This window comes from Afipia broomeae ATCC 49717 (genome assembly GCF_000314675.2).
GTDB classification, from domain to species: Bacteria; Pseudomonadota; Alphaproteobacteria; order Rhizobiales; family Xanthobacteraceae; genus Afipia; species Afipia broomeae.
The window spans coordinates 652,268-709,938 of the sequence record NZ_KB375282.1; the positions used below are offsets into that span (position 1 = coordinate 652,268).

The window sequence follows — 57,671 nt, forward strand, 5'->3', positions numbered from 1 at the left end:
GGCACGGTGATCACGGCCTGCGTCACCTTGCTGCCGAGATTGGCTTCTGCGGTCTCCTTCATCTTGGTGAGGATAAAGGCGCTGATCTGACTTGGGCTGTATTTCTTGCCCTTGACCTCGACCCAGGCGTCACCATTGTCGCCGGACACGATGTGGTACGGTACCATCGCCTTGTCTTTTTCGGTGATCGGGTCGTCATAGCGCCGTCCGATCAGCCGCTTGATGGCGTAGATCGTGTTTTCCGGATTGGTGATGCTCTGGCGCTTGGACGGCTGCCCGACCAGCACTTCGCCATCGTCGGTGAAGGCGACCATCGATGGCGTTGTGCGGGCGCCCTCGGCATTTTCAATGACCCTGGCCTTGCTTCCTTCCATCACGGCAACGCAAGAGTTGGTGGTTCCGAGGTCGATGCCAATTGCTTTCGCCATGATCATGTTCCTTCGGTTATCTCGATGCTGGGGATGATGGACTGTACGCCGCCCGGGCTGATGCCTTGCGCGAATTCGCTGAATAAGCGGTCAATCTCCCGGTGCAGGCCGAACAATCCAAAGTCCGGCCGCATTAGCGCGCCGCCTTCATGGAACGGAACCAGCGATCGTAACCTCATGGGATTCTCCTTTGTCTTGGATGAGACTATCTCTCCCGAACGCTGCGGCTTGCCGTGCTACGGACTGACTACGATCCGATCTTCGACGTGGGTAATGCCCGGCGCCGACCACGCGACGCGCTCTGCTTCCTCGCGTTCGATCCAAGAGCGAACGGTACCCTTCAGGATCACCTTGCCGCCGTTAGCTTCGACAGTGATTCGATTGGCGTCCACCTCGGCGTTGCGCTTGAACGCTTCCTGGATCTTGCGCTGGATATCGGTGGGTTCGACCTTGGGCTTGACCGTAATGACGTTGGTCACGCCCTTGACGCCTTTCACCTTTCGCAGGGCGGTCTCGGCAGCGGTCTTCTGATATTGCCACTCCGCCGCCCCCTCCAGAGTGATCCAGCCGTCTTTCACAATGATCTTGATCTTGTCGTGCGAAATCGGCAGTTCCGATTTCAGAGCGGCAACCGCATCCCTCGCGATGTCCGGATCGGGGCGCTGATCGATCGCTGGTAGACGGACCTCGATATCATTGGCGACCGCGTGAACGCCGGCGACGCGCTTCACGGCGAGTTCGGCCTCCAGCCGGTCGCTATAGCTGTGGGTGAAGCCCGCCAGCGTAACGACGCCGTTCTTGACGGAAACGGCGATGTCTTCAGCATCGAGTTCGGGATGCCATTTCAACTCTTCACGGACATCGCTCTCGATTTCACTATCGGATTTCATGCTCGACTCCTGGTGTGCGATTTGTGCGCTCGGTGCGATGACGTTACCGATCGTGATCGATCCTATGAGTGATCGCGCGCGCAGCCATGACGATGGTCAACTTCCGCCCCAACTTTATCGCGGTTGACCGCCGGCCTGAGGTGCTATGGACACCCATGGTGCTGACCGGGCTTATCGCGGCCCGCATAAACCTCAGTCGCCGGGGAGCCGCGGATGTCGCCGAGCTCTCGGCAGGCGATAAGGTTCGCGCTGGACCCGCCAGCGACGGCATCCTGGATGCAGGTCGCGCTAGGGCTGTCCCAGCCGTTCGTCACCGAGCCATGGATCCGGGCGTAGCGAATGGAGCGGAAGATCGTCCGTTCGTCGCACCAACTCGATTTCATGGACGCGGACGGCATCGCCGCCATGCCGCACCAGGATCTCCTGAGCCAGCGCTTCCTTCTCCGGCGAGTTGACCCGTATCCAGATCAGTATGCCGTCCCATTCGGACAACTTATCCAAGCCTCGCCTCCGCTCCTGGTCGAATCGGCGCCGTACCACGAGCACCGAGATGCCGGCCACAACAAGCCCGCACAGCATTGACAGAATTCCGATGACGAGGGGCCTCACATCTTTCATCACGAGAAAGTACCCTGTTGCCACCGCAGTAGCGCACCCGGAAATGCTGCCGACGACGGCCATCGTGACGGCCATATCATCGCCGCCGATGAAAGGCCGCCTCGGCGCGATCGGGATATCGGCGATGTCAACTGCCGGAATCGACGCGTAGTTCAAGCGCTGTTGCAGTTCGTCGGCAGGAGCGCTGACATCGATGTCGGCGCGATCGAATCCCGCAACAAGCAGTTCCTCAGCGGCGGCGACGAGCGCCTTCCGTGCGTGGAAGACGCCCGTCACTTCGCGGGTGCGCATCCGGTCCAAGGTATCGTCTGGTGACGCGCGCATGGATGTATTTCCGAGCACCGGTAGCGATCACGCCGGATAGTTGAATGCCGAGAGCTTCTTCAGTTCGTCCTTGGACGCGCCGGGCAGGGTGATCTTCTGGCCGGCCTCATCGATGACAAGGCTGTCATACGGTACGACGACAAGATGCCGGCCGAGCCCAAGGAAGCCGCCGACCTGGAGCACCGCGAAACTAAGCTCTTTCTTGTCCTTGTCCGCGACCACATCGTCGAGGGTGCCGATCTTTTCGTTCTTGTCGTTGATCACGGTGGTGCCGATCAGCTTGCTCATCCGATAGCCCTTCGCCACGATCGAAAGATCGACCTTGATGAATTGCACTCCTGCCTGCGGCAATGCCGGACCGGCGGCAAGGACGACCGCAAGCGCGGTCCAGATTATCCGGCCTGAATTGCGTCGCGCGATACGCCTCGGGCTCTGCGGCAACGGAGACGCGTCAGCATGCGATTGGCACAGCGTCTGAAATCCTGCGAAGGCAACCATGGCTCTCTCCTGAGCTTTTGAGCAGGGTTACAGGAATATTCCGGAAGCCTTGATCCGGCACTGATCATCATCAATTCCATGAAAGACTTTTTGAATCACAAATCGTCACCAATCGCGCCTGCGGCCGCTATGCGCTCGTGTCAGCGGCGAGGCGCATCTGGATTCCTGCCACCAGGGAGGCATAATCGTAACCGCCGTCATGCCGCACGCCATTGATGAAGAAGGTCGGCGTACCGTTCACGCCGCTGCGGAGTCCACCCATGAAATCGCTGCGCACCTTGTTTCTGTATTGCCCCGTTTCCAGAGCGTCCCGCAGTGCTATTTCGGACAGTCCGAGTTGTTCGGCGATTACGAAGATCGTTGGCAGGCTCAAACTGCTCTGGTTCGCAAATAAGGCGTCGTGCATATCCCAGAATGGCCCCATGGCGCCTGCGAATTCAGCGCTTTCGGCGGCTATCCCGGCGTGCGGATGAATTTCGGTCAATGGGAAGTGGCGGAACACGAATCGCATGCGCCTGCCGAAATGTAGCTGCACCCGGTCGACGGTTGGATGGGCCAGCGCGCAATGCGGGCATTCATAGTCGCCGTATTCCACAAACGTGATCGGCGCCGATTCTTGTCCGCGAACATGATCACTTGTCGTGATGGGCGTTTTCAAGGTTGCCATGGCCAGTGTCCTGATCTGTGAGTTTTTCAAGGGCGTCGAGAATGCCATCGGCGCCGGGATTGACAGCGATCGGAGAGCAATAACTCCACGCAATGATCCCCTGCCGATCGAGCACGAACAGCGCGCGTTCGCAGACTCCTTCCTGGGCACGATAGGCGCCGTATTTGCGCGCCACGTCACCTTTGGGTTCAAAATCGGCCAGCAAGGGAAAGTGCAGGCGGCGGTCGCGGGCAAAGGCGGCATGGCACCAGGCGCCGTCGACCGAGATACCCAGCAACTCGGCCTTGTGCTTGTGGAACTCCGGAAGGATCTCGTTGTACAGCGTCACCTGGTCGCCACAAACCGGGCTCCAGTCGGCCGGGTAGAAGGCCAGTATTACGGGCCTTCCTCGAAGGTTCGAAAGCGTGAGGTTTTGATCGGGGGTGACCCGCAACGTGAAATCCGGCGCAGCGGTCCCGGCAGCGAGAACAGATGACATTTCTTGCCTCACGCGTCGAGAGGATGGGGCGTTTGCAACTGCAACGCTACAATTGGCGCGCCTTCGCGGCGTTGACTGCAGTCAATTTCCTGGACCTTCATCTTCCGGCCATCCGTTGCTGCATCGCTGTGACACACGCAGCCGAGTTACGTATTTTTACGATACGCACTTTTGCCGAATTCATTCGAACGTTCCTGCGGTGCGATAGTTCGTTCTGCGTTCGGCTTGCCAACAATGAAGGGTGCGACCATGAAAAAAGAAATCCACCCAGCCGACTACTATCGGCGGATGCTTGCGATGCAGCCCCATGCACTGAAACGCCTCGAAGCGTTTGCCAAGATCATGGCCTGCAACCGCGGCCAGGAAATACCAAATAGCCCTGGACCTGCAGGGCACTGGTACTACGTCATCATCGGCGCTGTCCGGCGATGCGCCATGCGTTCGGACGGAAGGCGACAAATCGTAGATCTTATGCTGCCGCGGGATTTCTTCTTTGTTTCGGACCGTCAGAATGAGGCAACGATCGAAGCGATCGCTGACGAGACGGTGCTTGCGAGCTTTCCCGGCCGGCGGGTTGAATTGGTCGCGGAAAGCGATGTCGAGTTTGCACGCGAGCTTCGGGATGTCGCGTTCCAGTCTCTCACCCGCTCACAGGCCCAGCTTCTGATCATTGGCCGGTTCACCGCGCTGGAGAAGGTCGGCTCCTTCCTGCTCTCCCTTGACGCGCGCGTATCCAATGCAAGCGGCCAGGTTGTGCTGCCGGTCTCGCGATATGACATTGCCGATTATCTCGCGGTTTCGGTCGAAACGGTTTGTCGCGCGCTGACCCATCTCAAGCAGCGGGGTGTCATTCGTCTGGCGGGCAAACGGACCATCAAGATCCTAAACCGGAGAGCACTGGAAGACCGCATTGGCGAAAGTTCGACGGTGGCGAGCGTTTGAGCTGCCATTATTTGCTTGATGGTATACTCAGCTTCGCCGTCTCCCCAAGGCGGATGAATTCCGCGCGCTGGCGTGTTCTCGCTGCCGCCTCAAGCGGCAGTCCCGACGGGCGTGGGGCCGGCGCTCTGATGCTGACGTGACCGAAGCCGGAACGAGAAGATGACCAGCGCGATGCCAAAGGCGAGGGCATAGGCGCCCATCCACCAGGTCAGCACGATCGCACCGATCAGGGGCGTAAGAATCAGCAGCGCGCCGTACGCGAGCGACAGCACCCCGCCCAGCACCAGCCACCATCGGCCATGCTCTATGTTCAGGCGGAAAGCCGCAGCTGTCATCGACACGCCTGTGACAATTGCCCAGGAAGCAACAAGCAACACGAACGCAAGCACGGTAAGGCCCGGCCAGAAAAAAGCACCGATGCCCACGGCGATATTGAGCAGGCCTGCGAAGATTAGAAATCCCCAGCGGGTCTTTCGATGTATCGCCCGCACGGCAGAGATGATCTCCGCGATTCCGTCGACCAGCATGTAGGCGGAGAATAGCAGCACCAGCGACAGCATCGTTGGCCCGGGAAAGGCCAGGGCGAGACATCCGAAGATAATTGCAAAAAGGCCTCGCAACGTGAACAGCCACCAGTTCTGGGCGAGCGTCGCTGTCGCAGAATCGGTTTGAATGTCGGAGGCGTTGTTAAAGGTGGTGCTGGCCATGAGATGCTCCGCAGCCGATAGTCGGTTGACGCCTATGTTTAGCGCGTGCGGGACGGTACGCATTGACGCCCGTCAAAACGTTTGCAGATCATGAGCGGCAGACTGATATTTTTGAGCATTATGGACGAGATCGGCGATCACGCCGGCGTGCCGCAAATCGAGCCGCCTCGGAATCGTGCGACCTTGTCGGCCGGAACGAGATTACCGGCCGCGGCCCTGACGTCGGTTAATCTTGCGGATCAAATGCGTCGGACGGGTGGTTAACGCCGTCGGCTATCCGGATCGCGCTGCGCGTTTTTCCGTCGTGGCCGTGTGCGTCGCATGAGAAAGGCCAGGCTCGCTGAAGTTCGGTGGATTGAGTGCGGCCGCAATCGCGTCGTCGACGCGCTCAAGCCAGACGAAACGAATCCGGTCGCGGGCGTTTTCTGGTATGTCCTCGATGTCCTTGCGGTTGCGCGCCGGAAGCATGACGGTGGTGATCCCGGCCTGGATCGCGGCCAGCACCTTTTCCTTCACGCCTCCGATCGGAAGCACCAGTCCGCGCAGCGAGATTTCGCCAGTCATGGCGGTATCGCTGCGTATCGTGCGCCCGGTGAAAAGAGAGGTCAGCGCCAGGAACATCGCAACTCCTGCGCTCGGACCGTCCTTGGGGATGGCCCCGGCCGGGACATGGACATGGACGTCCGACTTCTGCGATTCGGCTGGGTCGATGCCGAATTCGGCGGCGCGCGACTTGACCAGCGTAAGTGCGGCTTGCGCGCTTTCCTTCATTACGTCGCCCAACTGGCCGGTGAGGATCAGCTTGCCTCGGCCGGGAATGCTGGTCGCCTCGACGAATAGAATGTCGCCGCCCGCAGGCGTCCAGGCGAGACCGGTCGCAACGCCCGGCACGCTGGTGCGCATGGCGATCTCCTGCTCGAAGAGCTTCGGGCCCAGTATGGTCTGAAGGTCCGTCACCGTGATGATGACGCGCGTCGCGTTGCCCTCGGCGATCCGCATCGCGGCGTGGCGGCAAATCGCTCCGATCCGGCGTTCGAGATTTCTGACCCCGGCTTCACGGGTGTAATCGCGGATGATGGCGCGCAGGACCTCGTCACTGGTCTGGCATTGCTGCTCGGTTAACCCTGCCGCTGCCAACTGTCGCTTGACCAGATACCGCCGGGCGATCGCGAGCTTCTCATCCTCGATGTAGCCGGGCATCTCAATCATTTCCATCCGGTCGCGAACCGCAACCGGGATATTATCGATGACGTTTGCGGTACCGATGAACAGGACTTTTGTGAGATCGAAGGGAACGGCGACGTAATTGTCGCGGAACGTGGCATTTTGTTCGGGATCGAGAACCTCCAGCAACGCTGCCGCGGGATCGCCGTGAAATCCGGCACCCAGCTTGTCCATCTCGTCCAGCATCATCACGGGATTGCGGGTGCCGGCCTTGTGGATCGACTGGATGATATTGCCGGGGAGCGCGCCGATGTAGGTCCGCCGGTGTCCACGGATCTCGCTCTCGTCGTGGACGCCGCCGAGACTCAGCCGGACGAATTTTCGACCGGTCGCGCGCGCGATACTTTGGCCAAGCGAGGTTTTGCCGACGCCGGGCGGGCCGACGAAGCAGAGGATCGGGCTCTTGCCATCGGGGTTGAGCTTGCGGACCGCAAGATATTCGACAATCCGGCGCTTTACTTTCTCGAGGCCATAGTGATCCTCATCAAGGATGCGCCGCGCTTCGGCGATATCGATGCGCTCCGGATCGAGATTCGACCATGGCAGTTCGACGAGCCAGTCGAGATAGCTCCGCACCATCCCGTATTCGGCCGCCGTTTCCGGCAGGCGCTCAAGCCGTCGTAGTTCGCGCCTGGCCTGTTCCTCGGCATCCTTGGGCATGCCGGCTTTATCGATCTTTTCAGCAAGTTCCTTCAGCTCAGTGGACTTGACGTCGTCGTCCCCAAGCTCCTTCTGGATCTGACGGAGCTGTTCGCGAAGGATGTGCTCGCGCTGCTGCGACGATAAGGTTTGCTGCGTCTGTTCGCCGATTTCCTTCGAGAGTTGCAGCACCTGGATCCGCTTAGCGAGCAATCCTAGCAACTTGTCGAGCAGCAGCGTGACGTCAAACGTCTCGAGCAAATCCTGCTTTTCGCTTGCCGGAACATCGATAATTCCGGCAATGAAGTCGGCAAGCATCGTCGGCGAGTCCAGGCTATCGATGGCGGGCCCGATCTCCGCGGGTGCGCTTGGCAGCAGCCCGATCGCGTCGCGTGCACGCATCTTGAGCAGATGCACCCGCGCCTCGATGTCGGGCGTCATCACTTCAGATACGCCGATCTCGGTGATGCGCGCGACGAGATAGGGAAAGCCGGTGAGAAATTCGTCGATCCGGAAGCGCCGCACCCCCCGGCAAATAACGTAATGAGTTTCCCCCGAGGTCACATAGCGCAGTACTTCGGCAATGGTGCCGACGCGGCGCAGATGCTCGGGTCCTGGCTGTTCTATGGCGGGATCGTCCTGCAACAACAGGCCGATCTTGCGGCCGCCTCGGGTCGCCTCCTGGGCCGCTGCGATCGAGGCCGGCGGGCCGATCGTCAATGGCAGTACCATGCCCGGAAACAACAACGTGTTTCGAACCGGCAGGATGATCGTCGCATCCGAAGGAATGGGGGGATGGCTTTTATCGGGTAGTGTGCCCGGATTGTCAGCCGCATCAGACATTGATCTGCTCTTCGGTGAAAGGCTGTTTGGTGAATTTCAGCATCAGGCAGCCGTCGGCAAATTCTGCCTGCGCTAGCTCGAGACTGCTTGCCGGGAAGGTGATCCGGCGTTCGAATCTTCCGTATGGAATCTCCAGCCGATGAATCCGACTGCTGCGCGGGAGCGTGTTAGTCCGGCGGAAGCCGGTCACCATGACTGTGCCGTTCTCGACAGTCACTTTCACCGCGTTGCTGTCGACGCCGGGGAGCGCGACACTGATCAAGAAATCCGAGTCGGTTTCGATAACGTCGACTGGTGGTTCCCAGCAGAGGTCGCGGACCGGCACAGCCCTCGGCTGGAAGAACTGCCGGTGCAATCTCTCGGCGCGATCAATCAACTCGCAAGCCCTGGCCCACATGAGCGTTCCTGGATCGATCGCGGCCATGAGACAAGTCCCCGAGCTGGTGCGAAAACACTGAACGAGCCTATGATGCGACGCATGGCGTCGCCTTGACGACTGTCAATCACCGGGCAGGGGATCCAGAGAACCGCAATCAGTGCGCGATGAGCAGGGGGACCGGTGAACGACGCAGTATCCGGCTGGTCGTCGATCCCGGAAGCAAATCGTGCAGTTGAGAGTGGCCGTAGCTGCCCATCACCAGAAGGCTTGCGCCGAGGCTGCGGCACTCCGCGATCAGCACGTCGGCCGTCTCGTCCTCCTTGCCGAAAGCACGGTATTTGACGGCGTTGATGCCGTGATGGCGAAGGTGCAGAATGGCATCGTTGGCCTTCAGATTATCGTTCTTGTTCTGGTGCTCTCTTTCTACGACGAGAACACCAACCTTGCTCGCCTGATGCAGGAAGGGGAGGGATTCGGCGAGCGCGCGTGCCGATTCCCGGCTCCCGTTCCACGCCACGACAATGTTGTCCAGGGGCGTGAAACCTATCCAGTCATCGGGAACCAGAAACAGATGCCGACCAGTGCCGAACAGCAGGTCTCTAATCAGCTCTTCCGGTTCGTTCAACCGATCATTCGGCCGGAGCGCGACGAAGGTGTCGGCGGTGCGCACGACAGGTAGCGCGGTCTCGGCAATATCGAGAACGCCGGCCACGTCGAACCGCCGCAGATTGGTCGGCTGATGTAACCGGGTCAGCCGCTGAAACAGCAATGTCTCAACAGCGTCTCCGGCGTCCGGAGCCCGGGCGGCTTGATTGACGTTGGCGCCACTGAATTCGTCAGGCACAACATTGAAGAACAGTCCGGTAATATGGCTCTGGAAAATCTCGGCGATCTGTGTTGCGGCGGCCAAACGCGCGTCGTCTCCGGAGCCTCCATCGAGCCGAACCATCACGTCCTTGATCATGGTGGCCTTCATACCTTGATTTGTATTTCAAACAATTTGATCAAGGCCATGGACAGCACGACCGGATCGACTGTGACAACGCGAAACGTGTGGAGCTTCCGGTCCTGCCCGGTTATCGAGACGTATTCACCCGGCCAGAAGGCATGCGATTCAAATCTGTAGCCTGCCTCATCGTCGCCATCCTCGTCGTCACGGTAGTCGAAGACCCAACGCGCGCGGTTGGCGCCGCCAGGTCTGTGGACGAGGCGGCCGACCTCGTCGTCTTCGCCATCCCAAAATCTGCGAACGCGGCAATAGTCTCGATACTTCTTCCACAACACCGGATCGATATGGCCTTGAGCATCCAGCGGGGCGATGAAATCATATCCATGCCGGGAGGAGCCATCGGGGAATTCCCTGGAGCGGGCAAGATGAAGCAGGATGCGATTGAGGTCGGAGAGTTTAGCCAACTCGGACAAGGTTTCCATGGTGCGATCCAAGATGTGTCTGACGCAGCGAAGCCGAAGGGGCAGGACAACACCATGACGATTGTCAAATCGGTTCTGGGTTAATTGCAGGGCCAGACGCGTAACGTGCGACAATCCCGTAAGTTGATGGTCATCACGTGTGGGCGATGCGCGACGCATCCTGTGAATGGATCGGCGTCGGTAACTGACATTGGTGCGCCTGCGTCCTGCCGCTCCGCGCTTCTGCGGTCGAAAAAAATGGACCGCGCGGCTTGCGCCGGCGGTCCAAGTCTGGGGAGGAACCCCTGGGGGAGGGGAGCGACATGGGAGTATTACAGCCTCTATCTCGCATTTCGAAAAACCGCCCGCATTGACGAAGCTCAATTTTCAGTCTCGGAATTTTGCAGCAGGCCGCGTCTCGTTCATGGGCCGGGTCGACGCGCACTGACAATCGTCAAGGTATTGATCGTTCGTCTGATGCATCAATGGGAACCGGGGCGACGCAGACGTCATGCAATGGCGGCTTGGGGTTCTGGTTCGGGAGCCCTCAAACCGGGCGCCGCGTTGGTAACCTCCCGGCGTTCGCCCAGGAGGATCGGGAAATCTTCCGGATCCGATTAGGCACGCGGCAAGCAAAGCGCGCCGGCCGCTGCTGATCCGCGCCGATCGCCCGGCAAGGAAGCACCGGAGGCTCTGATGTCGATCAAGCAAGAGTTTAGCGAGACGAGGGAAAAATTCAGGATATTGTCGCTTTATCAGCGCTTCGAATACTTCGTCGTCTTGTTCCTCTCCGCGTTGATCGCGGTGATCGTCGTGGCCGCGCTGTGGACCCTGACGCTGAAAATATTGTTCGGCCTGGTGCTCTCCGGAGGTCTTGACCCATCCGATTACTCGGCGTTTCAGGCCGTATTCGGCATGATCCTTACCGTTATCATTGCGCTCGAATTCAAGAAATCGCTTCTGGTGGGGGCCGAGGGCCGCAACATCGTGGTCCAGATTCGATCGGTTGTGATGATCGCATTGCTGGCAATCTGCCGCAAGGTCATCATCCTCGATCTCACGGAAACCGATGCGCTGCACATTCTGGCGCTGGCAGCCGCGATCCTCGCGCTCGGCCTCGTCTACTGGTTGACCGGTGTGCGCGACTGGAAAGGCGACAAGGCGTGACGTGTGCGGCGCTATCGATTGTTGTTGACAAAAACCGGCAGTTTCTCGAGCACGCTACGGCTGGCTCCGGGCAGCACGACGTAGCCGGACGGATCGTCCAGCCTGAGGTTGCGGAAAGGGACCGCAATCAGGTGGCCGCCAAGGCCGGTGAGATTGCCGACAGCGAGGATGGCGTAGATGCTGCCGTCCTTGCCGAAGACGAAATCGTTGATGCGCCCGATCGTCTCGTTTTTTTCGTTGACGACAGTTTTCAGCTTGATGATTTCGGCGCGGTAGCCTCTTGCGACCTCGTTCGTTTCAAGGGGCGTCAGGGCGATTTCCTGTGCCGCGGCGCGATCCGTCCACGAAATAGGAGTGATGATTGCAACAACGACCGCGGTTGACCACGATAGGCGGAACCTGTTCATGATATTGCCTTGCCGATCTGAACCAATTGCGCTGCCTGGGCGACGCATCGCGCCAGCCGTGTGGCTTACTGGCCTTGATAGACATTGTGGGACGCGACGGCATTGACCGCGGTCAAGATGGCGCAGAGTTAAATCGGCTGCATGAACATGCGGAGTGGCGGGCGACGATGTTGGGCGTCATCGCCGTGCCGAGACAATGATGCCTTCAAGGCGGCGACAACATTTGATCTTCGCGCGGGTTCGATAAGTTGACGCCAGTCAAGGTGATCGCTGCCCCGGCAGGTCATCCTGTAGGGACTGAGCTTGCCGGGAGGCCACATGACCAGTCCGCTGCACATCGTCTGCCCGCACTGCGACTCCGTCAACCGCGTGCCGCGCGAGCGATTGCGTGATCGTGCCAAGTGCGGGTCGTGCCATCGTCCGCTTTACGAGGGGCGGCCGGCAGCGCTCGACAATGCCGCTCGCTTCGACAAGCATGCCGGACACAGCGACATCCCGCTGCTCGTTGACTTCTGGGCCACGTGGTGTGGTCCGTGCCGGGTGATGGCGCCGGTCTTCGAGCGGGCAGCAGCGGAACTTGAGCCCGAAGTACGGCTGATCAAGGTGGACAGCGATGCGGTGCCGGAACTGCTGCAGCGTTACGGTATACAGAGCATACCGACCTTGATGCTGGTGCATCACGGCCGGGAGATCGCCCGCCAATCCGGCGCCATGCCGCTGCAGCGGTTACTAGCATGGACCCGTGAGCATGCTCAGGGCGTGAAGGTGTGACGAGAAATCTCGGGAGAATCTGACGACCGTCAATGGGAGCCAATGCCAAGCGCGACAACATAGTGCCACGGATACTAATCGTATGGCGGACATAGCCGTCTTCGCCTGAACGGGCGGCTGCTGGCAGGGTGACCTGCAGCCTCATGCATGAAGCATCTGTACCGCTGCGATAGAAACATGCATCGCCACATAGCCGATGAAGCGAGGCCTGAGATGTCGACGATCGATAGCCGCCGCGAGCAGATTTTCCCCACGCTTACGCCGCAGGAAATCGATCGCATTCGTCGATTTGGGAGAATTCGTCGCTACGCCGCTGGTGAAGCGCTATTCACCACCGGAGAAATCGCTCCCGGAATGTATGTGCTGATCAAAGGCGCCGTGCGCGTTGTAAGGTGCGATCCGCTGGGGCACAAAGCTCCGATCATGGAGCAGGGGCCCGGCGAGTTCGTCGCAGAAGTCGGACAGTTGTCAGGCCAGCCGGCCTTCGTTGATGTTCACGCCATCAGTGAGGTGGAAGCGCTATTGATCCCGCCGGAGAAGCTTCGCGCCTTGATGATCGAGGAACCTGAACTCGGCGAACGGATCATGCATGCGCTCATCTTGCGCCGCGTCGTGCTGATCGAGGCCGGTAGCGGTGGTCCGGTCCTGATCGGCCCCGAGTCAAGTCCGGATGTGGTGCGCCTGCAGGGCTTTCTTGCCCGCAACGCCTATCCGCACCAATTGCTCGACCCGGCAAAGGACGACGATGCGGCGAAGCTGGTCCAGCAGTATGCCCCCGCTCCGGCGGACCTGCCGCTGGCCGTGTGTCCGAAAGGCACCGTCCTGAAAAACCCGAGCGAGGCCGAACTGGCCTCCGCCCTCGGCATGGTGCCGGTCGACGAAGCGAACCAGACCTATGATGTCGCGATCGTCGGGGCAGGACCGGCGGGCCTCTCGACCGCGGTCTACGCAGCATCGGAAGGCCTGTCGGTTATCGTTCTCGACGCGCGCGCGTTCGGCGGTCAGGCCGGCGCAAGCGCGCGCATCGAGAATTATCTCGGCTTCCCGGCCGGCATTTCAGGCCAGGCGCTCACGGGTCGGGCCTATGTTCAGGCGCAGAAGTTCGGAGCCCGAATGCTGATACCCGCCAGTGTGTCGCGTCTCGATTCGACTGAAACATCGGTCACGCTTCAACTGGAGGATCGCCGGCGAGTGAAGGCCGCGACAGTGGTCGTCGCGACGGGTGCCCGTTACCGGCGGCTCAACGTTCCGAACCTTGCTGATTTCGAGGGACGCGGCGTCTGGTACTGGGCTTCGCCGATCGAGGCGCGGCTGTGCCGGAACGAGGAGATCGTTCTGGTCGGAGGTGGCAACTCTGCGGGTCAGGCGGCTGTGTTCCTGCGCAACTTCGCCGCAAAGATCTGGATGCTGGTGCGCGGGCCCAGTCTCGAAGAGAGCATGTCCCGCTATCTCATCGATCGCATCGCGGGTATCGAGAATATCGAGGTGCTGACCCAGACCGAAGTTGTTGCGCTCTACGGCAGCCGGGAAGGGCAACTCGAACGCGTAAGCTGGCACAACAATGTGACCGGCGCAAAGACCGAGAAGCCGATCCGTCACGTCTTTCTTTTCATTGGCGCCGAGCCGGCAACGACTTGGCTTAACGGCAGCGGGATCGTGCTCGACGAAAAGAACTTCATTCTGACGGGATCGGACGTCGTTTCCGACGGCCACGGCTCAAACAACGGGGCCACTCGCCCGCTGCGGCTGGAAACCAGCGTTCGCGGCGTTTTCGCCGCCGGCGACGTGAGGTCGGGATCAGTCAAGCGCGTCGGCGCCGCGATCGGCGAGGGGGCTGCGGTTGGGGCAGAGCTTCATGTTGTTCTTGCGAATGGCAGGGCTGGCTTTGCGCGCGAGGCACGAAGCTCAGGAGAATTCAGCGCCCCCAAACAGCTATCCGCGGGAAAGCGCCTTTAGCCCATCACGACTGGCGTGTACCAATTCAACGTCCTACGCGCCCGCGCAGTTCGGGATTGATCTCAGCACGAACCGTCGTAACGACATTTGCGGCCGCGTCCTGGGAGAAACCGCAAACGAGGAGGACCTGATCGGCCAGCGCCAAGCCCGCCGCGACATTCTCCGGAAATACGGTGCCAGCTCCGGCCCGCACAAACGATACGATTTCCTGATCGTCTGCGACACTCACAATCGAGGATACGGCTGGATCGTGCCCACGGGCAAAGTGAAAAATACGCTCGACCGCATGGCGTCGATCAAACGTTAGTACCACAAGGCGTGCACGGGTGAAGCCAGCGGCTTCCAAGACCCGTTTCCGGCCTGCGTCACCAAACACCACCTTGTGTCCCGATTGTTTTGCTCTTCGAAAGCGTATCAGATCGGACTCGACCGCAATGTAAGGCACGTTTGCGGCCTCCAGCACGAGGGACACCAGCCGACCCACGCGTCCGCAACCGCACAGGATTACGTGACCCCCGAGATTTTGACTTTCCGCGCGGATGGCGGCTTCCTCGGCGTCCTCCTTGGCGCGATGTGATGCGCCGTTAATGAATTCCGCAAATCGCGCACTCCGCAGAATCAGTATTGGGCCGAGCGCCATGGTTGCGGCCAACGCCAAAAGAGCAGGCTGCCCAACGTTCGGCTCTACGGCGCCCACGTTCATCGCCAGTGTGAGCAGCAGCAAACCGCTTTCTCCGCCGTGTGCCAGAATCAGAGCCGCTCGCGTACTAACCGGGGCAGGCCAACGCATAATCGCGCCGACCAGCAACACGACAAGGGCCTTTCCCGCCAGGCACGCAATAATCCAGGCGAGGACGGCCATGGGTGCTGCAAGGAGGGTGGATGGATCAACCTCCATGCCGGTTGTAACGAAGAACACGCCTAACAGGACGTCGCGAAAGGGTCTTATGTCATCCTCTACCTGATGACGGAAATCGCTTTCGCCCACCACCATACCGGCAAGAAAAGCTCCGATCGGCGCGGAAAGGCCGGCCAGGTGTCCGGCGAATGCCGTACCTAGCGCAAGCAACAGAACAGTGAGCAGAAAGAGATCTGCCGAGTTTGTCCTGGCGACCCAGGTGAGCCACATGCGAAAAACCGGCTTGCAGACGAAAGCGGCGATGCCGAGTGCGCCCGCCGCTATTCCAAGCTGACGGAGTGCTTCCAACTGATCGGGTCCGCCGCTCTGCTTCCAGCCGCCGAGTACAACGAGAAATGGAAGGGTCGCAAGGTCCTGGAACAGCAGGATTGCCAGCACGAGACGGCCTTGCTGACTATCGACGTCGCCTTGGTCGACCAATTGCTTGAGCGTGATGGCGGTCGACGACATGGCAACCGCACCGCCGAGCAGCACGGCGGTGGGTAACCCAACGCCCCACAGCGTGGCAATTCCTGCGACGATCAAAACGGTCAAGCCGACTTGCAGGCTGCCGGCGACAAAAACATCGCGGCGTGCGGCAATCATTGCTGGTAGGGAAAACTCAAGACCGACCATGAACATGAGAAAAATGATGCCGAGTTCCGCCAGGAATCTCGTTTCATCGCTCGTGACGATGAGGTTTAGCCCATGCGGGCCGATGATCAAGCCAGCCAATAGGTAACCGCCAGCCGCTGGAAGCCGCGCGCGCGCGACCAGGCTGATGCAGCCGGCGGAGGCAAGGATAACGACTAGCGTCTTGATCAACGGGACGTCGGCCATGCGCAGCTCCGGAGCGCCTCGCGCTTACCGTCTCATGCCAATTCATCATCGCGCTGATGAGTGTCAAATTCCGCATCGATAATTGCTGGGAATCGCCGCGTCACGTAGGACAAACCGCTCAAATTCGGGCTTGGATTGGTCTCGCCGGCCGACCGCGCGCAACGAGGGTTCTGTTGTTGCCGCGACCATTGGCGCGAACCGACAGAGGTCGTGCGTTCACACGTTCGGACAAGACTTCGCGCGCTGCGATTGTGTAGCGTCGCGCGTCAACTTCATCGCCGCCGGCGTAGCGAGCTTGAGCGTGAACTCGATGAAGATGAGACCTCTCCCTTGGCTCCGCCAGCACGGAGGTCGCGACAGTCGGGCCCTTCAAGGTTCGATTCGAGCACCGGGCACTGAAAGTTGGACCTGGTATCCTTCCCGAACGGCCAATGAAGCAGCAGTAACAGCTGCCTCGAAAGCGGCTTCCTTGGTTTGGTATCTGCCTATCGGTTCACCGTCGTGCTTGAGACGCCAGGTACCGCCCGAACCAACAACTTCGTAGCTGGCTATACTCACGATGCATCTCCGATTTTCCCCGCTCTCCAAGAAGGGAGAGGAAGACGCATGACCAATTCAGTTCAACTTGCGCTTCGGCACCGGCGTTTCGAACTGTGCGATCTCGGCGGTCTGGGCGGGCTTGCCGTTGAAGGTCAGCACATTGCCGTTGACCGAGATCTTGACCTTGTCGCCGTCGGAGACTTCGCCGGCCAGGATCATTTCGGCGAGCGGATCCTGCACGCTGCGCTGGATCACCCGCTTCAGCGGGCGCGCGCCATAGGCGGGGTCCCAGCCCTTATCGGCCAGCCAGTCGCGTGCGGCGGCATCGAGCGTCAGCGCGATCTTGCGCTCTTCGAGCAGCTTTTGCAGCCGCGTGAACTGGATCTCGACGATCCGGCCCATCTCGCTCTTCTGCAGGCGATGGAACAGGATGATCTCGTCGATGCGATTGAGGAATTCGGGACGAAAGTGCGCCCGCACCAATCCCATCACCTGTTCCCGCACGGCTGAGGTATCCTCACCTTCCGGCTGGTTCACCAGGAATTCCGAACCGAGGTTGGAGGTCATGATGATCAGCGTGTTGCGGAAATCGACAGTGCGGCCCTGACCATCGGTCAGGCGGCCGTCATCGAGCACCTGCAACAGCACGTTGAACACATCGGGATGCGCCTTCTCGATCTCGTCGAATAGCACGACCTGATAGGGCCGCCGCCGCACGGCTTCGGTGAGCGCACCGCCCTCGTCATAGCCGACATAGCCCGGAGGCGCGCCGATCAGACGGGAGACCGAGTGCTTCTCCATGTATTCGGACATATCGAGGCGGACCATCGCGGTCTCGTCGTTGAACAGGTATTCCGCGAGCGCCTTGGTCAGCTCGGTCTTGCCGACACCGGTGGGGCCGAGGAACATGAACGAGCCGATCGGCCGGTTCGGATCCTGCAGGCCGGCGCGCGAACGTCGCACGGCGGTTGCGACCGCCCGCACGGCTTCGGCCTGGCCGACGACGCGCTTGCCGAGCGCCTCCTCCATCTTGAGGAGCTTGTCCTTTTCGCCTTCCAGCATCTTGTCGACGGGAACGCCGGTCCAGCGCGACACCACTTGCGCGATGTGGTTGGCGGTGACCGCCTCCTCCATCATTTCGCCGGGGGCCTCGTTTTCTTCGATGGAGGCGAGCTTCTTTTCCAGTTCGGGAATCCTGCCATAGGCGAGCTCGCCCGCGCGCTGGAATTCACCGCGGCGCTGCGCGTTGGCAAGTTCGATGCGCAGGGCGTCGAGCTCGCTCTTCAGCTTGGCGGCGTCGGATAGCTTATTCTTTTCCTTGCTCCAGCGCGCAGTAAGTGCGGCAGACTTCTCCTCGAGATCGGCAAGTTCCTTTTCCAGCGCCTGTAGCCGGCTCTTCGAGCCCGGATCGCTCTCCTTCTTCAGCGCTTCCTGCTCGATCTTCAAGCGAATGATGTCGCGGTCCAGCAGATCGAGTTCTTCCGGCTTGGAATCAACCTGCATCTTCAGCCGCGCCGCGGCCTCGTCCATCAGGTCGATGGCCTTGTCGGGCAGGAAGCGGTCGGTGATGTAGCGGTTCGACAGCGTGGTCGCAGCCACCAATGCGGAATCGGTGATGCGCACGCCGTGATGTTGCTCGTACTTGTCCTTCAGGCCGCGCAGGATCGAGATGGTATCCTCGACCGTGGGTTCGCCGACATAGATCGGTTGGAAACGCCGAGCCAGCGCCGGATCCTTTTCGACATGCTTCTGGTACTCGTCGAGGGTGGTCGCGCCGATACAGTGCAACTCGCCGCGAGCCAGCGCAGGTTTGAGCAGGTTGGACGCGTCCATCGCGCCATCGGCTTTGCCGGCCCCGATCAGCGTGTGCATCTCGTCGATGAACAGAATGATGCCACCCTCTGCGGAAGTGACCTCCTGCAGCACGGCCTTCAGCCGCTCCTCGAACTCGCCGCGGTATTTCGCGCCGGCAATCAGCGCGCCCATGTCGAGCGACAGCAGCTTCTTGTCCTTCAGGCTCTCCGGCACGTCGCCATTGACGATGCGCAGCGCAAGGCCCTCGACGATGGCGGTCTTGCCGACGCCAGGCTCGCCGATCAGCAGGGGATTGTTCTTGGTGCGGCGGGAGAGCACCTGGATGGTGCGGCGGATTTCTTCGTCGCGGCCGATCACCGGATCGAGCTTGCCGTCGTGCGCGGCCTGGGTCAGGTCTCGGGCATATTTCTTCAGCGCGTCATAGGCGTTCTCGGCTGTCGCGGAATCCGCGGTGCGACCCTTGCGCAGCGCTTCGATCGCGGCGTTGAGATTTTGCGCGGTCACGCCGCCCTTGCTCAGGATGGCGCCGGCCTCGCCGTTCGTGTCCATCGCAAGACCAAGGAGCAGACGCTCGACGGTAACGAAGCTGTCGCCGGCTTTTTCGGCCGCCTTTTCGGCAGCATCAAACGCACGCGCCAGTTCCGGCGCGAGATAAACCTGCCCCGCCCCGCCGCCCGATACTTTCGGAAGCTTGTTCAGCGCGTCCTCGGTCGCCTTCAGGATAGCGCGGGAGTTTCCGCCAGCACGATCGATCAGACTGCCGGCCAGCCCCTCGCTGTCATCCAGCAGAACTTTCAAAAGGTGCAACGGCGAGAACTGCTGGTGTCCATCGCGCATGGCAAGCGACTGCGCCGACTGGATAAAGCCGCGCGCCCGCTCGGTGTATTTTTCAATATTCATTGTTTGCTTCCCTCAGCCGGCCGTTCCGCCCCCAAAGGCACGGATGCAGCATCTTCATTGGGTCCGCTGGCTGCATTGACATTCGTCAACCGGAGCATCGACAACGTTTGTACCGGCTTGAGGATCTTGGCGGTTTCCTGATCGTATCTCGAGGAACCGGGAGGTGGAGTGGGAATGGGAACTCGGCCAGCCGTGCTGGCTGCTCACTTCGCGCGAATCCTGAATATTGCTGTGCTAACGCGCCGATCCCTTGCACTTCAGGGGAAGCATCAGATGCTGATGCTCTCACGCTCCACACGCGCCGTGCTTCTCCAAGCTCGCGGCGAGCATAGTCAGGTTAGTAATTATCTCGCGGCACATTCGCGAATGGTTTCGCAGTTTGCATCTGGAAATTGACACTGCGAAGATGAGCACACAATTCTTGCCGCAGATACAGATCCCGGTTCTATCGCATCATACGTTGCCACGCAGATTTTGAATTTCGAGCCAGGACAGCCGTTGCAGAACGTGGTCGGTCACCAGCGCTGATTACTGCGTAATTGAGAAGGGCTTGGGCAGCAGCCTTACTTTGACGCTCTAACCTTCTGACGCGGGCTTATAAGCCGTGCTGGAGAAAATCCTCTGCTCGCTTTCCGGCAAGAAGCCGAACCGGCCGTGCAGGCCGCGCGCCAACGTGATTAGTATATTTCGGATCAAAGTCACTCGAGAGTCCTTTCGATCACAGGGATGATCGAATGTGCGCGGGACGAGCCATAAAGGACAGTTTCAAATAAGTGCATAGGGTGCGCAGTTATTAGGCAATTGCCTTCGGACAGGGCCGGCCAGCACAGATCACGACGTGCCTGTTCGGGAAATCCATTGTGTTTCAATGAATCTTCGTTTGGCACGCCTTCTGCATCCATCCGGTTGAGTTGGTTGCTAGGGTTCCGGCTTTGCGCAATGCAGGGCGCTGGTCCGAGAGCGGCCGCTTGTGGGGGAGACATCCCCACAGGTGCACGGCGGGACAAAAGCCCGGGAGACCTCGTCGGCCAAGGGATTGGCGGAGCGATGGTCTGTCGCCATTCCCTTTTTGTAATTTTTTACAAGAGGGATCTGCAATGAACAAACTCACATCCTTTCTCCGATCTGTCGCTGTCGCTTCCGCATTGACGGCAGCGCTCGCGTCGGCTGCCTACGCGGCACCAAAGAAAGACTTCAAGATTGCCTGGTCGATCTATGTCGGCTGGATGCCGTGGGGTTATGCGGCGGATACCGGCATCGTCAAGAAATGGGCGGACAAATACGGCATTACGATCGAAGTGAAGCAGTTCAACGACTATGTTGAGTCGATCAACCAGTACACTGCTGGCGCATACGATGCGGTGACCATCACCAATATGGACGCATTGTCGATTCCGGCTGCGGGCGGGGTAGATACGACGGCTGTCATTATGGGTGACTTCTCCAACGGCAATGACGCGATCATCCTGAAGGGGAAGTCCGATCTTGCTGCGATCAAGGGCCAGAAGATCAATCTGGTCGAATTCTCGGTCTCGCATTATCTGCTGGCGCGTGCGCTTGAGACAAAGAAGCTCGCCGAGAAAGACGTCAAGGTTGTCAACACTTCGGACGCCGATCTCGCTGCGGCTTACAAAACACCGGAAGTAACTGCGGTGGTGACCTGGAATCCGATTGTATCGGAAATTCTCGGCGCAAAGGATGCGAAGAAGGTATTCGATTCCTCGCAGATTCCGGGCGAGATCATGGATCTGATGGTCGCCAACACCGCCGTGGTGAAGGAGAATCCGGACTTCGCGAAGGCCTTGGTCGGTATCTGGTATGAGACGATCGCCAAAATGAACGCGGCGGGTGCTGATGGCAAAGCGGCGAAGGAAGCCATGGCCAAGGCATCGGGCACCGATCTCGCCGGCTTCGACAGCCAACTCGCATCGACAAAACTTTTCGACAAGCCTGCGGACGCGGAAGCCTTCACCAAGAGCAAGACTGTTGGAACGACGATGGACCGCGTGCGCAAGTTCCTCTTCGAAAAGGAGTTGCTGGGCAAGGGCGCGAAGTCCGTTGATGCCGTCGGGATCGAGCTCGGCGACAAGTCTGTGCTTGGCGATAAAGCCAATGTGAAGTTGCGCTTCGATGCGACCTACATGGACGCCGCAGCCAAGGGCAAGCTCTGAACGGAGCGTTGATGCAGCGTCGATAGGAGTCCGGCCATGCGACTCGTCAACATCCGGCCCGGCCGGCAGGTGCGGTTCTATCTCGCCGCACTGCCGTTCGTATTGCTGGCGGTCGCATACTTCCTTGGGTCGAATGCGCGGCTTGCGGAAAATCCGAATGACAAGCTGTTGCCTGCGCTATCGAGTATGGCGCAGGCGGTGAAGCAGATGGCCTTTCAGGCCGATACACGGACCGGCGCATATCTCATGCTTTCGGATACCCTCGCGAGTCTCGGCCGGCTGATCTCTGCGCTGTCAATTTCAACCGTCGCCGCGCTTGTTCTGGGAATTGTCATCGGATTGTTGCCGGGCGCGAATGCGTTGCTGGGTCCATTTGTTTCGGTCGCATCGATGGTTCCGCCTTTGGCGCTGCTTCCGATTTTGTTCATCGTGATGGGGCTCGGCGAGAACTCCAAGATCGCCCTGATCGTGATCGGGACACTGCCCTGTATCATTCGTGACCTCGCGATGAAGGTGCAGGAGCTGCCCCGCGAGCAATTGATCAAGGCACAAACGCTCGGCGCATCGACGTGGCAGATCGCGCTACGCGTGGTGATGCCCCAGATCCTGCCGCGCCTGATCGACTCGCTGCGTCTCCAGCTTGGACCGGCGTGGCTGTTCTTGATCGCCGCCGAAGCCATCGCCTCGGATTCCGGACTGGGCTATCGAATCTTTCTGGTCCGGCGCTATCTCGCCATGGACATTATCATTCCTTACGTGATCTGGATCACGCTTCTTGCCTTCCTGATGGATGCCGGACTGCGCCTGCTCCAGCGCAGGGCGTTTCCGTGGTTCGCGTCGGTGAGGGCGGAATGAGCGCGATCCGCTTCGACAACGTCTGGAAAGAGTACGGCGATCACATCGTGCTCGAGCAGATCACGCTCGACGTTGAGCCGCGTGCATTTCTCGCGCTTGTCGGCCCCTCGGGATGCGGCAAGACCACATTTCTACGCATGCTGCTCGGCGAGGAAAGCCCGACGCGCGGGCAGATTCTGGTCGACGGTGTGCCGCTGTCGCCGGAGCCGGATGCCGATCGCGGCGTTGTGTTCCAGCGCTACTCCGTTTTTCCGCATCTGACGGTGCTGCAAAACGTCCTGCTCGGGCGCGAGCTTCAGCATGCGAAGATCACCGGTCGCTTGTTCGGAGCGGCAAAGCGTGCCGCAACCGACGAAGCGATGGCGCTGCTGGCGGAAGTCGGGCTGGCCGGGCAGGAAAGCAAGTATCCGGCGGCGCTGTCCGGCGGCATGCAGCAGCGGCTGGCGCTGGCCCAGGCGATTATGCGCGGTCCCAGGATTCTTCTGCTCGATGAGCCGTTCGGCGCGCTCGATCCCGGTATTCGCGCTGACATTCATGTGTTGATGAAGCGGCTCTGGAACGAAACCGAACTCACCGTCGTCATGGTCACGCATGACTTGAGTGAGGCGTTCCGGCTGGCGACACGTGTGATCGCATTTGAACGTAACCGTAACCGGCCCGAGGAGCGCGAGCGCTACGGGGCCACCATTTCACGCGATCTCGAAATCTACCCGCGCAGAACCGCCGAGGTCCGGCGGCTTGCAACAAACCGCTCTGGCCGGGACGACCCGGCCAAACAAGGAGCATGAGCCGGGACGGCCCGGCGTGTCTGTCTGAGAAAGGGCAAACCATGATCCTGACCAAGGAGCAGCAGGCCGAAGTTGCGGCCAACAGAAAGCGCTACGAGGAATTGAAGGCGGCAGGACAGGGGCACGCGCCGCGCGCGCTGCCGCCTCCGACCCCGCGCGATGGTGCTGCTATCGCTGCTTCGGCAATCATTCATCGGGAGATCGTGCCCGGCGGCTGGTACTGGACCACGCGGCTTAACCGCGGCGAGGCGCTGCGGCTTGTAAACACTGGAGGCAAGTCCTGCATTAGTCTGCTGGCGTGGAGTGCGGCCGATACAAGCGAACGGTTGAATCACGCGGACACCGTCAAAGTTCAATGGGCTGCCAGCCTGCGCAAGGGCCGCGTGATTCTGTCCGATATGGGCCGTGTGCTGTTCAGTATCGTGGAAGAGACCACCGGCGGTGCACATGATGCGCTCGCGGGCGCTTCCACGGTGGCAACAAACGAAGCCCGCTATCACACGACGACCCTTCGCAACACGCGCGACAACTTCATACTCGCGGCCGGAAAGTTAGGGCTCGACCGCCGCGATGTCCATCCGTGCATCAGCTTCTTTGCACCGGTGAATGTCGACGCCGAAGGGCGCTTTCAGTGGGATGCAAGCCGCCGCCAGGCAGGGGACTTTATCGACCTGCGCGCCGAGATGGATGTGCTGGTGGCATTGTCTAATTGTCCGCATCCGTTGGACGCGTCGCTGACCTATGCGACGGGCGATGCCGAAATCGTACGTTATCGCGCGGGACGCGTGGGAGATAATGACCTTTGCCGCACGGCGAGCGCGGAAGCCGCGCGCGCCTTTGAGAACAACGCCTTCTTCCTTAACTCCAGCTCGGAGGCGTGAGCTATGACGATTCACACCGTTCCGGTTCAGGGCCGCATCGTTCTCGACACCGAAATTCCGGCCAATGCTCCGTGGTCCGTCATTGTCCGCAAAGGGCAGACGTTGCGCATCATCGACAGCCATGGTCAGCAGGCGGTCGACACGCTGTTCTATCGCGCCGATGACTATCAGGAGCGTTACAGCGGTCAGGACACCTTGCGCGCGCAAGGTTCCGCCTATGTCAGCACGGGGACACGCATCATGTCCAACGAGGGGCGTGTCATGCTGCGCGTCACAGCGGACACCTGCGGCTTGCATGATACGTCTGCGGGCGCCTGCTCGTGCGAAAGCAACACCGTTCGCTTCGGTCACGGCACCAAGTATCTCCATGCCTGCCGCGAGAACTTCCTGATCGAGGCAGCGAAACACGGCATGTCGAAGCGCGACATCGTGCCGAACCTGAATTTCTTCATGAACGTGCCAATCGATCCCTCCGGAAATTTTACCGTGGTCGACGGCGTCTCAAAGCCGGGTGACTATGTCGAAATGGTCGCGGAGATGGATGTGCTGTGCCTGATCTCTAATTGCCCGCAAATCAATAATCCCTGTAACGGTTTCTTTCCGACGCCGATCCAGGTGATGATTTTCGAAGCGCAAGAGGACTGATCGCATGTTCAGCAAGGTCCTCATTGCCAACCGCGGCGAAATCGCTGGGCGGATCGGAAAAACATTGCGCCGTATGGGCATTGCGTCGGTCGCCGTCTATTCCGATGCCGATCGGTTCACGCGGCCTGTTCTTGATGCGGATGAAGCGATCCGTGTCGGTCCGGCACCGGCTGCGGAGAGCTATCTCAACGTCGATGCGATCATTGCGGCATGCCTGCATAGTGGTGCGCAGGCTGTTCATCCGGGTTACGGATTTCTCTCGGAGAACCGCAGCTTTGCCGAGAAGCTGGCCGAACATGACATCGCGTTCATCGGGCCGCGTCCCGAACATCTCGACGCGTTCGGGCTGAAGCACAAGGCCCGCGAGATCGCGCGCTTAAGCCGCGTTCCGCTGCTGCCCGGTTCCGGACTGCTCGAGACCGTCGAGGAGGCGTTGGCTGAAGCCGAAATTGTCGGTTACCCGTTGATGCTGAAAAGCACCGCGGGCGGCGGCGGCATCGGCATGCAGCTCTGTTACGATGCCGATGCACTCCGTGAACGCTTTGCTACCGTGCAGCGCACGGCACGGGCGAGCTTCGGCGACGCGCGGGTTTATCTCGAGCGGTTTGTCGCCGAGGCGCGGCACATCGAGGTGCAGATATTCGGCAACGGCAAGGGCAACGTGGTGGCGCTCGGCGAGCGCGACTGCTCGCTGCAGCGACGGAACCAGAAAGTCATCGAAGAAACACCGGCGCCGGGTCTGAGCGAAGAGATGCGGGCGCGACTTCATGAGGCCGCGGTTGCGCTGGGCAGGAGCGTGGCCTACGAGTCTGCCGGCACGGTGGAATTCATTTACGACGTCGAGCGCGAGGATTTCTACTTTCTTGAGGTCAACACCCGGCTTCAAGTCGAGCATCCTGTGACCGAGGCTGTGTTCGGCATCGATCTGGTTGAGTGGATGGTGCGGCAGGCTGCCGGTGAAGATGTATTGGCGGGATTGGGTCCGCTGGTGCCGAAGGGCGCGGCCATAGAGGTGCGGGTTTACGCCGAGAATCCCAATGCCGGGTTTCGTCCCAGCGCCGGACGCCTGACCTGTGTTCGTTTCCCGGATGATGCGCGTGTCGACGGATGGATCGAAACCGGCGTCGAGGTCACACCGTTTTATGACCCCATGCTGGCGAAGGTAATTGTCTCGGCGGACACGCGTAAGGATGCGATTGAAAAGATCGACAGCGTGCTGAACAGCTCAACTGTTGCTGGGATCGAAACCAACCTTGGCTATCTGCGTGCGATTGCCAACTCGGAGATTTTCCGCAGCGGCCGCGTCGCCACAAATGTTCTGAACGACTTCGTATATACCCCGCGTACCATCGATGTGCTTGCTCCCGGCGCGCAATCCGGCGTGCAGGAATTGCCGGGCCGGCTGCATCTCTGGCATGTCGGCGTTCCGCCGAGTGGCCCGATGGACGAGCGGTCGTTTCGCTTGGCCAATACCATTGTCGGGAATCCAGAGACGACGGCCGCACTGGAACTAACCGTCAATGGACCAACGTTGCGCTTCAACGCGGGAGCCACCATCGGTCTTGCCGGTGCGCAGATGTCGGCAAAACTCGATGGTGTTGCGGTCGAGCATGGTTCCCCCGTGGTGATACAGGCGGGTCAGACGCTTGCGATCGGCAAGATCGAGGGTGCGGGTCAGCGTTGTTATCTCGCCGTGCGCGGTGGATTCGACGCGCCGGAGGTTTTCGGATCGCGCGCGGTGTTCACGCTCGGGATGTTCGGCGGCCACGCCACCGGCGCGTTAAAGGCGGGAGACGTGCTGCATATTGCTGAAGAGACCGGCGGTTTGAAGACTCCGCGTGCTTTGACGACCGAAGAGCGCCCTGTACTGACCCGTGACTGGGAGATCGGGGTAATTTACGGCCCGCATGGAGCGCCTGATTTCTTTCGTTACGATGACATCGCAACATTGTTTTCCGCGCAGTACGAAGTGCATTTCAACAGCGCGCGCACTGGCGTGCGGTTGACGGGGCCCAAGCCGGCGTGGGCGCGAGCGGATGGCGGCGAGGCAGGGCTGCATCCCTCCAACATTCACGATAATGCCTATGCGGTAGGATCAATCGATTTCACCGGTGACATGCCGATCATCCTCGGGCCTGACGGGCCGAGCCTCGGCGGTTTTGTTTGTCCTGCCGTGGTGGCACGCGACGAACTCTGGAAAACCGGCCAGCTTCGGCCCGGTGACACCGTTCGTTTCGTCCCCGCATCCCGGAAGGACGATCCGGTCGCCGGACCGCTACCATTGAATGGAAATTCAACGCTCGGGTCCGCTATCGTTGGACGGAGCGACGACGGGCCACTTCCGGTGGTCTATCGGCGTGCAGGCGACGACAACCTGCTGGTCGAATATGGTCCGATGGAACTCGACATCGCGCTACGGCTTCGCGTTCACCTTCTCGCGGAGGCTGTCGCCCGGGTGAAGCTGCCGGGCATCATCGATCTCACCCCAGGCATTCGTTCGCTGCAAATCCACTATGACAGCGCGGTTCTTTCACGCCGCCGGTTGCTGGATGTTCTTCAAAGTCTTGAACGAGAGCTGCCTCCCGTTGATGCCATGAAAGTTCCGAGCCGCATCGTGCACCTGCCGCTGTCGTGGAACGATCCGCAGGCTGTTCTGGCGATGCAGAAGTATCAGGAACTGGTGCGTGCCGATGCGCCGTGGTGTCCGTCGAACATCGAGTTCATCCGGCGCATCAACGGTCTGGACAGCGAAGACGACGTTAAGCGGATTGTCTTCGATGCGAGTTATCTCGTGCTCGGTCTTGGCGATGTCTATCTTGGTGCGCCGGTGGCAACGCCGATCGATCCGCGTCACCGGCTTGTCACGACGAAATACAACCCCGCGCGAACCTGGACACCGGAGAATGCCGTCGGCATCGGCGGCGCCTATATGTGCATCTATGGCATGGAAGGGCCTGGTGGCTATCAATTGTTCGGCCGCACAATTCAAATGTGGAATACATGGCTAACCACGCCTGTCTTCAAGCCGGGGCATCCATGGCTGCTGCGGTTCTTCGACGAGATTCGCTTTTTTCCCGTTAGTGCGGAGGAATTGCTGGAGGCCCGCGCGGCATTTCCGCACGGCGCCTATCCGCTAAAGATCGAGGAGAGCGAATTTTCCTATGCTGATTATGCCAAGGCTCTGGTCCGTGACCGAGACAGCATTGCGACGTTCAAACTGCGGCAACAGGCAGCCTTCGAGGGCGAACGTCAGCGCTGGAAGGATCTACGCATAGATGAGGTGCCTGACGACATTGGAGTCAGCGCGGGTGTGAATGCCGAGGATATTCCCGATGGCGATACCGGCGCGTTTTCGGAGGTTCCAGGCAACGTCTGGAAAATTCTGGTGAAGGAAGGCGCAGATGTCGCGGCGGGTGATGCGATTGCGATCATCGAATCGATGAAAATGGAAATCAGCGTACAGGCACCTGTCGCCGGTCGGATATCGTCTATCCGCATCAGGCCTGGGCAGACGTTACGCGCGGGTGATGTTGTTGCAGTGATCAACTCTCTCGGTTGAGAGAGATGATGCCTGGCGAGGTGAGAGATCGTTAAGGCTGTGAAAAGACAACGGGATGCGCCATTGCTGGCGCATCCCGTCGTTGCTTTTGAGAACGGTCAGAGCGCGGCCGCTTCGAGAAGTTCGGTAGGATACCTAATTTCGTGCAGGCCGGCGCCTACTCTGCTGTTTCCGAAGACCTGCTTCACGTACCGGAGAATAAGACCACTGCGCGGTAGGGCACGTAGTCTCCGTTATCTTTTGCGCGAGGAAGAGATACTTCGTTTTTCCGCAGGGCCTTTCGCAAAACCGGCTTTCATTTCACTGACCGTCTTGACAAAGGCCTTTATGATCGGGGAGTGCGCCCGATCCTTGTGATAGGCGATGCTGTATTGTGTTCTTATTGCGCGCCCTTGGATTTCGAGTGCGCGCAAGTTCGGGTGCGGAACGAATTCAAAGTCAGCAACTACGCTGATGCCGAGTCCTCGCTCGACTGCTTTCCAAACACCTTCCCGGCTTTCGATCTCGAAGACCGGATTGACCGTGATTCCTTCCTCCTGCATAGCCGCTTCGAACGCGCGCCGCGTGGTTGAGCCGCGTTCGCGCAAGACAAATCTCTGATCCGCAAGTTCATGCAGCTTTATCGACTTCCGGTTGAACCAGGGGTGATCTCCATTCACGAAGACGACCACGCGATGCGTTCGATAGGGGATCATTATGACACGCGGATCGTCAGGGACCTCTGCGAGAATGGCAACCTCCGCTTCGAAGTCGATGATGTGGCGAAGCGTGCGCTCAGAATTTCCAAGCAGTGTCGAAATCTGCACACCAGGATGATCTCGATTGAAGGCTGCCAGAATCTCGGTCGCGTGAAAGGGGCCTACCGTTGCGAGGCGGAGCTGCCCCTTTGTCGATTGGCCATGCGCGGCCAACAACTCGTGGGCTTCGTCACAGAACTTCATGATGCCGCGGGTAATTTCAAACAGCGCGGCGCCGGCTTCCGTCAATTCGACCCGTCTCGATTTGCGGATCAGAAGTTCAACGCCGTAACTCTCTTCAAGCTCCTTGACCTGAATGGTCAAGGTTGGCTGCCCGACGTTCAGGACGCGTGAAGCCGCTGTAAAGCCGCCGTGCTCGGCGACGGCGTGGAAGGCGCGGATCTGGCTGAACACTATTGACATAATCAATAATTCCTATCGCAAATATGAATTTGTCAATAGTAGGGAGCTGCCTACCATCGCTCGAAAGGGAGAAACGCGATGGTGTGGAAATACGCAAACCCCGTTCAGATCGAATTCGGCATCGACAGCTTTGCGAAGCTACCCGGGCTGATCGGAAACCGCAGATATGCCGTGGTCACCTATGGCGAGCCTTTCTTCGACGCGCTTTTGAGCGGATTGGCTAAAGACGCGGGCTCACCTGCTCTGACCATTCGCGATGTGGCGCCCAATCCCGACTACCAGTTGCTCAGCGAGCAAACCAAGCGCTTTGCCCAACTGCAATTGCAGCCGGAAGTCATCGTGGCGCTCGGCGGTGGTTCCGTCATCGATTCAGCCAAGGTGTTTGCGGCCGCCAGCGGCGACTTTGGAAGGGTGAAGCTGTTCCTCGAAGAGCAGAAGGGCGCGGAGCAGCTCTCGGCGATCCCAATCATTGCTGTTCCGACAACTGCCGGTACCGGCAGCGAGGTCACTTGCTGGGGGACTGTCTGGGATGAAGCGAATGGCAAAAAATACTCTCTCGCCAGGCCGAACCTTTATCCGACCCATGCCGTCGTTGACCCACGCCTGATGCTCGGCAAGCCGAAGTTGCTGACGATCAGCACCGGCCTCGATGCGTTGTCCCATTCGCTGGAGAGCCTGTGGAACATCAACAACAATCCGGTGTCTGCCAATCATGCAGTCTTCGCAGCACGCAATATTCTGAACGCTCTGCCGAGACTGGTGAAAAATCTCGGCAACATCGAACTGCGTGAGCAGGTAGCGATGGCAGCCCTGTTTGCGGGCCTGGCCTTCTCGAACACAAAAACCGCAATTGCACATTCACTGTCTTACCCAATCACGTTGCGGCATGGCGTTCAGCACGGGATCGCATGCTCATTCTCGCTGCCGATGGTGCTGCGAAGTGTGCACGGCGCAGGGGGGCTTTGTGAGGATAGCCTGAAGCAGATTTTTGGTCCCGATCTGAAGCGGGGCGCGGACGATTTGGAAGATTTTCTCGGGTTGCTCGGAATATCCAGCAATCCCGCTTCGTACAAGATCGATCATCAGGAATGGCGCCTCCTTATTGAGGATTCGCTTCAGGGCGAACGCGGACGGAATTTTCTCGGGTCGGCAGACCGGCTGATCGAGGCGTCGCAGGCGACGCGTCTGCCGGCGGCAGCATCGGCCTGAACACAGACAATTCGCCCGGTTCCGCGAAAATTTCGCGCGGTCGTGGCTCAAGGGAGAACGATCATGAAAACCAACGGAAAACCAATCGTCGTCAACGGCCGCAACTACAATCCGCCCACGCGGCCGACCGTCGTCATCTGCCTCGACGGATCCGAGCCCGGATACATCGAGAAGGCGATTGAGGCCGGCGTCGCGCCGACTTTCGCGCGGTTCATGAAGGATGGCGCACACGTTCACGCCAACAGCGTGATCCCGAGTTTCACCAATCCGAACAACCTGTCGATCATCACGGGACGGCCGCCGTCGGTGCATGGGATCGCCGGTAATTATTTCTACGACACCGCCAATGGCGTCGAAGTGATGATGAACGATCCGAAATTCCTGCGCGCGCCCACGATTCTCTCAGGCGTTCACGATGCGGGGTACACGGTCGCTGCCGTGACTGCCAAGGACAAACTACGCACCCTGCTATCGCATGGGCTGGACTACAGCACCGGCCGCGCCTTCGCTTTCTCCTCGGAAAAGGCGGACCAGGCGACGGTCAAGGACAATGGGATCGACGACGTTCTCAATTTCGTCGGGTTGCCGTTACCGGAAGTGTATTCTGCCGATCTGTCCGAGTTCGTATTCGCCGCCGGCGTGAAACTGGTCGAGCGTTATCGCCCGGACCTGATGTACCTGTCGACGACGGATTACATCCAGCACAAGGTCGGTCCCGGTACGAAGATCGCTAACGATTTCTACGGAATGATCGATGGCTATCTGGCGAAGCTGGACGCGCTGGGCTGCAACATCGTCGCTACCGCGGACCATGGAATGAATGACAAGTTTATTCCAGGCGGCCAGCCCGATGTGTTGTTCCTGCAGGATTTGTTCGACGACTGGATGGGCAAGGGGCAGGCGCGCGTGATCCTGCCAATCACCGATCCCTACGTGGCGCATCATGGATCGCTGGGTTCGTTCGCGACGATCTATACGCCCGCAGGAGCCGACATCGAGGCCCTCATTGCAAAACTGAAGAGCACTCCGGGTGTTGAACTGGCGATGACCCGCAAGGCTGCCTGCGACCGCTTCGAACTGCCTGCGGATCGGGTTGGTGACATTGTGGTCATCTCGTCGCGGCACAAGGTGCTCGGAACCAGCCGCGATCGCCACGACCTTTCGGGACTGACCGAACCGCTGCGATCGCATGGAGGTCTTACGGAAGAACGCGTGCCGCTGATCGCAAACGGCAAGATCGTCATTCCGCCCGGTCATGTCTTGCGAAATTTTGACGTCTTCGACGTCGCCCTCAACCGCATTCAGTGATTCGGCGTCAGTGCGACAGGAGCATGCAATGAACATTCAAGCGCAAGCCGTTCGTCACGAACAGATGCGGATCGCGGGATCACTGGTCGATACCGACGAGCGCGTCGAGGTTTTCAATCCCTACACCAACAAGGTTGTTGGGACGGTTCCTGCGGCCCGCCCGGAGCATGTGCGGAATGCCTTCGCGAAAGCCAAGGCCTTCAAACCAAAACTCTCGCGTTACGAACGCCAGCAAATCCTGCTCAAGACCGCCGACATCCTCGCGAGCCGTAAGGAATATTTTGCAAGGTTGATTACATTGGAATCGGGTCTGTGCTGGAAGGATTCTCTTTACGAGGCTGGCCGCGCTTATGACGTCTATTCCTTCGCTGGCCAGCTGACTATCAAAGACGACAGTGAAGTCTTTTCGTGCGACATAAGCCCACAGGGCAAGGCGCGCAAGATCTTCACCATGCGCGCGCCGTTGCTGGGGACCATCTCGGCGATCACACCTTTCAACCACCCGCTGAACATGGTGAGCCACAAGATCGCGCCGGCGATCGCCACCAACAACCGGATCGTATTGAAGCCCACCGAACTGACGCCGCTCACCGCCCTCGCATTGGCCGACGTACTCTACGAAGCGGGATTGCCACCGGAAATGCTCTCGATCGTGACCGGCAATCCCCATTCGATGGGGGATGCCATGATCACCGATCCGGATGCCGATCTGATCACGTTCACCGGCTCCGTCCGTGTCGGCAAGCATATCGCTGCGACCGCCGGCTACAAGCGCCTCGTACTCGAACTCGGCGGCAACGATCCGCTGATCGTCATGGAAGATGCCGACCTTGAAAAGGCGGCGGAACTGGCGGTGCTGGGTGCCACAAAAAATTCAGGACAGCGCTGCACCGCAGTCAAACGCATTCTTTGCGTGGAAGCGGTAGCTGACGCATTTTCAGAACTTGTGCTGAAAAAGGCGAAGACGCTCAAGTGCGGTGATCCGATCGACCCCACCGTCGACATCGGCACGGTGATCCATGAGAAAGCTGCCATGGAGTTTGAGCGCCGTGTGAATGACGCGGTCAAGGACGGTGCGCGGTTGCTGCATGGTAACGACAGAAAGGGCGCGCTATATCCGCCAACGGTGGTCGATCACATTCCCTACACCAGCGAACTGGTGATGCAGGAAACATTTGGACCGGTGATTCCGATCATTCGAGTCCCCAATGACATTGAGAGCGTGATCCGGATTTCCAACTCTACGGCGTTTGGTCTGTCGTCAGGCGTTTGCACCAACCGCCTCGACTACATCACGCGGTTCGTCAACGAACTCGATGTCGGCACCGTTAACGTCTGGGAAGTTCCCGGATATCGCATCGAGATGTCGCCTTTCGGCGGCATCAAGGATTCTGGCCTTGGATACAAGGAAGGCGTGCAGGAAGCGATGAAGAGTTTCACGAACGTGAAAACCTACTCGCTCCCGTGGTCCGCCTGACGACGTCGCCAGGATCGGTCCGGCGCAAACGACGCACTCAATCGCATGACTCAGGAACGGCTCCAAAGAAGGGCCGTCCGATATCCGGGATTAACACAGGAGGCTTCAATGTCCGTTATGCAAAGCCCAGCGAGCATAGGCTCCATAGGGGCGACAAATCCAGAATTGGCGACCAGCTTTCGGCGAGCGCAGTGGCGCATGTTGCTGGCCGCCATGTTCTGCTATTTGTTTTTCTACACCGGCCGGCAAACGTTTGGCTTTGCCATCCCGGGAATCCAGGCCGAGTTTGGCGTGAGCAAGGCGGCGCTGGGATGGGCCAGCGCTGCGCTCTTGTGGTGCTATGCCATCGGTCAGGCCATCAATGGCAACCTTGGCGATAAATTCGGCGGCCGCCGAGTGATGAGCGTGGGCGCTATCCTGTCCTTTGTCATGAACTGGGCTACCAGCTTTTCGACAGGCATCGTCAGCCTGACGGCGTTCTGGGGAATCAATGGATATTTCCAGGCGATGGGATGGGCGCCGGGCAGCCGCCTTCTATCGAACTGGTGGGGGCGTCACGAGCGCGGCAAAGTGTACGGCATGTACACGTTCGCAGCCGGACTCGCTTCGGTCCTCTCGTTCGTCACGTCACTGGTCGTTGTCGGTTACTTCCATCTCGACTGGCGCTGGATCTTCCGAATTCCCGTCGTGCTTTTGCTGGTCGGCGGAATTGCGTTCTATCTGATCGCTCGCGAGAAGCCGGAGGATATGGGTTTTGCATCGCCTCATGACGATGCGGTGGACGAAGCTGCCACGGCCAACGTCGATGATTCTGAAAGTTCGCTGTCCAGATACAAGGCGGTTCTGTCTAACTGGCGGCTGCTGGTTGCCGGTCTTGCCATCGGGTTTCAGAATGCCGCGAGATATGGGCTTCTGGTTTGGGTGCCGGTCCATTTTCTTGGCGCCAACTGGACCAAGGCAGCAGCGGACACGGCTGTCATCGACCCCCGATGGATCAGCATCGCGCTTCCTGTCGGAATGGCCTTCGGCGCTTTCACCAATGGGTGGGTTTCGGACAAGTTCTTCAATTCGCGCCGTTCGTCCGCGATCGTGCTCTACATGGTTCTGGCTGCGATTACGGCGCTTTACATGTACACAATTCCCACTACGGCGGTGTATCAGGGATTGGCAGTCCTCTTTCTGTGCGGCTTCTTCGTTTATGGTCCTCAGTCGTCATTCTGGGCTTTGTGCCCCGATCTGGTAGGGCACAAGCGGGCCGGAACAGCAACTGGCATCATGAATTTCTGCGCGTATCTGTTCGCCGGGTTGGGCGAGCCGATCATCGGGCATTTCATGGACACGCGAGGTGAAACCTCGGTTGTTTTTCTGATCGTCTCGATGTGTGCCGCTGCAAGCGCCACGGTGGCAAGTTTTATTCGTCGATAAGTGTTGGTTTATACGGAGAAAGGCCCGCCAACGGCGGGCCTTTTTATTGAGAAGCACCAGCGTTCGCCGAAGGTGCCACGCAACGGTACGTTGATCGAGGATATATTCCTCATGATCCCAATTTTCCTCCGACGCGGGCCGCCGATAGCCCAATCGGTCCGGCGGTAAAACGACTGCGGCCACTGAATGAGGCAGCGAACGGGCTACATGTGCGGCCGCGCAATTGGACGCCCTTGAAGCGCACGATAACTATTCCGACCTGCCGCTTGTGCATTCATAATAAGAACTTGCTATGTTGGTGACCATTTTTGCGATGAGGCAGGCGGTCGAAATCCAAGGCATAATTTGGCTTTTAATCGAGATTTTCCGGGTATTCCTTGATCGGAAAGTTAGACATTCCAGAACGGCTTGACTAATTCTAAAAAAGAACTGTAGCTTCCAAAAAAACAAATGTCCCGCAGTGCCGAACGCGCTTCAGCGAGTTTAGGGACAACAGCATTGGGTGGAACGATATGAACGCTCGGGCGCCGTCGGCGGCAGTGCTCGTGACCATAAGCTCAATGTAGTTTCGCGCGGACGAAGCATCGCTGAGGAAAGCGAAGAGGTTCGCGAGCACGGATGCGGCCCGCCGGCCCGCAATCATCCAGTGAATAATCCGGAGACCATCGTGGATATCGAGAACCTTCACTACTACGAGCCGTCACAAGGACACGGGCTGAGGCACAATCCGTTCAACGCGATCATTGCACCGCGCCCGATTGGCTGGATTTCGTCGTTAAGCAGTCAAGGGCAGCTCAACCTGGCTCCCTACAGCTTCTTCAATGCCTTCAACTACGATCCGCCGATCCTTGGCTTTGCATCGATCTCCTGGAAGGACAGCGTCAAGAACGTCTCGGACACCGGCGAGTTCGTGTGGAATCTCGTGACGAAGGAGCTTGGCGATCAAATGAACAAGACGTCGGCGCCGGTCCCCCATGGCGTGAGTGAGTTTGACGTTGCCGGACTGACCACAGCGCCCAGCCGTCACGTCAAGGTGCCGCGCGTTCGGGAAAGCCGCGCTGCAATGGAATGCAAGGTGACCGAGATCGTCAAATTCAAGAACTGGAAGGGCGAAGCGGTCGAAGGGTGGCTCGTTCTCGGTGAGGTGGTCGCGGTCTACATCGACAAGGCGCTCATCAAGGACGGCGTTTATCAAACGGCGCTTGCAAACCCGATCCTGCGAGCGGGGCGGGGCGGGGACTATGTGGAAGTCACTGAGGATCGGATGTTCGAGATGGGGCGGCCGCCGGGAAGCAGCAAGCCGGAATTCCACGGATCGTGATGCCGCCGTCTTTGCTCGTCGAATTTGAACGTCTTTGCTTCTAAACGGGAGTTATCCTGATGCACTTCAATCTTTTCGGACGCGCGGCGAAAGGACTGGCGTTGGCAGCACTTGTTGCGTGCTCAAGCTCTGCCGCAATGGCCCAAAACTATCCCACAAGGCCCATCACCATCAAAGTGGCATTCCCTGCCGGCGGCCCGTCTGATGCGTCAATTCGCGCGGCCAATATCGTTCTTCAGCGCAATCTCGGTCAGTCGCTGATTTCCGAGAACGTCCCTGGCGCCACAGGTTCGATCAGCGCAATGGCCGTGCTTAACGCCCAACCGGACGGCTATACGCTGCTTGGAACCACCGGTTCGGATTTCGTGGTCGCGCCGTTCACGATCGCCTCTGCGAAGTATAAACCCGACAGCTTCAAGCTGCTGGGCGTGACCGGCGTTTCGGACTTCATTCTCGTGTCAAATACGAATTACTCGTTCAAGAATATCGATGAACTCATCGACTATGCCCAGAAGCCGGGGAACAAGCAGTTGACACTCGGGCACTGGGGCAAGGGCTCAACGGCTCATATCGTTGGCGCCGACTTTCAGGCCCGAAGCAAAGCCACATTCCTGGAGGTTCCCTATAAAGGTTCGGCGCCCGCGCTTTCCGACATCACGGGCGGGCATCTCGATCTGACCTTCGCACTCCTGAGCGGACCGACCCTGGAACTGATCCAGTCTGGCAAGGTGAAAGCGATTGCGATCGCCAGCAGCAAGAGAAGTGACGTTCTTCCGGATGTGCCGACAATAAGCGAAAGCGCGAAGGTCGGCAAATTCGAATACAGCATCTGGTCGGCGCTGTTTGCTCCGCCCAATACACCGGAGCCGATCGTTACCCGTCTGTCTGAGGCGATGGGTGAGTGGGCGACAAGCCCGGAAAACGCCGCACGGATCAAGCTCAACGGCTCGCGCGCCATGGAGCCCATGAGCCCGGCACAGGCGGCGGCTTTCTTCAAGAGCGAGCAGGAGAAATTCAGCGGGATAGCTCGCTCGCTCAATCTCGAATTGCAATAAGCTTTTCAGCTTGCGCATTTAAGCGAGCATGAAACTTGTTTGCTCAACCGGCCAGCCGGATGTCTGCGGCTGGCCGCGATTACAAAACAGCGATGCGGGCCACGCTCTAGCGCCTATTTTGTGACGAGCTTGCATGCGCCGCACGGCTGATCAAATTCCAGCCGGCAGCGTTGACCTGCCGGAGCATCGGCCCCGGCTGGATCGGCATTTAGCTCTTTGACCCGCCGTTAAAAGGATTATCCTGAGCTGGCTGGGTGGAATAAAGTCTGTGTGTTGGCGAACCCTTTTCCCGGAGAAGAGGAGACCGCATGACGATCTACATTTCTCAAGGTCGCTACACGACCGCGGCTATCAAGGGGATGTCTGCAAGGCCGGAGGACCGCTCGGAGGCGGTTGCGGAACTATTCGCTGCCGCCGGTGCGCGGCTGATCAGCTGGTATCTGACGCTGGGCCCCTACGACTGGCTGATCATAGCGGAAGCTCCGGATGAGCCCACGATGATTTCGGCAGTGCTTGCCGCCGCGGCCGGCGGAAGCCTCTCGGACATAACCACGACAGTTGCGCTCACGGCGAGCGATACCGCGAAAGCCTTCCAGCGGGCAGGCGAGTTGACTCAGAAATTCAGATCGGCGGGCCGAGCCGATTACTATGGCGTAGGGATCGACTCCGCCAGCGACATTCAGTGAGGCCTGAACACGCGGCATCCGGGAGATGCGCTGGCCGCTGCCTGCCCCTCTGCGATCGACAGCAGGCTATATAACTGTGAACTTTCGGGTTTTTTCATCCGCGAGCCGCTGGATTTTGCTGATCTGGCGCTAGAACCCACAGCAATTATGTCGCGGTGCAGCAAATGAACCGCCTCGCTTCTTCGTTGTATTTGGTGCATTCTATCTTGGAACTCGCGTTTGAACGGGGTTTGGGATGGGAAACGTCGGCGAGAACTACGTTCGGTTGGTCGGAGGCGATCTTGTGTCGTCCGTCATTACCGATACGCCGAGCATGCGGATCGAAGTGCTTCGCAGAGAAACGGTTGGGCGCATGCATTGGCATTTTCGCCAGCCGGAGCTGTCGCTGTTCTGGTTCGGCAAGGGAGCCGAACGCCTGAGAGCCACGATTGACGGGCGGCCGGTAGAGCGCTGGTTTCCGGGCAAGTCGAAGCTCGCGATCTTTCCCGCCGCCATCGAGATCGAAGGCGAGTGGAATGTCGGGCCGACCCTCGACTACACGGTGGTGTTCCTGAACCCGGCTTTCGTGGGTGAACGCCTTCAACACGCAATCACGAATCCCACAGTGGCTTTTGAGCATGACGGATTGACCCGCGGCCTCGCCGAACTCTGCCGTGAGGCAGCCTCGCCGGATAACGTTTTCAACCTCATGGCGGAGGGATGGTCGATTCAGGCGCTGGCCCACATTTCCCGGGTCAGTGAAAGAAGTCAGCAGGCGCCCAGCGAGTTGCGGGGCGGTTTGCCTGGCCGCAGTCTCCGGCGCCTCGAGGAATACGTTCGAGAGAATCTGACCCAGCCGATCTGTCTTGCGGAACTTTCGGAGATCGCGGGGCTGAGCAAGCGGCATTTCCTGCGGGCGTTTCAGGAGAGCGTCGGCACGACGCCCTATAACTACGTTCTTTCGCGCCGGATCGATGAAGCGAAGCGGCGGCTGTCGGATACGGAAGACAGCATCGTCGATGTCGCCCTCGCGACGGGTTTCAGCCACGCCCAGCATTTCTCGACAAGTTTCAAGAAAGCGACCGGTGTGACGCCATCCGCGTTCCGTCAGCGCTGTCTGTCGTAGGCAACAACCCTCTCTGACACGCGCCGGCCGGCTTTCCGGACTAAATGGCGTTTTTCCGGAAGTCCTGGCGCTATCCTGCAAGTCAGGATCAGCCTCGCGATCTAACACTATCCCACAAAAATCCACGCAGACTGCGGCCGCTCGGCCGTGGCCAAGCGGGAGTTTCGGGGCGGAACGCCCGGCATAGGGAGAGCGGGATGGCTATTTTCAACAGATACACGCGCATTGGTGTGGCAGCGGCGATAGGTCTTGCGGCATCAGCCACCGTGACGGCCTACGCGCAGGAGAAGACGCCAATCAAGATCGGGCTGATGCTGCCGTATAAGGGCGTCTATGCGCCTCTTGCGGTGAATATTGATCAAGGCTTCCAGATCGCGCTCGAGGAATACGGCAACAAGTCCGCCGGGAGGCCCATCGAGATCATCCGCGCCGACGACGAACTGACGCCGAGTGTCGGGGTCCAGAAATTCAACAAGTTCGTGCAATCCGACAAGGTCGATCTGGTCGCCGGAGTCGTCGGCTCCAATGTCGGTATCGCGGTCTCCGAACTGGCGGACAAGAACAAGATGCCGATGGTGTTCGCCAACGCATTCGCCGACGAAATCACCGGCAAGTTTTGCAGCCCATACATCGCCCGCACGTCCTTTAGCGCCAACGGATTCGAATATGCTTCCGGAAAGTACTGGGCAAGCAAGGGCGTGAAGACCGCCGTCACGATGGGCCCCGATTACTCTGCGGGGCGTGCATTCATCGGCGGATTCAAGCGCGGCTTTGAGGACAACGGCGGCAAGGTTATCGAGGAAATCTGGACCCCGTTCCAGAAGACCAAGGATTACAGTGCCGCGCTGACGCAGGCTTCGAACTCCGGCGCGCAAATTATTTACGCCTTCTATGCGGGCGCAGAAGCAATCCAGGTCGTCAAGCAGCACGCCGATTTCGGACTGCGGACCAAGATCCCCCTGATTGGCGATCACTGGGTTTATGACGAAGCGCTTTGGCCGGCGCTGGGCGATCTGGCTCTGAATGCGCAGCATGTTGCCACGCATTATCCGGGTATTCCCACCGAAGCGAACCAGAAGTTCGTGAAGGCCTATACCGCGAAGTACAAGCAGGAACCCGACGTCAGCGCCGAGCTTGGCTATGACAACGGCAAGGCGATCATGCTGACACTTGAGAAGCTCGGCGGCCAGATGCCGGAAGATCGCGCCAAGTTCATCTCCACGATGCGCGACCTGACGTTCGACGCTCCGCGTGGAAAGATCAAGTTCAATGCGCAGAACAGCGCGTTGCTCGAGAAGGTCTACGTGATCGAGATCGTCAAGGGACCCGACGGCAAGATGCAGCGTAAATCGCTGGATCAGTTCCCAGGAGCGGGCGATCTGCCGGGTTGCACGAAATCGTTCTGATCCGAGGCGAGCTTCGCTTTCAGCGGAGCTCGCCTCCCTCGAATTTGTGTGAAACATGCAGCTCTTTCTGATTCAGCTTCTCAATGGCGTGCAACTGAGCATGCTGGTGTTCCTGCTCGCGGTCGGCCTTACGCTGATTTTCGGGCTGATGAACATTCTCAATCTGGCCCATGGCGCCTTCTTCACGATGGGGGCCTATTTCGGATTGGTTGTCGCTAACAAGACAGGCTCGTTCTGGCTTGCGCTGCTGATAGGTCCGCTGCTGCCGTTCGTGGCAGGCTTCGTGCTGCAACTCTTCGTTCTGCAACCGCTGGCTCAGCGCGGACGCTCGACGCATCTAGATCTCGCCTTGCTAACGTTTGGCCTGCTGTTCGCAACCGCGGGTGCCGTCGAGTACATCTACGGATCGGCATTTCACAGCATTGTCACGCCCGATTTCCTCAAAGGCCGTGTTGCCTTGCTGGGCATCGAATATCCGCTCTATCGGCTTTTCATCATCGCGGTTGGCATTGCCATCGCTGTCGCGCTTGTCCTGGTAATTGACCGTACGCTAATCGGTGCCACGCTGCGGGCCGGTGTCGACAACCGTGAGATGGTCACCGCGCTCGGCATCAACATCAATGTTCTGTTTGCGCTGGTGTTCGGATTCGGTTCCGCTCTAGCCGGCTTTGCGGGTGTCGTCGCCGCACCGGTCATGAGCATCTACTCCAACATGGGTATCGGAATCGTCGTAACGACGTTCGTGGTCGTGGTGGTGGGCGGTCTCGGCAATCTCAAGGGGTCGTTCTATGCGTCACTTATCGTGGGTATGACCGATACGTTTGCCCAGGCCTACCTTCCGGAGGCTGAGCTTTTTGCGATTTACGCGCTTCTGATCGCCGTGATGATCTTCCGTCCGCAGGGCCTTTTTGGCGCGGTTGGGAGGGTCGCATGAGCGCAGATGCCGTCCTCACAAGGGAGAAGGACGTCGGCGGTTTGAAGCGTCTGCCGCTTCCAAAGTCCCGCCGTGCTTTCGCTGCGTTGTTCGCCGCTTTTGCCGCCGGACTATGCGCGCTTCCGTCGTTTTCCTCCGGTTATGTCATGACGCTGGCGGTCGAAGTCATGATTGCGGGTGTATTTGCGTCCGGCATCAATCTTCTGACCGGGTACACGGGCCTCGTATCGCTCGGACAGGCGATGTTTCTCGGGTTCGGTGGATACGGCATCGCCATCGGAACGGTGCTGCTGGGGTGGCCGCTGTGGGTTTCTGCGCCGGTCACGCTGGTGGTGGTAGCCGCAATTGCCGCTGCCATTGGCGCAATCTGCACGCGGACGCGCGGCGTCGAGTTTCTTCTGATCACGCTGGCCTTCTCCCAGATGTTCTATGGCGCGATGATCAAATTGCGCTGGACCAACGGCTCTGACGGCATGACGGGAATTCCGCGTCCCGATCTGTCATGGTTTGGCGTGAGCGCGGATAACCCGACCGTCTTCTACTACTATGTTCTCGCCGTTGCGGTTCTGGCGCTGCTGATGCTGTGGCGGATCGTGACGTCGCCTTTCGGCAGCGTCCTGGTCGGCATTCGTGAAAACGAGCGCCGCATGATGTCGATGGGATACGCGGTTGCGAACTACAAGATCGGATCGTTCGCGCTGGCCGCGGTGATTTGCGCGGTCGCGGGTATTTTGCAGTCGCAATACACCTATTTCGTCAATCCGGATGCGATGAGCTGGCAAATGAGCGGCGAGGGCGTGCTGATGGTCATCATCGGCGGTGCCAATGTTATTCTCGGGCCTTTCGTGGGCGCGGCAGTCTTCGTCGTCGTCAAACAGGCGCTGAGCATGATCACCGAAGAGTACAATCTATTCTTCGGCATCTTCTTCATGCTCGTGGTTGCGTTTTTCCGCGGCGGCGTTCTCGGCGCCATCACCACGCTGATCGGAAAACGGCGATGAGCGCTCTCGAAATCAGGAATTTGCGCAAGGCCTTCGGCGGGCTTCAGGTCATCAGCGACCTCGATCTGAAGGTGCCGTCGGGCCAGCGTCATGCAGTGATTGGGCCGAATGGCGCCGGCAAGACCACGCTGTTCAACATCATTACGGGATGGCAGCCGCCGACCAGCGGCGAAATTCTCATTCATGGCGTCCCGGTGCAGCAGGGGCGGCCCGACCTGGTCACGCGGGGCGGTCTGTCGCGCTCATTCCAGAAAAACATGCTGCTTGAGAGCGTCACCGTTCTTGAGAACCTGCGCGTTGCCTGCCAGGCGTTCGATGCGTCCCGGCACTCGATATTCAGGTCATGCGGGTCGTTCTCGGACGTTCTTCGCAAGGCATACCTCGCCGCCGAGCAGATGCATCTGGACACCGTGCTGCATCGGAATGTGAACGAACTATCCTACGGACAGAAGCGTCAGCTCGAAGTGGCGATCGCGCTTTGTGCGGAGCCGAAGATTCTGCTGATGGACGAGCCGGCAGCCGGAACGTCGCCGGATGAGCGCGCCAGTCTGATCAAGCTGATCAACGGCCTGTCATCCGAGTTGACCATTGTGCTTGTCGAGCACGACATGGATGTCGTGTTTGCGATCTGTGATGTCATTACGGTGCTGAGTTACGGCAAGGTGCTTGCAACAGGAACGAAGGATGAGATTCAGTCCAATCCTCAGGTGATCGAAGCATATCTGGGGCAGCACCATGCTTAAAGTGCAGCATCTTCACACCTATTACGGCGAAAGCCACATCCTGCAGGGTGTCGATCTCTCCGTGACGACCGCGCAGTGCGTGGCAGTGCTCGGCCGGAACGGCGCGGGCAAGACGACAACGCTGCGCTCGATACTCGGGCTGACGCCCGCGCGGCGCGGCCTCGTGGAGTTCAATGGCATCGACATCACAAGGCTGCCGACCCATAAGATTGTGAGATCCGGCATTGCTTTCGTGCCGGAGGATCGCGGCATCTTCCCGACGGTAACCGTCGAAGAGCATCTTGCTATTGCCTACGGTGCGTCGAAACACCGGCCGAAGCGTAGGCCGGTGGAATACGTGTTCGAGATATTTCCACGCCTCGCCGAACGGCGCAGGAGTCTTGGAGGGCAACTCTCGGGCGGCGAGCAACAGATGCTGGCGATCGGGCGGGCGCTGGTGGCCGGGCCGGATCTGATGATCCTCGATGAGCCGAGCGAAGGTCTGGCGCCGGTAATTATCGAGAAACTCGCGGCCGTGCTCCAGGATGTCAAAGCATCCGGGACGCCTATTTTGCTGGTCGAGCAGAACTATCACCTCGCCACCCAACTGGCTGACCATGTTTACGTGCTCAGTCAGGGCCGGGTTCAATTCTCCGGCGACACGCAATCGCTGATCGCAAATGACGATGTCAGGCGAACGTATCTAAGCGTGTGACGTCGGCAATGCGGCAGCCCGGATGACATGAAACAGAAAGAGTAGAGAGATGCCTGGTCCTTTGAGTGGAGTTCGCGTTCTGGATTTGACGGCGGTGGTGTCGGGTCCTTACGCGACGATGTTCCTGGCGGATCAGGGCGCGGACGTGCTGAAGATCGAGCCGATCGGCGGCGACGGCACGCGGCGCAGCCGCACCCTGATCGATGCGGCCGGAGAGTTCTCCGCGCTGTTCGTGTCGTGCAACCGCGGCAAGCGTTCGCTGTCGATCGACATGAAGAGCGACGCGGGACGCGAGGTGCTGGCCAAGCTGGCATCGCAGGCGGACGTGCTGGTGCAGAACTTCCGCCCCGGCACGATGGAACGCCTCGGCCTCGGGCAGAAGGAACTGCGCGAGAAGTACCCGCGCCTGATCTACGTTTCCATCAGCGGGGTCGGCGACAGCGGGCCTTATGTCAAGAAGCGGGTCTACGATCCGATCGTCCAGGCCTTGTCCGGCTTTGCCGACATCCAGTCGCAGCCGGTGACCAACCGGCCGCAGATGATCCGCACCATCGTCTGCGACAAGACCACGTCGGTGTTCACCGCGCAGGCGGTGTCGTCGGCGCTGTATGCACGCGAGAAGACCGGCAAGGGCGACCACATCCAGGTCGCGATGCTCGACACCATGATCTCGTATCTATGGCCGGAAGGCATGATGCAGTACACCGTGGTCGGCTCCGAGGCGGCCGCGGCTGACCCCAACGACCGGCCGGACCTCGTGTTCCAGACGCTCGATGGTTACATCACCGCCGGCACCATCTCCGATTCCGAATGGCAGGGCTTCTGCAAGGCCTCGGGCGATCCGGAGCTTGCGAAGGACGAGCGGTTCGCGACGCCGAGCGCACGCTTCATCAATGCCACCGCGCGCATCAACAAGATGCAGGAGTACATCAGCCAGCGCACCACCGCCGAATGGCTGGAGCGTCTGGATGCCGCCGATGTGCCGTGTGCGCCGATTCTGCGGCGCAATGAGATCATCGGCAACGATCAGGTGGTGGCGCGCGGCCTGATCGAGGAGTTCGACCAGCCGACGGTGGGCCGGGTGCGGCAGCCGAAGCCCGCAGCGATCTTCGAGGTCAACAAGGCTGAGATCGGCGGTCCGGCGCCGCGCGTCGGCGAGCACTCCCGCGCCGTGCTGCACGAACTCGGCTACAGCGACAGCGCCATCGACACAATGATCGCCGGCAAGGCCGTCAGGGCCGTGGGCTAACGCGACAAACAATTTCAGCTTCTGGAGAACGGACAGTGACGAATAAAACGAAGGTCGCACTTCTTGTTGGCGCAGGCGATGCTATCGGGGCTGCGGTTGCTCAGAGATTTGCAAGGGGCGGTTATACGGTCTGCGTTGCGCGGCGCGAGGCTGCCAAGTCGCAGGGGCTCGTCGATTCGATGAAAGCCGATGGACACGACGTCCGCGCCTACAGCGTCGATGCACGGAAGGAAGAGGACGTCCAGAAATTGTTCGCGGACGTCGAGAAGGACGTCGGCCCGGTCGAGGTCTGCCTCTTCAATGCCGGCTCGAACGTCAACAAGCCGCTGCTGGAGACGACCGAGAAGCTGTTCTTCAAGGCCTGGGAGCTTGCATGTTACGCAGGCTTTCTCGTGGGCCGCGAGGCGGCGAAACACATGTCGACACGCGGCCGCGGGACGGTGCTTTTCACCGGCGCGACCGCCAGCGTTCGGGGTGGAAAGGGTTTTGCGGCATTTTCGGCGGCGAAGTTCGGTCTGCGCGCCGTCGCCCAGGCGATGGCTCGTGAGCTTGGACCGAAGAACATTCATGTCGTCCATCTTCTGATCGATGCGGGCGTTGACAGCGAAGCCATTCATCAGCGCATGAAGGCCGCAACTGGAATCAGCGCCAGCGAGATTCCTCCGGACAGTCTGACCAAGACCGCGTCCATTGCCGAGGCATACTGGTTTGCTCACCAGCAATCCAAAGACGGCTGGACTCATGAACTCGATCTGCGCCCATCAGTGGAGACATGGTAAGATGGCAGACGAACTCATCCTCTGGGGTGTCGGTACAACGCGCACGATTCGCGCGCACTGGGCGCTTCATGAACTCGGTCTTCCGTATACGTCGCGGCCGATTCTCCCGCGGTCAGGCGAGACCAAGACGATGGAGTACACCGCGCTAAATCCCCGCCAGAAGATTCCACTCTTGCAGGATGGTGATCTGACCATCGGCGAAAGCGCGGCCATTGTCGCGTATCTCGCCAACAAACACCGTACCGGTGCTGCTCTCGTTCCGGACTGCCCTAAGCTTTACGCAAAGTGGCTGGAATGGTGCTTCTTCATCGTGACCGAACTGGATTCGACCAGTCTCTATGTAATGAGGCGGCACGGCACCAATCAGGGGCTGGCACATATTTATGGCGATGCGCCGCATGTCGTGGCGAAGGCTGGCGAGTACTTCCGCGAACAGCTACGCCATGTCGATGCCGCGCTGTCGGATGGCCGCCACTATCTGATGGGAGACCAGTTTACGACCGCGGACATTCTGCTGACAACGTGTCTGACATGGGCGATCGACTATGGTGTGGGGATTTGCGACAGCGCAGTGCCATACCTGGAACGAGCTACATCGCGTGGTGCGTATAAAAGCAGTTCAGAAGTGAACTTTGCCCAGATCTAGGAATTGACACCGCTCCGCGTGCGATAGCCTGCACGCAGGTGTCCGGTCCCCTGCCGAACGCCGGACACCCGCATTCGCGACACGACGGATCGTGGCGCGATAGCGTCAGTTCGAATCGAAGATTTCAACTGGAAGGCTCTTTGCCTTGCTGTGAAGTTCCTGAATTGGGAAAGCAGACTTTACGGTCGAGGCGCTCTTCTCTCCCGGCACAACGTTCGACGTCGGGAAATCCATCGTCGCGGTATCGAAGGTTGCTTCTCCCTTCGCGTGCGGGTTGCCTGCATTCAGAATGATCAGACTGCCCACCAACAGTATGTAGGCGCAAAATGCGCCAATGACGAAAGTGAACCGGCGGTTGCTGAAGCTGAGCTTTGTCATGGGAGCCTCCTGTCTGGCTGCCATGAACCTTTCAGCAAAGAGAGAAATATGTCTGTGATCTCACACACAGACTGAGAGAATATGTCGTCTCGCTGCGGTTGATACTTTCGCGCAGAGTGTGAGCAGGGTCACATTCGACAGCCGCCTTGAGCGCTTATTCTTTCAAGGGCGAGCGGCAATCCGACGGTCCAGAACATCACCGCTCTCAAAACCTCGCAAGCCATTGCGGTTACTGACGTTTCTGATCATTCGTTGACATCCTTGCTCTCCGAAAAACCCTTCCGCCTGCTTCGCACGCATCGACCTCTTAGTATTGGCTGTCCGTTGGTGGAGATGATACCTTGCGATCTGAATCGCATACCAATCAATTGCCGATCCAGATTTTTAACGCGTGCGTTGCCTGCGATAATTGCGGGATGTCGTCATGAGCACGAACGTTCCTGATTCAACGCTCAAAGGTCCGAATCGCGGCCCTTCCGCGGCCGCCGCATCCTCACGCCGCCAGTGGCGGGCGGCTGACGGCGGCGCGCTGACCCGGCTTTTGCAAAGGATATCGCTCGCCAGGAAGATGGCGAGCTACCGGTTCAGCTCCTACATATTTTGCCATCTCTGGCTTCTCAAGCTTGTTTTCACGGTGCTGCGCCGTGTCCGTCCCGTTTCGATCTTCGGCAAGCTCGTTGTCCTCACCAAGATGAGCGATGTCCGCGAGGTTCTCGGACGTTTCGATGATTTCACGCTGGGCGAAGTCATCGAGCCGGGAATGCCGTGGGGGGCATTCCTGATGACGGTCGACTGGAGAGAGCAGCATGCACGCGAGCGAGCGCTTCTCCAGAGTATGGTCAAGCCGAAGGCCGATCCGGAGACGATCAGGAAGTCTGTCGCCGATGAATGCCGCGAACAGATAGCCGCTGCCACCAACGGCCGCATCGACATGGTTGCCGAATTCGCAGAGCCTGCCGTCATTCGTATCGCCACTGACTACTTCGGCGTTGCTCCGCTGAAGAACGACAGGCACCGCATGGCGCGCGCCGCCCGGCACCTGGCCGGCATTATCATGGTGAACCCTCCGGTCGGCTCACAGCCCTGGATCGACTCGCGTGACGATATGGTCGTCCTGACGCAGCAGCTGCTGGAGCAGATTGAAGCCGTCAAGTCGGTAATCGGCGCGTCGCGCCAAAGCGAGCTTCCCGACAATTTGCTGACGCGGCTGACTTTGCTGCTGCATGCGGGAGGCACACCAAAGTGGTTCGACGAGGACTGGATACGGCGATACCTGACAGGCCTGGTTGCGACCGGCCTGGCGACCGTCGTCCGAGGAACGTCGCAGACGGTCGATCAACTCGTGGCACGGCCGGATTCCTTGCGGGAAGCCCAGCGGCTGGCCGCAGCGCTTGATGATGCGGAAGCTCATGAACGACGTCTCACCAGCCGCGCCTCGGAAGTCGAACGGCGCTCTGTCGCCGAGCGTGTGGCAAGATCGCGCACTGCATTGACGCGCTACATTTATGAAGCCCTTCGGTTTCGCCCGATGCTCCCCTTGCTGGTTCGCGACTGTCCGCGCGAAACAATCATCGCCAACGGAACGGGGCGCGTGCGTATCGTGCCGGCGGGTGCCCGCATTCTGGCTGCGCCATTGGCCGCCATGTTTGATCCGGATGCGTTTCCAAAACCATTGCGCTTCGATCCAAATCGGCCGCTTGAGAATTACATTCATTTTGGCCACGGGGAGCGTCATTGTTTCGGGCGGTACGTTGCCGAGGTCGCTCTCATGGAAATGGTGCGCGCATTGCTGCGTCTTCCCGGTCTTGCGCGAGCAGCCGGAGCCGATGGCCAGATCCACTATGAGGGACCGGCGCCATGTTCATTTGTACTCACATTCAATAGGCAAACCATCGGGGCTCAGGAACGGTGAACCCGAACTACACGACCATCATCACACCGCTCGATCCCGGCCGTGTGGACGCGTGCCGGAAGTATCTGCGCGACAACGCTGAGCCTCGTCTCGCCGGCGATCTCATCGAATGCCGGCCTCTGTTCCGGTTTGACAAGATCGCAGGCCTTCATTTTTGCAGCTTTGTCATTCTCGATGAAGACGGTGAATTTGCTCCAAGCCTCGTATTCGAGGCGACTTTTGACGGATCAAGAGAAGATTTTCTGGATGAGTTGCTGGAAGTTGCATCAGAGGGCATGCATGAAGTTTATCGGCATTGCACGGACTATCCGTTTTCCGGCCCCGCCGCGCCACGACTGATCGAAGAGTACCTCGCAAATCATGATGTCGGCGCGAACACTTTTTTCAGCGGCAGTCCGGGGCGGACCGTTGGGCAAATCCTGGGTGAAAACCTTCTGCGCCGCGACATTCTCACGTTCCTGTCAAAGCGATGCCAGCCGGGCAACGCTATTCCCGCGCGACCGGCCGGATTTCTCGACGAGGTGCGACGTCATGTGATCCGCGGCCGGGACGATAATCGCTGGGCCGAGCAAGCCGCGCCGGTGCCCTGGGAAATACGGCAGCGTTCGGGGATTGTGGCCGCTGCTATCATCGCGGCGTTCGTTGCGGTCTGCGCCACCGGCATAGCCGTAGGCGCGCTATTTGGGTGGGGGCCGTTTGTGCTGTACGGACATATCGTCCGGGCCTTCGAGCAAGTGAGCCACATCGGCGCCAGCATCAGCAACTTTATGGTTTCCCGGTTTCCCTGGATTGCCAGTCACATCACGATCGAGCCTGCGATCCTCCATATCCTGATTGCGTTGACCGGCGTATGGCTGATCGTGCGTGTCTTTGAACTCTTTCTCACCAGTTGGACGAAGAACCCTCACGATCAGCTTTTCATCAATCGTTTCCCGCTCCAGATCGCGGTTATCGTCAGATACGCGTTGATCGTGTTTCTTGTCGGCTCGGTCGTGCTGGCCATCATTTCAGGAATGACCGCGGCCCGGTCGGCGGGTAACGCGGTTCAGTACGGCTTCTGGTCGATTGTCTGGCGTCTGATCGTTGTCGGCTTGATCCTGGCTGTCCTGAACTACTCGGCAACCTCCCTGAAGCTTGCTGTGCAAATTCGGCCCTATAGCGCTGTTCGTGAAAACGTTCGCCGGCTGCTGCTCGATCTTCTCACATTCGCGATGGTCGTCGTAACAGCCGTAGGTGTTCTGCTCGTCGCGCGCCACATCCCGTTCGCCGTTAGCGAGCAGATCGCGACAATCGCGCGGTCAATCGTCTTTGCCATCCTCGTCACTGTGGCTTACGGACTCATTGGCATTTTGGCTTTTTATGCCATTGGGCTTCTCATATTCGGGCTCATACGAGCACTTGAAGTCAGCGACAAACGTAATTTTTCCGAACCCGCCGAACTCATCGCGCGAGCCCGGGAGAACGCCAGGAAGTATGCTCGCGAGGAAGGCGGCATCAACAGGTATCAGAATCATCTAGCCAGCATCACGACCGTGAAGCCGGGCTTCATTCGATGCTGGCTGCTGCGCCTTGCGCTGTTTGTCATTAACCTGCTGTCCCGCTTCTGGTTTAACCGCGGGGAGCTTGGCGGCATACCGACGATTCTGTCGGCCCGGTGGGTGATGATCGACGGCGGGAAGCGGCTCTTGTTTCTCGATAATTATGGCGGCGCCTGGGAAAGCTATCTGAACGAGTTCATCGATCTGGCAGCGGTGAAGGGCCTGAATGCCATCTGGTCGAATACGTTCGTCTCGGCGGATGGAAAATCCTACGGGTTCCCTGCATCGAAATTTCTTTTCTGGAAGGGCGCGCAAGCCGAGCAGCCTTTCAAGGCCTATGTCCGCCAAAGCCAGGTCGAGACGATCGCTTGGTACAGCGCATATCCCACGCTCAGTGTCATTAATATCAACGCCAGCACCGAGCTGAGACAGTCGCTATTCGAGCCGCTGAGCGACGGCGACATCGACGCGATATTTCGAAGCCTCTGATGTGGAAGAGTGCCATGGAAAAGGTTGAATGGGATGACGTTCAGAGGCTCGTGCTGAGCGGGTATCCGAAATTGCCATTTTCCGCTTACGTCTTCTGGCACTTCGTGCCCAGCGAGGTCGAGACGGCAAGGAAGTGGTTAAGGCTGTTGTCAGGCCGGCTGACGCGCGCGACGGGCCGCGGCGATCAGCAAGCGATCAACCTTGCGCTTACGGCGCATGGGCTGGAGCATCTCCGCGTCAGTGATGGAGTGCTGAGCAGTTTCTCACTAGAGTTCCTCGAAGGGATGGCCCCGAAGCCGACGCCTGAAGCGCAGTTTCCGCGCCGGTCGAACGTTCTCGGGGATGTCGGTGATAGTTCACCCGAGTTCTGGGAGTGGGGTGGCTGGAAAGAGAACCGCGATATCGACGGCGTGCTGTTGCTCTACGCTGCCGACCAAACGAAGCTGCTCTCGCTTATCGATGCCGAGATCAGCGCAATGGCGGGAGCTGCTGTACCGGCGTTGCGTCAGAATGGCGAGCCGCTCATCATCGAGGGCCGGGTCTATGACGATCGCAAAGAGCACTTTGGATTTACAGACGGCATTTCCCAGCCTTTGATTGAAGGATCGCCCAAGGCAAATGGGAAGCGCACCAGTGACGTCGACAACAACAAGAAGCTGACATCAGACGAAAAGCGGATTCTTCTCGTCAAGCCCGGTGAGTTCGTGCTTGGTTACAGGAACGAGCGGCGTACCAGTATCTCGGACGTCTATCCCGAGAGGGCTGACGCGAACACAGAACCGCAAGATATCCGGCGCAACGGCACTTATCTCGTGTTCCGGCAACTTGAGCAGGATGTACTCGCCTTCAATGAATTTGTCGCGAAGACGGCTGAGCGTATTTATGGGCGAGCCGATGAGCCCGCGCAGGAGAAGATTGCGTCACAGCTTGTCGGGCGGACGCGCCAAGGCCATCCTCTGGTTCCGATAGACCGTCCGCCTGATGCGGCTCCGCGCAATGATTTTCTCTATTACTTCGAGGATCGATTTGGCATGGCTTGCCCGATCGGCGCTCACATCCGGCGTGCGAATCCGCGTGACACCGTCGGGCCGGACGCCGATACGGCGCTGCGTCTTTCAAAGATGCATCGCATTATCAGGCGCGGCAGGCCTTATGGAGAAAGAGTCGGCGTTGAGAAGGAAAACACGACCGGCAAACAAGCGGCGCGCGGAATGGCGTTCATTGCCCTTAATGCGGATATCGCCGGGCAATTCGAAATGATCCAGCATTCATGGCTGAACAACACTCATTTCGGCGGTCTTTATGCCGGGACAGATCCGTTTGGACATTTCAGTTGCGCCGGAGATGTGGTCGCCATTCAGGACCGGCCAACGAACCACCACGTCGATCGGCCGCGCCCGTTTGTCCGGGTTCGGGGTGGTGCTTACTTCTTTCTGCCCGGGATTGAAGCGGTTCGCGCGCTGGCAAGGTAGATCCAACCAGACCCGACCGGTCAAGACTAAGAGAAATTACCGGTTCGCGATGCTCGGTTCCTTGTTTCGATTTTCGGAGCTTTCCATCGCGTGACGACAAGCAACTGCTAAGGCGCGCATGCCGCATTTCTCTGCAAACCCCAACGCGAGGCTGAAATAGACTTCGGCGGCGACTGGATCATCCGGATTGCTGGCTCGTGCGATTTCACCGAGCAAATGCGTCGCATAGGCCTGCTGCGGGGGCTCGCCGCGCTGTTCGGCGAGCGACAGAGCGCGCTCACCGGCCGCATGCGCTTCGGCGAGACGGCCAGCCGCGAGCAGGGCCCGGCCTTGCGCAATGAAAAGATAGCGCCAGCCGAACGAATGCTCCGCCAAAGGTACGTCGAGCCGCTCGGGCACCGATAGGATATTGAGGGCTGTCTCGACGTCGCCCGTCGCGAGATGGGCTTCACCCATGCGGGCTGCGAAGACGGGATACATCTGGACCATTTCGAGATCCAGGCAGGTCTGCCAGCTTTCGCGCAAAAGCGAGAGTGCTTCTGCATGCCGTCCCTGGGTCGTCCGCAGGCGACCGAGCACATGATTGATATTTGCGCGCGAGTAGGCGTGATCCAGGATCTCAGCGCGCCTGCTGGCGTCTTCCGCCACGGTTTCCGCGCGGTCGAGATCGCCGAGTTCAATCAGGGAGTCCGCCATGAAGGTGCGCAAAAGAACGCTGGGATAGGCGGCCCAACCGGCCCGTTTCTGGTCAAGCTCCGGCGTTTCGATCTCGATGCACTTTTCGTGCATCTCGATCGATGTCGCGAAATTGCCGAGCTCGTGATGGACAATACCCACGATGAGGAGTGCTGCGAACTGGAGAGATGGATCGCCGATCTTGTCAGCAATGCGGCTCGCGGTTTCGGCCGCTGCCATCGCGGGGGCATGCTCACCAAGCCTCCATAGCGCCACAGCGAGCTGACAATTGACTGCGGCGGTGCGCACGGGGTCTCCCGAGGCGTCGGCCAGACGGCTCGCTTCGCGCAAGACCTCCGCAATCCGGCGATGCTTGCCGAGCGGTTCGAGCGCAATCACCAGCGTCAGGCGGAAATCGATCTCGGTTTTGATCTTGGCGGGGGAGGCCGGCAGATGCGAGAGGGTTTCCAGGCCGCGCTCGAAGATGTTGATCGCGTCCTGATTGGCGCCGCGCTTTACAGCGCGGCGGCAACTGCGCAACTGATAGGGGACGGCTTTTTCCCATAGCTCGGCCTTGAATGCGTGGTCGGCGAGCCGATCAATATACTCGTCAAGACGATCGGGAAAGCGCGACTCGATAATGTCGACGGCTTTGGCATGAAGGGAGCGTCGAAGGCCCAGCAGCATCGTGCCGTAGACAACTTCACGCGTAAGCTCATGCTTGAAGGAATAGTCGGCGGATGTGGTGCTTCTGATTTTCCGGAGAAAATCGGCAGCTTCCAGCGTTCGCAGTTCGCCGGAAATCTCCGCGGGAGTCACGTCCAGCATTTCCGAGAGCAGGGCCACGGAAATCTCGGTGCCAATAACGGCTGACGTCTGCAAGAGGGACTTTGGAAACCCGTCCAGCAGATCGATGCGCGCCGCGAGCACCGAGTGAATGGTTTGTGGAATTTCAACCCGGCCGGTTCGTTTCGCGGCCAGATAGTTCCCCGGCTGTCCCTCGAGATACCCCGTTTCCTTGAGGGTCTGGACCAGTTCTTCCATGAAAAGGGGATTGCCTTGGGACTGCGCCAGTATTTTCCGCTTTAACGGAATGAGGCTGCTGTCGTCGCCCATGAGCCAGTCCATCAACTGGTGCGAGGTCACATCGTCAAGCGGCGACAAATCGATGCCGATTGTGCCGCTATCTACCGGGCCGCCCTCGGGGCGTTGCGTTCGGATCAGAACCGTCCGCGTCCCTTCCAGCGCGCTAGCCAGATTTTGCAGAATGAGCTTGGTCTCTGCGTCGGCCCAGTGAACGTCCTCGACCAGGATCACCGAGGGATTCAATTGTGCGTGATGAAAAACCAGCGATCTGACGGCTTCCATGGTTTTAAGCCGCCGCTCGGATGGTTCCAGTTTTTTCCACTCCTGGTCGTCGGTGTTGAGATCCAGCAGCGAGAGAATCGGCGGCAAGAAGACCGACAAGTTGCTCCCCAGCCGGTCGATCCCCTCCTTAACGCGCGTAATGACAGTCTCGGGAGTGTCATCAATGCCAATCCCGAACATGGCTCTGATGAGTATGCCAATGGGATAGTAGCTCGAACTTGTTCGCTGCGAGGGACAGGCGGTCTCAAGGACGGTCCATTCGTCCGAAAGATTCCGGATGAAATCGTGTATCAGCCGGGATTTCCCCAACCCGGCGGCGCCGACGATGCATAACGATTGTCCATTTCCCGCTGCAGCACTCTCGATCGCACTTCTCAGGATGCGCATTTCATTCTGACGGTCAACGAGAATGCTGAGGCCTCGCGCGGAGCGAACCTGCCATCGCGTTCTTATCCGTATTGCCGTCAGTTCGAAAACTTCAACTGCTTCCGAGACGCCTTTCACCTCCGCAAATCCTCGCGGCTCCACCGTCACAAACCCTTTCGCGAGATCGTGCGTTGCCGCTGTCAGCAGGATCTTGCCGGGTGCGGCGAGTTCCTCCATGCGCGCGGCCAAGTGAACGCTCTTGCCGACGGCATCGTAGTTCATCGCCAGATTGTTGCCGATCGAATGAATGACGACCTCTCCGGAATTCATGCCAATGCGAATGGCGATGTCCCGTCCGGTCCGCTGGTTGAGTTCACCAACGGCGGTCCGCATGGCCAGTGCCGCGCTGCACGCCTGGACCGCATGATCCTCCCGCGCGATAGGAGCTCCGAACAGCGCCATAATCCCGTCGCCGAGGGTCTGGTTCACGAAACCGTCGTGATGATGGACTGCATCCATCAGACTTTTCAGGACAGGGCCGAGAACCTGGAGCGCTTCTTCCGGATCGAGCTGATCAATGAGCGCAGTCGAATCGCGGACATCCGCAAAAACGACTGTGACGTGCTTGCGCTCGCCCAGCATCGCACCGCCGGAACGCAGGATGCGGTCGGCAAGGTCGGGGGGGATGTTCGACTGCAGAAATGAGAGCGCGTTCGACGCCGGCTCGCTGGAGCGGGCCTTCGGGCGACCGCAGCCACCGCAAAATCTCGCTGTCGGTTCCATAACGAAACCGCAGTAGCTACAGCGATGATCTATGCCGCCGACCAAGCTACGCTACCCTATGGTTATGGCAGCCCCGCAATTCCTTAGCCCAAATAGGTTTAAGGGTTCCTTGGGCAATAGCAAGATGAACGAGCCCATGCGGTGGGGATACACGCCTAAAAAATGACCGCAAGCCAAGGGGATGCCGCGGATATACCAAGGGCTGCGTCCCTCCCAGGCTGCATTTCATTGAAACTTCAAGGAGTTTGTATTGTTTTGTTCCCGGCGTATCCTGCAGATCGCCGAACAAGAGCAAGTTTAGCTATTTCGCGATCGGGCCGTAAAGCGATGCTTCAGGACGACAAGCCGACCATAGCCCGATCTGCCGGGGACAAGACGAATGTCTTGCGTAACCACCCACTGTTTCGCGACCTCGGGACTGAGGCGCTGGATCAGTTGTGCCACTACGCCAAAAAGAGAACCTTCAAACGGGGTGTAACGATTTTCGCCAAAGGGGATCCGGGCCAAAGCCTGTTCTTCATTATCAGCGGCACGGTGAAGATCGGCGTCTCGTCCGCCGATGGCCGGGGCGCTATTTTCAATATGGTCGATGCGGGAGAGATGTTCGGCGAGATTGCGGTTCTCGATGGTCTTGCCAGAACTGCCGATGCCATTGCAAATTCGGACTGCGAGCTGTTTGTCATTGATAGAAGGGATTTCTTCTCTCTATTGGCCAGTCAACCGGTGCTGGCAACAAAACTGATAGAACTGCTGTGTGTACGATTGCGCTGGATCAGCGATCACGTAGAGCAGGTCATATTCCCGGATCTGTCAGGCAAGCTGGCCAAGGCCCTTGTCCGTCTGATTGATCGGCCGGGCGCTGCTGTGGATAAGAAGATTACTATCACGCAGCAGGAAATTGGCGAGATGCTTGGCCTGTCGCGGGAGAGCGTCAACAAGCAACTGCATGAGTGGGCTGACCGGAAACTGGTCCGTCTTCAACGCGGATCGATCACCGTCATCGATGTAGATTCGTTGAGGAGTATGGCGGAGCGATCGCAAGACTGATCACGCTCGGGATCTGCCGATCAGGACAAGTCTCGGCCGGGCGGTGCCGAATCGATCAGCCGTCCGTCTGTCAGAGGCTTTGCGTTTTCTGAAGGTTGCCCAGCGGACACGCCTTGCGGCTGTGCGTAGAGTTTTGCTTTGCCTGTTCAACCTGAGAAGATGATTTCACAGGCGCGACTGACCGAGAGTTTGCGGCGAATCCGATCAGGGCTATGACAATAGCGAATTCCACGGCCAGGACCGCAAGAGACCATCTCCAACACACAATCCAGTTTCGCCGACTGCTCAACCCGGAATGGGTAAACTTTCCTATCTGGGTTTGCATGAATGCCTCCTTTGAAGGAGGCATTCATTAGGCCCATTCGCGGGTGGGGTATGTGAAGCAACTCACAGAGCGATGAACCTGCGGCTAGCCGTCGCTGCGGCCCTTGATGACGACACCGAAAGGCTCCCAACGGCTGCCTTTGAACCGCATCATCTGCATGTCTTCGAGCGGGGAAAAGTCCTTCTCGCCGGTGTTTGCCAGAATGCCGGGAATCAGGACGTCGGACTCGAAGTTCTTGATGCTTGCAGCCTGTTTCATGATGTTCTCGCGGGTCAGGTTATCGCCGCTCTGCTTGAGCACCTGAACCATCAACTGGGCGCCCATATAACCGTGGATCATGAGGCTGTCGGCCTTGTTGGCGTCGGGCATATATTTCGCGAGGAACGAGGTATAGGCCTTCATACCCTTGTCGTTGTCCCACTGCGGATCCGACGCATCCTTGATGAAGGTTCCTGACAGCACGCCTTGCGCATTCTCAACGCCTGCGGGTACGATGACCGTTCCCACGGACGAGGCGACGTTGGGGACAAAGTGCATGGGCTTCCAGCCCAATTCGGCGATCTTCTTGATGCTCTGCGCGACAAATTTCGGCGTGCCGAAGGTAAACATCACGTCGGCGCCGGAATGTCTCAGCTTGACGATTTGCGAGTCGATGGTCGGATCGGCCACTTCATAAGGAGCTTCCTCGACGATCATCGATGCCTTCGCGCCAAGGCCGGCTTTCAGTCCGCTCAACAACTCTTTTCCGAAATCGTCATTTTGATAAAGAATGGCAATCTTCGCGTCCGGCTTTTCGCGAAGGAGGTAGGCGGCATAGATGCTTCCTTCAGTCTGATAGCTGGTGCCGAGCAGCATCGTCCATGGGTAGGTCTTTGGGTCG

49 protein-coding genes and 1 riboswitch (2 of these 50 running past the window's edge) are annotated in these 57,671 nt (G+C 59.1%); of the genes, 30 read left to right on the forward strand and 19 right to left on the reverse strand.

The features are described from left to right. From dnaK to HMPREF9695_RS03160, 7 genes are all read right to left on the reverse strand, one after another. Positions 1–428: the 5' portion of a molecular chaperone DnaK gene (gene dnaK, locus HMPREF9695_RS03135; protein WP_006019335.1), read on the reverse strand. Its footprint begins 1,492 nt before the window's first position; only the first 428 of its 1,920 coding nucleotides appear in the window; it begins with the start codon at positions 426–428; the stop codon falls past the left edge of the window. Between the two features lie 2 nt (positions 429–430). Next, positions 431–607, reverse strand: a complete 177-nt coding sequence (locus HMPREF9695_RS26265) for a hypothetical protein (protein WP_006019336.1) — start codon at positions 605–607, stop codon at positions 431–433. A 57-nt stretch (positions 608–664) separates the two neighbouring features. Next, the gene (locus HMPREF9695_RS03140; protein ID WP_006019337.1) at positions 665–1,318 is read right to left on the reverse strand and encodes a BON domain-containing protein; all 654 of its coding nucleotides are present in this window, start codon (positions 1,316–1,318) and stop codon (positions 665–667) included. A gap of 288 nt (positions 1,319–1,606) precedes the next feature. Then, a complete protein-coding gene (locus HMPREF9695_RS03145) occupies positions 1,607–2,260 on the reverse strand; it encodes a hypothetical protein (protein ID WP_006019338.1) in 654 nt (217 codons plus the stop codon). A gap of 27 nt (positions 2,261–2,287) precedes the next feature. Then, positions 2,288–2,758 (reverse strand): PRC-barrel domain-containing protein, encoded by a 471-nt coding sequence (locus tag HMPREF9695_RS03150; protein WP_006019339.1) that lies wholly within the window; start codon positions 2,756–2,758, stop codon positions 2,288–2,290. Between the two features lie 127 nt (positions 2,759–2,885). Beyond that, positions 2,886–3,425, reverse strand: coding sequence for a DsbA family protein (locus HMPREF9695_RS03155; RefSeq protein WP_006019340.1), 540 nt, complete (start codon positions 3,423–3,425; stop codon positions 2,886–2,888). Beyond that, the gene (locus HMPREF9695_RS03160; RefSeq protein ID WP_006019341.1) at positions 3,391–3,903 is read right to left on the reverse strand and encodes a redoxin domain-containing protein; all 513 of its coding nucleotides are present in this window, start codon (positions 3,901–3,903) and stop codon (positions 3,391–3,393) included. Before HMPREF9695_RS03160 ends, HMPREF9695_RS03155 begins: the two co-directional genes overlap by 35 nt. A 249-nt stretch (positions 3,904–4,152) precedes the next feature. Here HMPREF9695_RS03160 and HMPREF9695_RS03165 point away from each other — a divergent pair, with 249 nt between their 5' ends. After that, positions 4,153–4,845: a helix-turn-helix domain-containing protein gene (locus tag HMPREF9695_RS03165; RefSeq protein ID WP_006019342.1), complete on the forward strand. Its 693-nt coding sequence runs from the start codon at positions 4,153–4,155 to the stop codon at positions 4,843–4,845. 89 nt (positions 4,846–4,934) lie between these two features. Here the strand turns inward: HMPREF9695_RS03165 and HMPREF9695_RS03170 are convergent, their stop codons facing one another. The 5 genes from HMPREF9695_RS03170 to HMPREF9695_RS25555 form a co-directional block, all read right to left on the reverse strand. Then, positions 4,935–5,552 (reverse strand): HdeD family acid-resistance protein, encoded by a 618-nt coding sequence (locus HMPREF9695_RS03170; protein WP_006019343.1) that lies wholly within the window; start codon positions 5,550–5,552, stop codon positions 4,935–4,937. A 273-nt stretch (positions 5,553–5,825) separates the two neighbouring features. After that, positions 5,826–8,258 carry an endopeptidase La gene (gene lon / locus HMPREF9695_RS03175; protein ID WP_006019344.1) on the reverse strand — a complete coding sequence of 811 codons (2,433 nt, stop codon included), beginning with the start codon at positions 8,256–8,258 and terminating at the stop codon, positions 5,826–5,828. Beyond that, positions 8,251–8,682, reverse strand: a complete 432-nt coding sequence (locus HMPREF9695_RS03180; protein ID WP_006019345.1) for an Hsp20/alpha crystallin family protein — start codon at positions 8,680–8,682, stop codon at positions 8,251–8,253. Before HMPREF9695_RS03180 ends, lon begins: the two co-directional genes overlap by 8 nt. Positions 8,683–8,791: 109 nt before the next feature. Next, positions 8,792–9,601 (reverse strand): universal stress protein, encoded by an 810-nt coding sequence (locus HMPREF9695_RS03185; RefSeq protein ID WP_006019346.1) that lies wholly within the window; start codon positions 9,599–9,601, stop codon positions 8,792–8,794. An 8-nt stretch (positions 9,602–9,609) separates the two neighbouring features. Next, complete coding sequence (locus HMPREF9695_RS25555; protein WP_006019347.1) at positions 9,610–10,068, reverse strand: hypothetical protein; 459 nt, start codon at positions 10,066–10,068, stop codon at positions 9,610–9,612. Between the two features lie 675 nt (positions 10,069–10,743). On the opposite strand from HMPREF9695_RS25555, the gene HMPREF9695_RS03195 reads away from it, so the two are divergent. Further along, positions 10,744–11,214: a phosphate-starvation-inducible PsiE family protein gene (locus HMPREF9695_RS03195; RefSeq protein ID WP_006019348.1), complete on the forward strand. Its 471-nt coding sequence runs from the start codon at positions 10,744–10,746 to the stop codon at positions 11,212–11,214. 11 nt (positions 11,215–11,225) lie between these two features. Here the strand turns inward: HMPREF9695_RS03195 and HMPREF9695_RS03200 are convergent, their stop codons facing one another. Continuing rightward, complete coding sequence (locus HMPREF9695_RS03200) at positions 11,226–11,621, reverse strand: PRC-barrel domain-containing protein (RefSeq protein WP_006019349.1); 396 nt, start codon at positions 11,619–11,621, stop codon at positions 11,226–11,228. A gap of 318 nt (positions 11,622–11,939) precedes the next feature. Between HMPREF9695_RS03200 and trxC the strand changes: the two genes are divergently transcribed. Both trxC and HMPREF9695_RS03210 read left to right on the forward strand, forming a co-directional pair. Further along, entirely contained in the window at positions 11,940–12,392 is a 453-nt protein-coding gene (gene trxC / locus HMPREF9695_RS03205; protein ID WP_006019350.1) for a thioredoxin TrxC, read from the forward strand. Positions 12,393–12,605: 213 nt separating this feature from the next. Then, positions 12,606–14,348: an FAD-dependent oxidoreductase gene (locus HMPREF9695_RS03210; protein WP_006019351.1), complete on the forward strand. Its 1,743-nt coding sequence runs from the start codon at positions 12,606–12,608 to the stop codon at positions 14,346–14,348. Positions 14,349–14,373: 25 nt separating this feature from the next. Here the strand turns inward: HMPREF9695_RS03210 and HMPREF9695_RS03215 are convergent, their stop codons facing one another. Both HMPREF9695_RS03215 and clpB read right to left on the reverse strand, forming a co-directional pair. Next, the gene (locus tag HMPREF9695_RS03215; protein ID WP_006019352.1) at positions 14,374–16,086 is read right to left on the reverse strand and encodes a cation:proton antiporter domain-containing protein; all 1,713 of its coding nucleotides are present in this window, start codon (positions 16,084–16,086) and stop codon (positions 14,374–14,376) included. Between the two features lie 615 nt (positions 16,087–16,701). Beyond that, complete coding sequence (clpB, locus tag HMPREF9695_RS03220) at positions 16,702–19,341, reverse strand: ATP-dependent chaperone ClpB (protein ID WP_006019353.1); 2,640 nt, start codon at positions 19,339–19,341, stop codon at positions 16,702–16,704. A gap of 907 nt (positions 19,342–20,248) precedes the next feature. Next, a riboswitch (guanidine-I (ykkC/yxkD leader) is annotated at positions 20,249–20,361 on the forward strand. A gap of 77 nt (positions 20,362–20,438) precedes the next feature. On the opposite strand from clpB, the gene HMPREF9695_RS03225 reads away from it, so the two are divergent. The 6 genes from HMPREF9695_RS03225 to uca are packed head-to-tail and all read left to right on the forward strand — an operon-like array spanning position 20,439 to position 28,240. After that, the gene (locus HMPREF9695_RS03225) at positions 20,439–21,512 is read left to right on the forward strand and encodes a putative urea ABC transporter substrate-binding protein (RefSeq protein ID WP_006019354.1); all 1,074 of its coding nucleotides are present in this window, start codon (positions 20,439–20,441) and stop codon (positions 21,510–21,512) included. A 36-nt stretch (positions 21,513–21,548) separates the two neighbouring features. Further along, entirely contained in the window at positions 21,549–22,367 is an 819-nt protein-coding gene (locus HMPREF9695_RS03230; RefSeq protein WP_006019355.1) for an ABC transporter permease, read from the forward strand. Then, positions 22,364–23,155, forward strand: a complete 792-nt coding sequence (locus HMPREF9695_RS03235) for an ABC transporter ATP-binding protein (protein WP_006019356.1) — start codon at positions 22,364–22,366, stop codon at positions 23,153–23,155. The genes HMPREF9695_RS03230 and HMPREF9695_RS03235 overlap by 4 nt, the downstream gene beginning before the upstream one ends. A 41-nt stretch (positions 23,156–23,196) precedes the next feature. Further along, on the forward strand, positions 23,197–24,036 hold the full coding sequence (locus HMPREF9695_RS03240) for an urea amidolyase associated protein UAAP1 (protein WP_041711158.1): 840 nt from the start codon (positions 23,197–23,199) through the stop codon (positions 24,034–24,036). 3 nt (positions 24,037–24,039) lie between these two features. Further along, on the forward strand, positions 24,040–24,681 hold the full coding sequence (locus HMPREF9695_RS03245; protein ID WP_006019358.1) for an urea amidolyase associated protein UAAP2: 642 nt from the start codon (positions 24,040–24,042) through the stop codon (positions 24,679–24,681). Between the two features lie 4 nt (positions 24,682–24,685). Further along, positions 24,686–28,240 (forward strand): urea carboxylase, encoded by a 3,555-nt coding sequence (gene uca, locus HMPREF9695_RS03250; RefSeq protein ID WP_006019359.1) that lies wholly within the window; start codon positions 24,686–24,688, stop codon positions 28,238–28,240. Positions 28,241–28,473: 233 nt separating this feature from the next. Here the strand turns inward: uca and HMPREF9695_RS03255 are convergent, their stop codons facing one another. After that, entirely contained in the window at positions 28,474–29,400 is a 927-nt protein-coding gene (locus HMPREF9695_RS03255; protein ID WP_006019360.1) for a LysR substrate-binding domain-containing protein, read from the reverse strand. A gap of 78 nt (positions 29,401–29,478) precedes the next feature. On the opposite strand from HMPREF9695_RS03255, the gene psrA reads away from it, so the two are divergent. The 16 genes from psrA to HMPREF9695_RS03340 all read left to right on the forward strand — a co-directional run bounded on the left by psrA (position 29,479) and on the right by HMPREF9695_RS03340 (position 46,438). Next, positions 29,479–30,609, forward strand: coding sequence for an iron-containing alcohol dehydrogenase PsrA (gene psrA / locus HMPREF9695_RS03260; protein WP_006019361.1), 1,131 nt, complete (start codon positions 29,479–29,481; stop codon positions 30,607–30,609). A gap of 63 nt (positions 30,610–30,672) precedes the next feature. Beyond that, on the forward strand, positions 30,673–31,917 hold the full coding sequence (phnA, locus tag HMPREF9695_RS03265; RefSeq protein ID WP_006019363.1) for a phosphonoacetate hydrolase: 1,245 nt from the start codon (positions 30,673–30,675) through the stop codon (positions 31,915–31,917). A 28-nt stretch (positions 31,918–31,945) separates the two neighbouring features. Next, entirely contained in the window at positions 31,946–33,394 is a 1,449-nt protein-coding gene (gene phnY / locus HMPREF9695_RS03270; RefSeq protein WP_006019364.1) for a phosphonoacetaldehyde dehydrogenase, read from the forward strand. Positions 33,395–33,592: 198 nt separating this feature from the next. After that, positions 33,593–34,819: an MFS transporter gene (locus tag HMPREF9695_RS03275; protein ID WP_245258702.1), complete on the forward strand. Its 1,227-nt coding sequence runs from the start codon at positions 33,593–33,595 to the stop codon at positions 34,817–34,819. Positions 34,820–35,492: 673 nt separating this feature from the next. Next, on the forward strand, positions 35,493–36,140 hold the full coding sequence (locus HMPREF9695_RS03285; protein ID WP_430648565.1) for a flavin reductase family protein: 648 nt from the start codon (positions 35,493–35,495) through the stop codon (positions 36,138–36,140). A 59-nt stretch (positions 36,141–36,199) separates the two neighbouring features. Beyond that, positions 36,200–37,195, forward strand: coding sequence for a tripartite tricarboxylate transporter substrate binding protein (locus HMPREF9695_RS03290; protein WP_006019367.1), 996 nt, complete (start codon positions 36,200–36,202; stop codon positions 37,193–37,195). Between the two features lie 308 nt (positions 37,196–37,503). Continuing rightward, positions 37,504–37,881 carry a GYD domain-containing protein gene (locus tag HMPREF9695_RS03295; protein ID WP_006019368.1) on the forward strand — a complete coding sequence of 126 codons (378 nt, stop codon included), beginning with the start codon at positions 37,504–37,506 and terminating at the stop codon, positions 37,879–37,881. A 235-nt stretch (positions 37,882–38,116) separates the two neighbouring features. Further along, complete coding sequence (locus HMPREF9695_RS03300; RefSeq protein ID WP_006019369.1) at positions 38,117–38,986, forward strand: AraC family transcriptional regulator; 870 nt, start codon at positions 38,117–38,119, stop codon at positions 38,984–38,986. Between the two features lie 197 nt (positions 38,987–39,183). Further along, positions 39,184–40,392 carry an ABC transporter substrate-binding protein gene (locus HMPREF9695_RS03305; protein WP_006019370.1) on the forward strand — a complete coding sequence of 403 codons (1,209 nt, stop codon included), beginning with the start codon at positions 39,184–39,186 and terminating at the stop codon, positions 40,390–40,392. Between the two features lie 55 nt (positions 40,393–40,447). Further along, on the forward strand, positions 40,448–41,326 hold the full coding sequence (locus HMPREF9695_RS03310) for a branched-chain amino acid ABC transporter permease (protein WP_006019371.1): 879 nt from the start codon (positions 40,448–40,450) through the stop codon (positions 41,324–41,326). Further along, positions 41,323–42,327 (forward strand): branched-chain amino acid ABC transporter permease, encoded by a 1,005-nt coding sequence (locus HMPREF9695_RS03315; protein WP_006019372.1) that lies wholly within the window; start codon positions 41,323–41,325, stop codon positions 42,325–42,327. The genes HMPREF9695_RS03310 and HMPREF9695_RS03315 overlap by 4 nt, the downstream gene beginning before the upstream one ends. Next, complete coding sequence (locus HMPREF9695_RS03320; RefSeq protein ID WP_006019373.1) at positions 42,324–43,070, forward strand: ABC transporter ATP-binding protein; 747 nt, start codon at positions 42,324–42,326, stop codon at positions 43,068–43,070. Before HMPREF9695_RS03315 ends, HMPREF9695_RS03320 begins: the two co-directional genes overlap by 4 nt. Further along, positions 43,063–43,764 (forward strand): ABC transporter ATP-binding protein, encoded by a 702-nt coding sequence (locus tag HMPREF9695_RS03325; protein ID WP_006019374.1) that lies wholly within the window; start codon positions 43,063–43,065, stop codon positions 43,762–43,764. Before HMPREF9695_RS03320 ends, HMPREF9695_RS03325 begins: the two co-directional genes overlap by 8 nt. A 49-nt stretch (positions 43,765–43,813) precedes the next feature. Further along, positions 43,814–45,013 carry a CaiB/BaiF CoA transferase family protein gene (locus HMPREF9695_RS03330; RefSeq protein ID WP_006019375.1) on the forward strand — a complete coding sequence of 400 codons (1,200 nt, stop codon included), beginning with the start codon at positions 43,814–43,816 and terminating at the stop codon, positions 45,011–45,013. Between the two features lie 35 nt (positions 45,014–45,048). Beyond that, positions 45,049–45,792 (forward strand): SDR family NAD(P)-dependent oxidoreductase, encoded by a 744-nt coding sequence (locus HMPREF9695_RS03335; RefSeq protein ID WP_006019376.1) that lies wholly within the window; start codon positions 45,049–45,051, stop codon positions 45,790–45,792. 1 nt (position 45,793) lies between these two features. Next, positions 45,794–46,438 carry a glutathione S-transferase family protein gene (locus HMPREF9695_RS03340; RefSeq protein ID WP_006019377.1) on the forward strand — a complete coding sequence of 215 codons (645 nt, stop codon included), beginning with the start codon at positions 45,794–45,796 and terminating at the stop codon, positions 46,436–46,438. A gap of 105 nt (positions 46,439–46,543) precedes the next feature. Here the strand turns inward: HMPREF9695_RS03340 and HMPREF9695_RS03345 are convergent, their stop codons facing one another. After that, positions 46,544–46,816 carry a hypothetical protein gene (locus tag HMPREF9695_RS03345; protein WP_006019378.1) on the reverse strand — a complete coding sequence of 91 codons (273 nt, stop codon included), beginning with the start codon at positions 46,814–46,816 and terminating at the stop codon, positions 46,544–46,546. A gap of 424 nt (positions 46,817–47,240) precedes the next feature. Here HMPREF9695_RS03345 and HMPREF9695_RS03350 point away from each other — a divergent pair, with 424 nt between their 5' ends. From HMPREF9695_RS03350 to HMPREF9695_RS03360, 3 genes are all read left to right on the forward strand, one after another. Beyond that, the gene (locus HMPREF9695_RS03350; RefSeq protein ID WP_006019379.1) at positions 47,241–48,728 is read left to right on the forward strand and encodes a cytochrome P450; all 1,488 of its coding nucleotides are present in this window, start codon (positions 47,241–47,243) and stop codon (positions 48,726–48,728) included. Then, positions 48,725–50,755 (forward strand): hypothetical protein, encoded by a 2,031-nt coding sequence (locus HMPREF9695_RS03355; RefSeq protein ID WP_006019380.1) that lies wholly within the window; start codon positions 48,725–48,727, stop codon positions 50,753–50,755. The genes HMPREF9695_RS03350 and HMPREF9695_RS03355 overlap by 4 nt, the downstream gene beginning before the upstream one ends. Positions 50,756–50,859: 104 nt before the next feature. Then, complete coding sequence (locus HMPREF9695_RS03360) at positions 50,860–52,227, forward strand: Dyp-type peroxidase (RefSeq protein ID WP_245258703.1); 1,368 nt, start codon at positions 50,860–50,862, stop codon at positions 52,225–52,227. A 36-nt stretch (positions 52,228–52,263) separates the two neighbouring features. On the opposite strand, the gene HMPREF9695_RS03365 is transcribed toward HMPREF9695_RS03360, so the two are convergent. Beyond that, on the reverse strand, positions 52,264–55,419 hold the full coding sequence (locus HMPREF9695_RS03365; RefSeq protein WP_006019382.1) for an ATP-binding protein: 3,156 nt from the start codon (positions 55,417–55,419) through the stop codon (positions 52,264–52,266). Positions 55,420–55,746: 327 nt separating this feature from the next. Between HMPREF9695_RS03365 and HMPREF9695_RS03370 the strand changes: the two genes are divergently transcribed. Then, on the forward strand, positions 55,747–56,466 hold the full coding sequence (locus tag HMPREF9695_RS03370) for a Crp/Fnr family transcriptional regulator (RefSeq protein WP_006019383.1): 720 nt from the start codon (positions 55,747–55,749) through the stop codon (positions 56,464–56,466). Positions 56,467–56,875: 409 nt separating this feature from the next. Here the strand turns inward: HMPREF9695_RS03370 and HMPREF9695_RS03375 are convergent, their stop codons facing one another. After that, positions 56,876–57,671: the 3' portion of an ABC transporter substrate-binding protein gene (locus HMPREF9695_RS03375; protein WP_006019385.1), read on the reverse strand. Its footprint extends 425 nt past the window's final position; 796 of the gene's 1,221 nt are visible here — the last part of the coding sequence; its start codon lies off the right edge, out of view; its stop codon occupies positions 56,876–56,878.

Bases quoted from the DNA above. Each gene is read 5' to 3' on its own strand.
- HMPREF9695_RS26265 (WP_006019336.1), bottom strand. From the start codon at position 607: ATGAGGTTACGATCGCTGGTTCCGTTCCATGAAGGCGGCGCGCTAATG.
- HMPREF9695_RS03140 (WP_006019337.1), bottom strand. From the start codon at position 1,318: ATGAAATCCGATAGTGAAATCGAGAGCGATGTCCGTGAAGAGTTGAAA.
- HMPREF9695_RS03145 (WP_006019338.1), bottom strand. From the start codon at position 2,260: ATGCGCGCGTCACCAGACGATACCTTGGACCGGATGCGCACCCGCGAA.
- HMPREF9695_RS03150 (WP_006019339.1), bottom strand. From the start codon at position 2,758: ATGGTTGCCTTCGCAGGATTTCAGACGCTGTGCCAATCGCATGCTGAC.
- HMPREF9695_RS03155 (WP_006019340.1), bottom strand. From the start codon at position 3,425: ATGGCAACCTTGAAAACGCCCATCACGACAAGTGATCATGTTCGCGGA.
- HMPREF9695_RS03160 (WP_006019341.1), bottom strand. From the start codon at position 3,903: ATGTCATCTGTTCTCGCTGCCGGGACCGCTGCGCCGGATTTCACGTTG.
- HMPREF9695_RS03165 (WP_006019342.1), top strand. From the start codon at position 4,153: ATGAAAAAAGAAATCCACCCAGCCGACTACTATCGGCGGATGCTTGCG.
- HMPREF9695_RS03170 (WP_006019343.1), bottom strand. From the start codon at position 5,552: ATGGCCAGCACCACCTTTAACAACGCCTCCGACATTCAAACCGATTCT.
- lon (WP_006019344.1), bottom strand. From the start codon at position 8,258: ATGTCTGATGCGGCTGACAATCCGGGCACACTACCCGATAAAAGCCAT.
- HMPREF9695_RS03180 (WP_006019345.1), bottom strand. From the start codon at position 8,682: ATGGCCGCGATCGATCCAGGAACGCTCATGTGGGCCAGGGCTTGCGAG.
- HMPREF9695_RS03185 (WP_006019346.1), bottom strand. From the start codon at position 9,601: ATGATCAAGGACGTGATGGTTCGGCTCGATGGAGGCTCCGGAGACGAC.
- HMPREF9695_RS25555 (WP_006019347.1), bottom strand. From the start codon at position 10,068: ATGGAAACCTTGTCCGAGTTGGCTAAACTCTCCGACCTCAATCGCATC.
- HMPREF9695_RS03195 (WP_006019348.1), top strand. From the start codon at position 10,744: ATGTCGATCAAGCAAGAGTTTAGCGAGACGAGGGAAAAATTCAGGATA.
- HMPREF9695_RS03200 (WP_006019349.1), bottom strand. From the start codon at position 11,621: ATGAACAGGTTCCGCCTATCGTGGTCAACCGCGGTCGTTGTTGCAATC.
- trxC (WP_006019350.1), top strand. From the start codon at position 11,940: ATGACCAGTCCGCTGCACATCGTCTGCCCGCACTGCGACTCCGTCAAC.
- HMPREF9695_RS03210 (WP_006019351.1), top strand. From the start codon at position 12,606: ATGTCGACGATCGATAGCCGCCGCGAGCAGATTTTCCCCACGCTTACG.
- HMPREF9695_RS03215 (WP_006019352.1), bottom strand. From the start codon at position 16,086: ATGGCCGACGTCCCGTTGATCAAGACGCTAGTCGTTATCCTTGCCTCC.
- clpB (WP_006019353.1), bottom strand. From the start codon at position 19,341: ATGAATATTGAAAAATACACCGAGCGGGCGCGCGGCTTTATCCAGTCG.
- HMPREF9695_RS03225 (WP_006019354.1), top strand. From the start codon at position 20,439: ATGAACAAACTCACATCCTTTCTCCGATCTGTCGCTGTCGCTTCCGCA.
- HMPREF9695_RS03230 (WP_006019355.1), top strand. From the start codon at position 21,549: ATGCGACTCGTCAACATCCGGCCCGGCCGGCAGGTGCGGTTCTATCTC.
- HMPREF9695_RS03235 (WP_006019356.1), top strand. From the start codon at position 22,364: ATGAGCGCGATCCGCTTCGACAACGTCTGGAAAGAGTACGGCGATCAC.
- HMPREF9695_RS03240 (WP_041711158.1), top strand. From the start codon at position 23,197: ATGATCCTGACCAAGGAGCAGCAGGCCGAAGTTGCGGCCAACAGAAAG.
- HMPREF9695_RS03245 (WP_006019358.1), top strand. From the start codon at position 24,040: ATGACGATTCACACCGTTCCGGTTCAGGGCCGCATCGTTCTCGACACC.
- uca (WP_006019359.1), top strand. From the start codon at position 24,686: ATGTTCAGCAAGGTCCTCATTGCCAACCGCGGCGAAATCGCTGGGCGG.
- HMPREF9695_RS03255 (WP_006019360.1), bottom strand. From the start codon at position 29,400: ATGTCAATAGTGTTCAGCCAGATCCGCGCCTTCCACGCCGTCGCCGAG.
- psrA (WP_006019361.1), top strand. From the start codon at position 29,479: ATGGTGTGGAAATACGCAAACCCCGTTCAGATCGAATTCGGCATCGAC.
- phnA (WP_006019363.1), top strand. From the start codon at position 30,673: ATGAAAACCAACGGAAAACCAATCGTCGTCAACGGCCGCAACTACAAT.
- phnY (WP_006019364.1), top strand. From the start codon at position 31,946: ATGAACATTCAAGCGCAAGCCGTTCGTCACGAACAGATGCGGATCGCG.
- HMPREF9695_RS03275 (WP_245258702.1), top strand. From the start codon at position 33,593: ATGTTGCTGGCCGCCATGTTCTGCTATTTGTTTTTCTACACCGGCCGG.
- HMPREF9695_RS03290 (WP_006019367.1), top strand. From the start codon at position 36,200: ATGCACTTCAATCTTTTCGGACGCGCGGCGAAAGGACTGGCGTTGGCA.
- HMPREF9695_RS03295 (WP_006019368.1), top strand. From the start codon at position 37,504: ATGACGATCTACATTTCTCAAGGTCGCTACACGACCGCGGCTATCAAG.
- HMPREF9695_RS03300 (WP_006019369.1), top strand. From the start codon at position 38,117: ATGGGAAACGTCGGCGAGAACTACGTTCGGTTGGTCGGAGGCGATCTT.
- HMPREF9695_RS03305 (WP_006019370.1), top strand. From the start codon at position 39,184: ATGGCTATTTTCAACAGATACACGCGCATTGGTGTGGCAGCGGCGATA.
- HMPREF9695_RS03310 (WP_006019371.1), top strand. From the start codon at position 40,448: ATGCAGCTCTTTCTGATTCAGCTTCTCAATGGCGTGCAACTGAGCATG.
- HMPREF9695_RS03315 (WP_006019372.1), top strand. From the start codon at position 41,323: ATGAGCGCAGATGCCGTCCTCACAAGGGAGAAGGACGTCGGCGGTTTG.
- HMPREF9695_RS03320 (WP_006019373.1), top strand. From the start codon at position 42,324: ATGAGCGCTCTCGAAATCAGGAATTTGCGCAAGGCCTTCGGCGGGCTT.
- HMPREF9695_RS03325 (WP_006019374.1), top strand. From the start codon at position 43,063: ATGCTTAAAGTGCAGCATCTTCACACCTATTACGGCGAAAGCCACATC.
- HMPREF9695_RS03330 (WP_006019375.1), top strand. From the start codon at position 43,814: ATGCCTGGTCCTTTGAGTGGAGTTCGCGTTCTGGATTTGACGGCGGTG.
- HMPREF9695_RS03340 (WP_006019377.1), top strand. From the start codon at position 45,794: ATGGCAGACGAACTCATCCTCTGGGGTGTCGGTACAACGCGCACGATT.
- HMPREF9695_RS03345 (WP_006019378.1), bottom strand. From the start codon at position 46,816: ATGACAAAGCTCAGCTTCAGCAACCGCCGGTTCACTTTCGTCATTGGC.
- HMPREF9695_RS03350 (WP_006019379.1), top strand. From the start codon at position 47,241: ATGAGCACGAACGTTCCTGATTCAACGCTCAAAGGTCCGAATCGCGGC.
- HMPREF9695_RS03365 (WP_006019382.1), bottom strand. From the start codon at position 55,419: ATGGAACCGACAGCGAGATTTTGCGGTGGCTGCGGTCGCCCGAAGGCC.
- HMPREF9695_RS03370 (WP_006019383.1), top strand. From the start codon at position 55,747: ATGCTTCAGGACGACAAGCCGACCATAGCCCGATCTGCCGGGGACAAG.